This window comes from Arcanobacterium sp. (ex Cirak et al. 2026) (assembly GCF_053585065.1).
This window is the reverse complement of record NZ_JBQJCE010000002.1, coordinates 115,344-173,014: the sequence shown is the minus strand read 5'-3', so window position 1 is coordinate 173,014 and position 57,671 is coordinate 115,344. Positions and strand designations below refer to the sequence as shown.

General features: G+C 52.7%; 46 protein-coding genes, 1 other RNA gene and 3 pseudogenes (2 of these 50 cut by a window edge). 31 read left to right on the top strand and 19 right to left on the bottom strand.

All coding sequences use genetic code 11. The annotated features are described in order from the left end of the window. From ACTOVJ_RS02005 to ssrA, 13 genes are all read left to right on the top strand, one after another. Window positions 1-611 carry the 3' portion of a type II secretion system F family protein gene (locus ACTOVJ_RS02005; protein WP_449503900.1) on the top strand. The gene continues 217 nt to the left of window position 1, outside the view, so the window shows 611 of its 828 coding nt (coding positions 218-828); its start codon lies off the left edge, out of view; it ends in the stop codon at window positions 609-611. Next, a complete protein-coding gene (locus ACTOVJ_RS02000; protein ID WP_449503901.1) occupies window positions 608-1,483 on the top strand; it encodes a type II secretion system F family protein in 876 nt (291 codons plus the stop codon). Before ACTOVJ_RS02005 ends, ACTOVJ_RS02000 begins: the two co-directional genes overlap by 4 nt. A gap of 27 nt (window positions 1,484-1,510) precedes the next feature. Next, complete coding sequence (locus ACTOVJ_RS01995) at window positions 1,511-1,732, top strand: hypothetical protein (RefSeq protein WP_449501146.1); 222 nt, start codon at window positions 1,511-1,513, stop codon at window positions 1,730-1,732. Between the two features lie 43 nt (window positions 1,733-1,775). Continuing rightward, the gene (locus ACTOVJ_RS01990) at window positions 1,776-2,090 is read left to right on the top strand and encodes a hypothetical protein (protein ID WP_449503902.1); all 315 of its coding nucleotides are present in this window, start codon (window positions 1,776-1,778) and stop codon (window positions 2,088-2,090) included. Continuing rightward, entirely contained in the window at window positions 2,074-2,511 is a 438-nt protein-coding gene (locus ACTOVJ_RS01985) for a hypothetical protein (RefSeq protein WP_449503903.1), read from the top strand. Before ACTOVJ_RS01990 ends, ACTOVJ_RS01985 begins: the two co-directional genes overlap by 17 nt. Further along, a complete protein-coding gene (locus tag ACTOVJ_RS01980; protein WP_449503904.1) occupies window positions 2,511-2,957 on the top strand; it encodes a hypothetical protein in 447 nt (148 codons plus the stop codon). The genes ACTOVJ_RS01985 and ACTOVJ_RS01980 overlap by 1 nt, the downstream gene beginning before the upstream one ends. Before the next feature lie 14 nt (window positions 2,958-2,971). Next, window positions 2,972-4,102, top strand: coding sequence for a peptide chain release factor 2 (gene prfB, locus ACTOVJ_RS01975; RefSeq protein WP_449501142.1), 1,131 nt, complete (start codon window positions 2,972-2,974; stop codon window positions 4,100-4,102). Window positions 4,103-4,233: 131 nt separating this feature from the next. Then, entirely contained in the window at window positions 4,234-4,923 is a 690-nt protein-coding gene (gene ftsE, locus ACTOVJ_RS01970) for a cell division ATP-binding protein FtsE (protein ID WP_449502641.1), read from the top strand. Next, complete coding sequence (ftsX, locus tag ACTOVJ_RS01965; RefSeq protein ID WP_449503905.1) at window positions 4,923-5,831, top strand: permease-like cell division protein FtsX; 909 nt, start codon at window positions 4,923-4,925, stop codon at window positions 5,829-5,831. Before ftsE ends, ftsX begins: the two co-directional genes overlap by 1 nt. Window positions 5,832-5,934: 103 nt before the next feature. After that, window positions 5,935-7,287 carry a peptidoglycan DD-metalloendopeptidase family protein gene (locus ACTOVJ_RS01960; RefSeq protein WP_449501139.1) on the top strand — a complete coding sequence of 451 codons (1,353 nt, stop codon included), beginning with the start codon at window positions 5,935-5,937 and terminating at the stop codon, window positions 7,285-7,287. Between the two features lie 152 nt (window positions 7,288-7,439). After that, entirely contained in the window at window positions 7,440-7,940 is a 501-nt protein-coding gene (gene smpB, locus ACTOVJ_RS01955; RefSeq protein ID WP_278013590.1) for an SsrA-binding protein SmpB, read from the top strand. Window positions 7,941-8,116: 176 nt separating this feature from the next. Beyond that, window positions 8,117-8,692 (top strand): NADPH-dependent FMN reductase, encoded by a 576-nt coding sequence (locus ACTOVJ_RS01950; protein ID WP_449502642.1) that lies wholly within the window; start codon window positions 8,117-8,119, stop codon window positions 8,690-8,692. Between the two features lie 201 nt (window positions 8,693-8,893). Then, window positions 8,894-9,274, top strand: a transfer-messenger RNA (tmRNA) gene (gene ssrA / locus ACTOVJ_RS01945). Window positions 9,275-9,978: 704 nt separating this feature from the next. Here ssrA and ACTOVJ_RS01940 read toward each other — a convergent pair. Continuing rightward, complete coding sequence (locus tag ACTOVJ_RS01940; protein ID WP_449501137.1) at window positions 9,979-10,224, bottom strand: hypothetical protein; 246 nt, start codon at window positions 10,222-10,224, stop codon at window positions 9,979-9,981. A gap of 267 nt (window positions 10,225-10,491) precedes the next feature. On the opposite strand from ACTOVJ_RS01940, the gene ACTOVJ_RS01935 reads away from it, so the two are divergent. From ACTOVJ_RS01935 to ACTOVJ_RS01910, 6 genes and pseudogenes are all read left to right on the top strand, one after another. Next, a complete protein-coding gene (locus tag ACTOVJ_RS01935) occupies window positions 10,492-11,319 on the top strand; it encodes an SAR2788 family putative toxin (RefSeq protein ID WP_449501136.1) in 828 nt (275 codons plus the stop codon). Between the two features lie 185 nt (window positions 11,320-11,504). Then, complete coding sequence (locus tag ACTOVJ_RS01930) at window positions 11,505-11,807, top strand: hypothetical protein (protein ID WP_449504493.1); 303 nt, start codon at window positions 11,505-11,507, stop codon at window positions 11,805-11,807. Window positions 11,808-12,073: 266 nt separating this feature from the next. Next, complete coding sequence (locus ACTOVJ_RS01925; protein WP_449501134.1) at window positions 12,074-12,583, top strand: hypothetical protein; 510 nt, start codon at window positions 12,074-12,076, stop codon at window positions 12,581-12,583. Window positions 12,584-12,779: 196 nt separating this feature from the next. Continuing rightward, a pseudogene (locus ACTOVJ_RS01920) lies at window positions 12,780-12,911 on the top strand (transposase); the annotation flags it as partial. 2 nt (window positions 12,912-12,913) lie between these two features. Beyond that, entirely contained in the window at window positions 12,914-13,099 is a 186-nt protein-coding gene (locus ACTOVJ_RS01915; RefSeq protein ID WP_449504619.1) for a hypothetical protein, read from the top strand. Between the two features lie 1,047 nt (window positions 13,100-14,146). Next, window positions 14,147-14,305: a hypothetical protein gene (locus ACTOVJ_RS01910; protein ID WP_449504610.1), complete on the top strand. Its 159-nt coding sequence runs from the start codon at window positions 14,147-14,149 to the stop codon at window positions 14,303-14,305. 185 nt (window positions 14,306-14,490) lie between these two features. On the opposite strand, the pseudogene ACTOVJ_RS01905 reads toward ACTOVJ_RS01910, so the two are convergent. From ACTOVJ_RS01905 to ACTOVJ_RS01880, 6 genes and pseudogenes are all read right to left on the bottom strand, one after another. Beyond that, window positions 14,491-15,288: pseudogene (locus ACTOVJ_RS01905) on the bottom strand (DUF3644 domain-containing protein). 1 nt (window position 15,289) lies between these two features. Next, a complete protein-coding gene (locus ACTOVJ_RS01900) occupies window positions 15,290-18,136 on the bottom strand; it encodes an SNF2-related protein (RefSeq protein WP_449501130.1) in 2,847 nt (948 codons plus the stop codon). A 14-nt stretch (window positions 18,137-18,150) separates the two neighbouring features. Beyond that, window positions 18,151-21,117 carry a restriction endonuclease gene (locus ACTOVJ_RS01895; RefSeq protein ID WP_449503906.1) on the bottom strand — a complete coding sequence of 989 codons (2,967 nt, stop codon included), beginning with the start codon at window positions 21,115-21,117 and terminating at the stop codon, window positions 18,151-18,153. A gap of 12 nt (window positions 21,118-21,129) precedes the next feature. Further along, a complete protein-coding gene (locus ACTOVJ_RS01890) occupies window positions 21,130-22,581 on the bottom strand; it encodes a site-specific DNA-methyltransferase (RefSeq protein WP_449504618.1) in 1,452 nt (483 codons plus the stop codon). Window positions 22,582-22,624: 43 nt separating this feature from the next. Further along, entirely contained in the window at window positions 22,625-23,095 is a 471-nt protein-coding gene (locus ACTOVJ_RS01885) for a site-specific DNA-methyltransferase (adenine-specific) (protein ID WP_449504609.1), read from the bottom strand. 107 nt (window positions 23,096-23,202) lie between these two features. Beyond that, window positions 23,203-23,640 carry a DUF2326 domain-containing protein gene (locus ACTOVJ_RS01880; RefSeq protein ID WP_449504608.1) on the bottom strand — a complete coding sequence of 146 codons (438 nt, stop codon included), beginning with the start codon at window positions 23,638-23,640 and terminating at the stop codon, window positions 23,203-23,205. A gap of 305 nt (window positions 23,641-23,945) precedes the next feature. Here ACTOVJ_RS01880 and ACTOVJ_RS01875 point away from each other — a divergent pair, with 305 nt between their 5' ends. Beyond that, window positions 23,946-24,068, top strand: coding sequence for a hypothetical protein (locus tag ACTOVJ_RS01875; protein ID WP_449503986.1), 123 nt, complete (start codon window positions 23,946-23,948; stop codon window positions 24,066-24,068). A gap of 260 nt (window positions 24,069-24,328) precedes the next feature. Here ACTOVJ_RS01875 and ACTOVJ_RS01870 read toward each other — a convergent pair. The 4 genes and pseudogenes from ACTOVJ_RS01870 to relB all read right to left on the bottom strand — a co-directional run. Further along, window positions 24,329-24,526 (bottom strand): annotated as a pseudogene (locus ACTOVJ_RS01870) (hypothetical protein); the annotation flags it as partial. A 226-nt stretch (window positions 24,527-24,752) separates the two neighbouring features. Then, entirely contained in the window at window positions 24,753-24,956 is a 204-nt protein-coding gene (locus ACTOVJ_RS01865) for a PH domain-containing protein (RefSeq protein ID WP_449503910.1), read from the bottom strand. A 95-nt stretch (window positions 24,957-25,051) separates the two neighbouring features. Further along, entirely contained in the window at window positions 25,052-25,336 is a 285-nt protein-coding gene (locus ACTOVJ_RS01860) for a type II toxin-antitoxin system RelE family toxin (protein WP_449501125.1), read from the bottom strand. Window positions 25,337-25,338: 2 nt separating this feature from the next. Next, window positions 25,339-25,548, bottom strand: a complete 210-nt coding sequence (relB, locus tag ACTOVJ_RS01855; protein WP_449503911.1) for a type II toxin-antitoxin system RelB family antitoxin — start codon at window positions 25,546-25,548, stop codon at window positions 25,339-25,341. 417 nt (window positions 25,549-25,965) lie between these two features. Here relB and ACTOVJ_RS01850 point away from each other — a divergent pair, with 417 nt between their 5' ends. The 5 genes from ACTOVJ_RS01850 to ACTOVJ_RS01830 all read left to right on the top strand — a co-directional run bounded on the left by ACTOVJ_RS01850 (window position 25,966) and on the right by ACTOVJ_RS01830 (window position 33,150). After that, window positions 25,966-26,934 carry a pirin family protein gene (locus ACTOVJ_RS01850; protein WP_449503912.1) on the top strand — a complete coding sequence of 323 codons (969 nt, stop codon included), beginning with the start codon at window positions 25,966-25,968 and terminating at the stop codon, window positions 26,932-26,934. A 223-nt stretch (window positions 26,935-27,157) separates the two neighbouring features. Beyond that, window positions 27,158-28,603, top strand: a complete 1,446-nt coding sequence (locus ACTOVJ_RS01845; protein WP_449503913.1) for a GuaB1 family IMP dehydrogenase-related protein — start codon at window positions 27,158-27,160, stop codon at window positions 28,601-28,603. Window positions 28,604-28,690: 87 nt separating this feature from the next. Next, complete coding sequence (locus ACTOVJ_RS01840; RefSeq protein WP_449503914.1) at window positions 28,691-29,974, top strand: adenylosuccinate synthase; 1,284 nt, start codon at window positions 28,691-28,693, stop codon at window positions 29,972-29,974. Between the two features lie 24 nt (window positions 29,975-29,998). Further along, entirely contained in the window at window positions 29,999-31,420 is a 1,422-nt protein-coding gene (gene purB, locus ACTOVJ_RS01835) for an adenylosuccinate lyase (RefSeq protein WP_449504607.1), read from the top strand. A 374-nt stretch (window positions 31,421-31,794) separates the two neighbouring features. Then, window positions 31,795-33,150: an NAD(P)/FAD-dependent oxidoreductase gene (locus tag ACTOVJ_RS01830; RefSeq protein ID WP_449501119.1), complete on the top strand. Its 1,356-nt coding sequence runs from the start codon at window positions 31,795-31,797 to the stop codon at window positions 33,148-33,150. Window positions 33,151-33,257: 107 nt separating this feature from the next. Here the strand turns inward: ACTOVJ_RS01830 and ACTOVJ_RS01825 are convergent, their stop codons facing one another. Beyond that, window positions 33,258-34,199 carry a polysaccharide deacetylase family protein gene (locus ACTOVJ_RS01825; protein WP_449503916.1) on the bottom strand — a complete coding sequence of 314 codons (942 nt, stop codon included), beginning with the start codon at window positions 34,197-34,199 and terminating at the stop codon, window positions 33,258-33,260. A gap of 578 nt (window positions 34,200-34,777) precedes the next feature. Between ACTOVJ_RS01825 and ACTOVJ_RS01820 the strand changes: the two genes are divergently transcribed. Both ACTOVJ_RS01820 and ACTOVJ_RS01815 read left to right on the top strand, forming a co-directional pair. After that, window positions 34,778-37,654 (top strand): beta-N-acetylhexosaminidase, encoded by a 2,877-nt coding sequence (locus tag ACTOVJ_RS01820; RefSeq protein ID WP_449503917.1) that lies wholly within the window; start codon window positions 34,778-34,780, stop codon window positions 37,652-37,654. Between the two features lie 169 nt (window positions 37,655-37,823). Beyond that, window positions 37,824-42,203 (top strand): glycoside hydrolase family 2 TIM barrel-domain containing protein, encoded by a 4,380-nt coding sequence (locus ACTOVJ_RS01815; protein WP_449503918.1) that lies wholly within the window; start codon window positions 37,824-37,826, stop codon window positions 42,201-42,203. A gap of 58 nt (window positions 42,204-42,261) precedes the next feature. On the opposite strand, the gene ACTOVJ_RS01810 is transcribed toward ACTOVJ_RS01815, so the two are convergent. Next, a complete protein-coding gene (locus ACTOVJ_RS01810; protein WP_449503919.1) occupies window positions 42,262-43,140 on the bottom strand; it encodes a YwiC-like family protein in 879 nt (292 codons plus the stop codon). A gap of 151 nt (window positions 43,141-43,291) precedes the next feature. Then, window positions 43,292-43,543: a type B 50S ribosomal protein L31 gene (locus ACTOVJ_RS01805; RefSeq protein ID WP_278013320.1), complete on the bottom strand. Its 252-nt coding sequence runs from the start codon at window positions 43,541-43,543 to the stop codon at window positions 43,292-43,294. A 123-nt stretch (window positions 43,544-43,666) separates the two neighbouring features. Here ACTOVJ_RS01805 and ACTOVJ_RS01800 point away from each other — a divergent pair, with 123 nt between their 5' ends. Beyond that, a complete protein-coding gene (locus tag ACTOVJ_RS01800) occupies window positions 43,667-44,908 on the top strand; it encodes an amidohydrolase (RefSeq protein ID WP_449503920.1) in 1,242 nt (413 codons plus the stop codon). Between the two features lie 23 nt (window positions 44,909-44,931). On the opposite strand, the gene ACTOVJ_RS01795 is transcribed toward ACTOVJ_RS01800, so the two are convergent. The 4 genes from ACTOVJ_RS01795 to ACTOVJ_RS01780 form a co-directional block, all read right to left on the bottom strand. Then, window positions 44,932-45,876, bottom strand: coding sequence for a PRD domain-containing protein (locus tag ACTOVJ_RS01795; RefSeq protein WP_449503921.1), 945 nt, complete (start codon window positions 45,874-45,876; stop codon window positions 44,932-44,934). 128 nt (window positions 45,877-46,004) lie between these two features. Further along, the gene (locus ACTOVJ_RS01790; protein ID WP_449503922.1) at window positions 46,005-48,026 is read right to left on the bottom strand and encodes a glucose PTS transporter subunit IIA; all 2,022 of its coding nucleotides are present in this window, start codon (window positions 48,024-48,026) and stop codon (window positions 46,005-46,007) included. A 207-nt stretch (window positions 48,027-48,233) separates the two neighbouring features. Then, window positions 48,234-50,393 (bottom strand): glucose PTS transporter subunit IIA, encoded by a 2,160-nt coding sequence (locus ACTOVJ_RS01785; RefSeq protein WP_449503923.1) that lies wholly within the window; start codon window positions 50,391-50,393, stop codon window positions 48,234-48,236. A gap of 89 nt (window positions 50,394-50,482) precedes the next feature. Next, window positions 50,483-51,793 (bottom strand): MFS transporter, encoded by a 1,311-nt coding sequence (locus ACTOVJ_RS01780; RefSeq protein ID WP_449503924.1) that lies wholly within the window; start codon window positions 51,791-51,793, stop codon window positions 50,483-50,485. Window positions 51,794-51,995: 202 nt separating this feature from the next. On the opposite strand from ACTOVJ_RS01780, the gene ACTOVJ_RS01775 reads away from it, so the two are divergent. The 3 genes from ACTOVJ_RS01775 to ACTOVJ_RS01765 all read left to right on the top strand — a co-directional run bounded on the left by ACTOVJ_RS01775 (window position 51,996) and on the right by ACTOVJ_RS01765 (window position 56,583). Then, a complete protein-coding gene (locus ACTOVJ_RS01775; protein ID WP_449501109.1) occupies window positions 51,996-53,495 on the top strand; it encodes a YkvI family membrane protein in 1,500 nt (499 codons plus the stop codon). An 87-nt stretch (window positions 53,496-53,582) separates the two neighbouring features. Beyond that, window positions 53,583-55,283, top strand: coding sequence for a murein biosynthesis integral membrane protein MurJ (gene murJ / locus ACTOVJ_RS01770; protein ID WP_449503925.1), 1,701 nt, complete (start codon window positions 53,583-53,585; stop codon window positions 55,281-55,283). Next, a complete protein-coding gene (locus ACTOVJ_RS01765; RefSeq protein ID WP_449503926.1) occupies window positions 55,273-56,583 on the top strand; it encodes a carboxylate--amine ligase in 1,311 nt (436 codons plus the stop codon). The genes murJ and ACTOVJ_RS01765 overlap by 11 nt, the downstream gene beginning before the upstream one ends. A gap of 94 nt (window positions 56,584-56,677) precedes the next feature. Here ACTOVJ_RS01765 and ACTOVJ_RS01760 read toward each other — a convergent pair whose 3' ends face one another. After that, on the bottom strand, window positions 56,678-57,671 hold the 3' portion of the coding sequence (locus ACTOVJ_RS01760; RefSeq protein WP_449503445.1) for a peptidoglycan bridge formation glycyltransferase FemA/FemB family protein. 260 nt of this gene lie beyond the right edge of the window; only the last 994 of its 1,254 coding nucleotides appear in the window; the start codon falls outside the window, past its right edge — the gene reads right to left on this strand; its stop codon occupies window positions 56,678-56,680.

Here is a 57,671-nt window from a genome sequence, read left to right as displayed (position 1 = left end):
TTCCTCGAATTCTCGTGGCACGGGCTCGTCGGCGTCGAATTGAAGCGATGCGTGCAGCGTGGCCGGAGGCACTCGACGAAGTTGTGTCTGCGATTCGTTCTGGACTATCGGTTGGTGAAGCTCTTGGAGGCCTAGGTAGTCGAGGGCCAGAGGTCTTGCGTGAGCCTTTCTCGCACTTTTCCTACGCTGTGCGAGCCACTGGCCGTCTCGATGTTTGCCTTGACGATGTCAAGGCAAAGCTTGCTGATCCATTGGCAGATAGAGTGATCGAATCGATGAGGATTGCTGCGACGTTGGGTGGTGCAGATCTTGGTAAGTCATTGTCAACATTGGCGTCGTTAGTGCGCGAGGAGAACCGAGCTCGTGGAGAGCTTCTCGCCCGGCAATCATGGACAGTGAATGGAGCTCGGTTGGCAGCGGCTGCGCCCTGGTTACTTCTTCTTTTGCTTTCAACACGGGAAGGAACCGTGCAAGCTTATTCGACTCCGACAGGTATCGGCGTGCTGATCGCAGGTTTTGTTGCCACGGTAGTGGCATACGGATTAATGGTGCGTTTAGGACGACTTCCCCAAGAAGAACGAGTCCTTGTTCGTGAGCAGGTGACTTCATGATGTGGGGAGCAGGCGCAGGTCTCACTATCGGGCTTGGCGTGGCATTTATTGGGGATGTTCTTGTGTTTCGTCCCTCTCTCTTTACTGCGCGAGTGCTACCACATGTTGCCACGCGCTCGCGGATACAACCTCGTCGGCGTCGTGATGCGCGTGGATACGCGATTGTGTGGAGGATACTTGAAACATTGGGGTCAACCCGCGCCTCAGTTGAACGGCGGCTCAATGTCTTTGGAGAGCTCACTGTTGGAGACTTCCGTCTCCAACAACTCCAGTGGGCAACTTGTGGAGCCGTGATTGGTGTGATTGTTGCCTTTGCTCTTGTCGTTCGTGGTGTATCTGTCATGATATGCCTGGTTGCGGTTGTTGTTAGTGCCCTAGGAGCGATGCTTGCAGCAGACTCACAGCTGACACGAAAAGTAGAAAAGCGGAGCGAGGCATACACACGTGAGCTACCCGATGCGGTTGAACTCATGGCTCTCGCCGTGGGATCGGGCGAATCAATTAGAGCTGCGATTGAACGCGTTGCTCGAATTCATGCAGGGGCTCTTGGAGATGAATTGATGAAGATGCTTGACGATGTTCATGCTGGACGGCCGTTATCAGCTGCGTTGGAAGACATGGGCAATCGTTCGGGGAACTCCAGTGTCGGGCGTTTCGTTGATGCAACGGTTAATGCAATGGAGCAGGGAAGTGGTTTGGCACATGCGCTCAATGCGCAGGCGCGAGATTCCCGCGATGTCGCTCGCCGCGCACTTCTCGAAAAAGGAGGGAAAGCTGAGATCGCCATGATGATTCCGGTGGTGTTCTTCATCCTGCCGATCACTGTTGTTTTCACTATTTTCCCAGCACTGGGTGCGCTGTCATTGATGTAACAAGTCCATGAGAAAGGAATAAGAATAATGCCTACATTTTTAGGGCGTCTTGCTACGGATAAGAATTACGGTCAACATCTGATTCGCCTAGATACAAAACGGCTCGGCAAAGTTGAGCAAGGGGATGTCCCTGGCTGGGTGATGATCACGCTAATGACGGCAGCCTTGGTCGTTCTCATCTGGACGACGGCGGGCCCTGCGTTGACCGATCTATTCAATAATGCGATTCAACGTGTTACGCAAATGTAGCGCGCCTGCTTGCCATGAACCAGGCAATGCCACAGTGGGATTTGTGGCAACCATTGTGATGCTTTTGGCTGTGACATACTTTCTGCTTTCAACAGTGACCGCATGGTACATCCATGGCATCGCACGAGATTGTGCATTCGAGGGAGCCCGGCTTGCGTCTCTTGATGGGAACTCGCTGGATATTGGCCGGCAGCGTGCACGAGAACTTCTTGTTGCCACACTTGGCCCCCACCTGAAAACTATTGTGACAGGCGAAGAAAACGGAGAAGTGATGACACTGCGCATTGGCGTTGACTATCTTCTGCCGTCAGTTTTAGGAACGAAAGCTGAGGTGAGTGCGAGTGTCCGCAGAGAATAAAAAGGCATCTACTCTTGTTTCGCCAGCTACTGAACAAGGCAACGCCATCGTGGAATTTATCGGAGTGCTCGGTGGAATTTTGTTGCCTTTGCTGATCTTCATCATCGGGATTGCAACTGTGACAACCAATCAATTTGCTGCTGCCGCTGCTGCACGTGAATCAGCGAGAGCATTCGTGCGTGCCCCGACGTCGCAGATGGGGTTTGTGGAGGGAGAGCGATCAGGCAATCGGGTTGTCGCTGATCGTGGATTGCCGCCAGCTCGCATCACTTTCGAGTGCTCTGCCCATCCGTGTCTGAGCCCGGGTGCTGTGGTCACGGCACAGGTGAATTTGCATGTGGCGTTGCCTTTCATCGGTGTCAACGTTCCGATCACGTCATCGAGCTCAATGGATGTTGATCGGTATCGAGGAGTGCGCTGATGAAATACTGTGGTCAGAATCGCACAGAGCCGGGAAACATGATTGTGATGGGGATAGGTGCGTGGCTACTGACGATCATGCTGGTTTTTATCGTTGCTAGCGCGCTTTCTTTACATCAAAGTCGTCGAGAGCTCTATACGCTTGCCGACGAAGTGGCGCTCTCGCTAACATCCTCGATTTCAGACCGATCCTATTATTCTCCTCACCCTGCACCTGCGGCCCTTAGCTACGATGTCGGAGAATTAACTAACCGTGCAAACGCAATTCTCCAAGCTCGGCACAGCCACGCCACTCTTGTCGGTGTGCGGGTGAGAGGAGAGAAAGTCGGAGTCGAACTTCGACAAACGGTTCGTTTGCCCCTTGTGCCAAGTTTTGTGAAAGCTGCCGATGAGGTGCGTGTGGATGTGATCTCATGGGCACGGCTCCGCACGATGACCTCCGTGTAGCGTAGGATGATGTTGTGGCCACAGATTTTCAAATAGAAATTGCATCCTTACGCCGTATTCTTGACCAGATCGAAGCGGTGACGAATATTCCTGCCCTCAAGGATCAGATCACAACTCTCACTGAAGAGTCGGCGAAGCCTGACTTATGGGATGATCCAGAAAAGGCACAAGATGTCACCTCGAGGCTCTCTCATGCTCAATCGGAACTTGAGCGCATCAATAAGATGGCGACGCGTATCGATGATCTTGCAACCCTCGTCGAAATGGCAGAGGAAGAAAGCACGACAGATCCGGAGATGGGGGCTGAGCTTTTAAACGAAGCGGACGGCGAATTGTCCAAGCTTAGTGAAGATCTTTCCGCGATGGAAGTGAAGACTCTTCTCTCTGGTGAATACGATGAGCGCAATGCTGTTGTCACAATTCGCTCGGGTGCTGGTGGTGTCGATGCAGCTGACTTTGCTCAGATGCTTCAGCGTATGTATCTTCGCTGGGCAGAGCGTCATGGCTACAAGACGAAGGTGATGGATACCTCCTACGCAGAAGAGGCAGGAATCAAATCCACAACCTTTGAAGTCCAGGCTCCTTACGCATTCGGCACCTTGTCAGTGGAGGCAGGCACTCATCGCCTTGTTCGTATTTCTCCGTTCGATAATCAAGGTCGACGTCAGACCTCCTTCGCCGCAGTCGAAGTGATTCCACTGATCGAGACAACTGATCATATTGAGATTCCTGAAACCGATTTGAAGATTGATGTCTTCCGTTCGTCAGGCCCGGGTGGTCAGTCTGTGAATACCACGGATTCTGCTGTCCGTATGACCCACATTCCAACAGGCATCGTTGTTTCGATGCAGGACGAAAAATCACAGATTCAAAATCGAGCTTCTGCGCTTCGAGTTCTCCAGTCGAAGCTTCTTCAACTGCGTCATGAAGAAGAACAGGCAAAGAAGAAAGAATTGGCGGGGGATGTTAAAGCATCATGGGGTGATCAGATGCGTTCCTACGTCCTCCACCCATATCAAATGGTGAAGGATCTTCGCACCAACTTTGAAGTTGGTAATACGGACTCTGTCTTTGACGGCGATATTGATGGCTTTATTGACGCCGGAATTCGCTGGAGGCAATCAAACAAAGCCGCTGATGAGTAATCTCGGCGTCTGACTATTGAAAACGTGCGCGCCGAACTTCACGCAATGTGAGGTTCGGCGCGTCTTCTCGCATCGTGGCATCTGCCCTCATAAGGTGGAACGGTTAGTGAACTCAAGTATTGGCACGGTTTATGATCACGTTTGAAAATGTCACGAAGGTGTACCAGAAAGGTGCAGCACCCGCGCTCAATGAGGTGAGCCTGAATATTGATCGCGGAGATTTCGTCTTCCTTGTTGGAGCTTCTGGTTCGGGAAAGTCGACGATGCTCTCACTCGTCGTTGCCGAGGAGCGGGCAACCTCGGGCACCGTTCACGTGCTGGGGAAAGATTTGGCGGGTATCTCGGCTCGAAAGGTGCCCCACCTGCGTCGGCAGATCGGAACGGTTTTTCAGGATTTTCGACTGTTGCCCGATATGAATGTGTTCGATAACGTCGCCCTTGCAATGAAGGTCACAGGTAAGCCTCGCCATGCGATCGCCAAGCAGGTTCCGCAAGTGCTCGAACTCGTGGGTCTTGATGGCAAAGAAAAGCGTCGTATGTACGAATTGTCAGGTGGTGAGCGGCAGCGCGTCGCGATCGCGCGCGCGATGGTGAATCGGCCAGATCTTCTCCTTGCCGACGAACCGACAGGAAACCTTGACCGTCACACTTCGCTCGGTATTATGCGTCTCCTCGATCGCATCAATCGCCAAGGGACGACGGTTGTGATGGCAACTCACGATCAGGAAATTGTCAATCAGATGCGCAAACGCGTCATCGAATTGGTCGATGGCAAGGTTGTGCGTGATCAAGAGCGCGGCGTTTATGGGGGTACCCTCTGATGGCTATTCGTTTTTTACTCTCACAAGCGTTTAAAGGCCTGCGCCATAATCTTTCGATGGCTGCATCAGTGGCGCTCGTGACTTTTGTGTCGCTTCTTTTCCTCGGCTCTGCTGTGCTTCTCCAAGGCCAGATTTCAAATATGAAAAATGACTGGTACGACAAAGTTGAAGTTTCGGCGTTCATGTGTCCGACGCAGTCAGTTTCAGCTCAGTGCGCTGGGGGAGAGGCGACGAAGGAACAGATCGACTCTGTAGCGAATCTTTTGAAATCGCCTCAACTGGCTTCTTATGTTGAGAAAGTGTATTTCGAGACCAAAGAAGACGCGCTTAAATCTTTCCAGAAACAGATGGAAGGAACGAATTGGGTTCAGTCGTTGACAGCTGATGAGATGCAGGCGTCTTACCGCGTCAAACTTGTCAACCCCGAACAATACAAAATCGTTGCGGAAGCTCTCACTGGACAGCCTGGTGTGGAATCCGTAGTCGATCAGCGCGAACAGCTCGAACCCCTGTTCAAGATGCTCAACCGCCTCACCTATGTGGCAGGGATCCTTGCAGGCGTCATGATCGTCACCGGTTTGCTTTTGATCCCTTCCACGATCCGTCTCTCTGCCATGTTCCGCCGGAACGAAACCCAGATTATGCGTTTCGTCGGTGCCTCGAATATGTTCATCCAGGCTCCCTTTATTTTGGAAAGCGCGATTGCTGCACTTTTTGGCTCACTCCTCGCAGTCGGTGCTCTCTACGTGGCGGTTGATGTTTTTATCGCACGATGGTTCTCGTCTCAGATCATCGATGTCGTTTCCGGAGCGGACGTCCTCTTCATGGCACCATTCTTAGTAGTTGGCGCCATCGCCGTATCCGTAGTAGCCTCCTTCATCGCGCTTCGTCGTTATACCCGAGTCTGAGTCAGGTACGGCAGTCACATGTGATCGCGAAATACGGCCACAATTGCCCGGTACAAAGCCATATGTGAGCGAAAAAGATGAACACTATAGTCAAAGGAGAAACATGCGCAAGACGTCTGCGTGTCTATCGGCAATCGCGCTTACCGTAGCCTCAGTGTACGCTCTTCCAGCATTTGCCGATGACCGCTCTGACCTGGTTGACAAGCAAAAAGAGCAGAACCAAAAGATCGAAAATCTCTCCTCTTCGCTTGAAGGGGTCGATATGTCACTTCAGAAGGCGTATCTGCAACTCCAGGAAACTCAGGGCAAGCTGCCGGGTGTTCAAGAAGCCTTAGCGAAAGCTGAAGATCAGCTTGCTGCTGCTAACCGCGAGGCTCAGGCGAACAACGCGCTCCTAAGTGCAGCGCGTGATGAACTGAGTCAGATCAACGCGGCGATCAGCGATGCAAAAGAGAAGGCTGAACAGTCGCGCGATAATCTCGGTGAGCTTGCTCGTGCCACCTACCGCGGGCAGCTCCAGCCGTCGGCGCTGTCGCTGATTGTCGGGGCGACGTCGTCGAAGGATTTTCTGGATGCGTATCTCGTTTCCTCTGCAATCTCGCGCACACAAGCGTCGTCGCTGACAGCATTTCAGCAGGCGGCGGCGCAGAGTGAGAACCAAAAGTCTCGCCAGAACGCTGTCGAAGCAGAAGTCAGTGAACTCAAAGCGAAAGCTGATGCGATCGTGGTCAAGCGTGAAGAATCGCGTGCACAGGCGCAGGCTAAACAAGACGAGCTCGAAAAGCTCGAAAACGATCTCAAGGATCAAGCGAAACAACTCGAGTCACGTAAAGCGGATTTCAAGAAGAATATCCAGATAGTGACTGCCGCGCGTGACGCTACGTCAGCAGAAATCGCCAAAATTGATGCTGAAAATCGGCGAAAAGCTGCCCAAGCTGCGCGTCGTGCGAGTGAAGCACAGAGACGTCATCAGTCTGGTGGTCAGGGTTCAGGAGGTTCGACGACGTCGCGCAATACGGGATCGGGATACTGGTTACATCCGCCGGTTCCAGCTCCGTTATATGTCACCAGTCCGTGGGGAATGCGTATTTATCCCTTCGACGGCAGCCGGTGGATGCATAACGGTGTCGATCTTCGCAGTTCCTGCGGGGAGCCGCAGCGTGCGCCGGCCGACGGAACCGTTGCACGCGTCGTTCCTGCTGCGGGGAACTCGACACACGGAAATCAGATCTTCATCAACCATGGGATTGTCAACGGATCTTCGTGGGTGACGGTGACGAACCATCTCTCGGGATTCAATGTTCGCGTGGGACAGTCGGTGAGCCAGGGACAAGTCATTGGTTGGACCGGGCAAACGGGAATGGTGACCGGATGTCACGTTCACTTTGAAGTATGGAAGAACGGTAGCGTTATTAATCCGATGAGCCTGCCGTCCTTCACTCAGCGTTTCGGGTGATTTCTCGCGGTGTGGGCTTGCCGGTACCATTTTCTCTCAGTACTACTGGAATTATTGGAACCGCAAGCGCCGGGTGCGCCTCAACGTCGTCGCCGGTTACACTGGAACCGAGGTATCTGAAAGAAAGTAGGTCGATTGTGGCAAAAGCAAAGATGAGTGCTGCGCAAAAGGCGAAGGCGGCCGCTGATGCGAAAGCCATGATCGCGCGCAATAAGAAGGCGCTTCACGATTACTTTATTGATGATCGTTTCGAGGCTGGATTGGTGCTGTCGGGCACGGAAGTGAAGGCGTTGCGTATGGGACGTGCTTCGCTCACCGAGGCGTGGATCGAGGTGGATCGGCGTGGAGAAGCCTGGATTATTGGCATGAATATTCCGGTGTATGCAATGGGCTCGTGGACGAATCACCGTCCGACAGCGAAGCGCAAGCTATTGCTCCACAAGGATGAACTTGATGAACTTGCGGTGCGCAGCCGCGAAAAGGGGTACACCATCGTTCCGCTGGAACTGTATTTCCTGCGTGGGCGGGCGAAGGTAGAAATCGGAATTGCGCGTGGTAAGCAAGAGTTTGACAAGCGCGAAACTCTCAAGCGGAAGCAAGATAAGCGTGAGACGGATCGCGCGTTGGCTGAGGTTCGACGTCGTCAGCGCTAGTTGCACTGCCGACGTCGAAGGCTCTGTTGCACACGAAATCTGGCTTTTTGCAGTGACAGAGGAGCTATGTCGCTAACGGCGAAATCAGGCGTCAGGAGAAATGGGACCGACGGCCTAAGCGTTATGCTGGATATGACGCGCCCGGTACCGGGTACACATTCGAACAAGGAGTTCTTATGACATACAAGATTTCTGTTCTCGTGGGCTCACTGCGCACGGGTTCTTACGCTCGCAAGATTGCTACCGAAGCACTGGGAATGTTCCCGGAAGGTTTTGAGGCGCAGATCGTGGAGATTGGTGATCTTCCGCTGTACAACTTTGACTACGATAATCCGGAGCAGACTGACGCGCCGACTCCACAGTCGTACACGGATTTCCGTGAGACCATCAAGGCGTCTGACGGCGTGCTCTTCGTGACCTCGGAGAACAACCGCACTATTCCGGCCGTGCTGAAGAATTCGGTGGATATCGGCTCCAAGCCAAACTCGGATGTGGCATGGAAGAACCGTCCGGCTGGCATTATTTCCCACTCAGTTGGTGCAATGGGCGGCTATTCTGCGCAGAAGAACCTGCGTCTGGCTCTGTCCTACTTCGATATGCCGACGCCGGGTCAGCCTGAAGTGTTCTTGGGTAAATCGCCGGAGCTTTTCGGTGAGGATGGCAAGCTCGTGGAGCGCACTGAGAAGTTCGTGCGTGACTACGTTGAGCGCTTCGCTGCTCTCGTTGAGAAGACCAACGTGAACGGCAAGTGATTCGTTCACAGCACATGATTCGTTCACAGCACATGATTGCTGTGTGACAGCATTCGTTAGTGAGGGGCGCGTGATGAACGCGTCCCTCACGTGTTTTATGGTGCAGCGGACGGAGGCAGGCGAGCGAGTGTCCGCTTAACTCTGGACTTTTGTGACTGGCACGGGTAGTATCGGTGGACACGTTGTTTCACAACTGAATACGGGGCTGATCGGTTTCGACGGCGATGACTGCCGAAGGGAAGCGGGTAGAGGATGCTTGGTCATCTCTTAAACGATTCCAAGCGAAAAATAACTGCCAACAAGCAGAACAACGACTTCGCCCTCGCTGCCTGAGCGCGAGCGCATTTAAATGAAGTCCGTCAGACCATCTGTGCTTTCCGGATGGATTCCTGGCGTCGTTTGAGAAAGCCACTGCTGGTCTGCTAGGAAACTGAGCGGATCGGGACTTTTAAAGTTTCTAGGTTGGTGAGTGACTTGTTCACGTGAGCACTCCAGCCGAAAACAACGTTTTGTGAACTGCACCCGGAGAAGACTTGGGTTTTGCATCGTCGGACGGGAGTTCAATTCTCCCCAGCTCCACCATTAGTACTCAACTTTGGATACAACGACGCAGGCTGAGTGAAGCATTGAGCTTGCTCAAATGCTTGTGAAGCCAAGGAAGTTGTGCGTAACGCGAAAGCGTTGCTAGCACAAAAGTGTGGGTGCGGCGCGAACCCCGCGGGTTCCGAGTTTTACTTGGTAGAACAAGGAATTCGAGGGGTTTGTTGTATTTCTGGTGTGGTGTGGAGAGGGCGTGGAAGCGGGTGCTTGGGCGCGAAGATTCGAACGAGTTGAGAATCCTTCCAAATATTCGTCTGGTCTGACCGGTCGTCTATCCAGAGGGGTTTCTGCGTTCTGGCAGGGTACAGGTGACCGTTGGGGCGGCTCGGTTGTTGGTGGTTTGGGTGCTTGGCGGCTGTCTTGACGCTCCAGGTACCGAGGGGTGTCAATAAGTTCAGGTCACCGTCACAAAGTATGGGGTGGTTGTCACAAGGTTTCCGTAGTGAACCCAAGTCGTCAGTAGCCCGTTCTAGGGGGCGTCTTTTAGGGAGCCTTGCAGTGGCACCCGCCTTGCGCATACCTATACTGTTGTATGAGGGGTTCGAGGAAGTGCGCCACGGTTCTTCGACAACGACCGCACCGCTGGATGACGTTTGCGATTGATCTTCGACAACCACCGTCCCTCATGTCGAACTCTCTCACGAGTTCAACATGGGACCCTTCTTTTTGGCTTCAACAACCTCATCCTAAGTAATGTGTTCCCCGCGGTCATGGAACCAACTGGCGACGGTGAGAGTACGATCTCCGATGTAAATCTTGTCTACGAAATAATCCAGGAGCATCACGTGTGTATCCGCATCGTCTAGCTTCGCATCAGCGTGCTTCTTGAAGAAAGCACCTATGGATGTCTCATCCTTGTACAGAGTCGCCTTGATGTTCTCAACCTGAATTGCGGCAGTAAGTTGATCCTGGCACTCTTCCAAGTCCTGCATGGCTACAGTCATAGTCGCGCTGAAAATACCCTGCGCAATCGCCTTTACGAAGTTCGCCAGCTGTCGCTCCACATCCTTGCGTTATGATGTGGTGTAGTTGCATTGTCACTATAATCGACGGAGCTCGACATACCTTGAGTCCTAGAGCGCTTTTTCGCCCGAGCAGTTCTTTGTTGTTACAATAGCGTGGTCTCTAAGAGGTAACGCGACCCAGATTCCCATGTCGCAAACCCGCCAAACTGATGTGGCAAGACGAAAGGAACAGATATGACAAGAAAAGTCTTGTGGAAAACACTCACTGGAGCGGTAGTAGCTATCGCGCTAAGCATTAGCACAACAGGTATAGCATCTGCTACAGACACAACCAATGAGGTCGAGACTTATTCCAGTGAAGAGATAAGCCAAGCCCAACAATCGCTCGGCATTACCGACGACGGTATCAAGGAGAGCGTTTCCGAAGAAGTAGATGACGTTTTCGTTTCTAATGCTCTTAACGATCCAAGTGTCGAGAAAATAACCGTAGTTGACGTCGAGCAGGTAGATGGAGGAGCTACGGTTGTTCTCCACGACGACGGACTTATTAACGTAGAAGTATCGGCAGTTCTTGACGGCGATGAGCTTTCTGATTCGCTGGATGTAGTAAGCTTGACTGTTCTCAATGAGGATAGTGGTGATTATGTCGCAGAGCTACGCTCTCGCGCCACTGGCGAGCTGCTGACAATCAATACGACGCTTGCTGAGGCACAAGCATTTCCTGTGCTGGTTGTGCTTGGAGCAGTCGCACGAGTTGGATTGAAGGTAGCGATTAAGCAGTACACCAAGACACAGATTAAGAAGGCTGCAAAGAGTTACTTGCTCAACACTCTAAACTCAAACGGCTGGAAGCATATTATGCAGGCTAAGCACAATTGGAATCTTGTAGGTGCGAAATCTCGCGAGCAGATTGCTGAGATTGTTGGAAATGCTATGGCGAATGGCACGCACAAGGCGTATAAGTACCATGTTGAAGTGACGTACTGGTACAAAGGCAAGAAAGTAATTGTTCGCTATGCCAAGAGCGGGGGCAAGGTATCTGATGCTTGGGTGGTTAAATGAGTAGCGATTATGAGTACTTTACTGATCTAGTAGAGTCAGTAAATTCATTATCTGCTGGTGAATTGAGGAATGAGATTCTTTCTCGTCCTGTTGGATTCTGGGAACCTAATATGTACTCGGAATGGAAGGAGTCAGACGAGAACTATAAAAGTTTTTCGCGCTTCGTAGTATCGGCAATAAGAAGCTTGGACGGAAGTGAAGATGATGAGATTGCCATCGCTTTAGTGTCGAACCTCCATCTGGTAATCCCATGGTGTTGTGACAATGTTGCTGAGCTTTCCATGCTGTTACTTGAAGAATTCGCAGAAAAGAAGATTGCTCGAGTGGAGACCCTCATGGAATATGTGCAAGATACTTTCGTTGAGCATCCGGACTTCAGCGATAAGAAGCAATCGATAGTGACCGACTTTGGTCAGTACCTTCTGCATTTGAATAAGCTAAAGTTTGAAGTTCGACCAACCAGCTTGCTTGATCAAGTGCTTGACTAATGGCCAACGAATCGAATATTGGCGGTTGTCGGTACTCGGCGATTAGCGAACGCCTGGTACCGACAGCCGCTCTATTACTCGCGATATGTATTGCGGTGATCTCCTCGATGCTGGTCTCTTGTGCTCCTTCGCCTAGTGCTGAATACAACAGTGCGAGACGGCTCGTAGTCCTAGATGACGGCTGTCCGAATGGCCGTGTTCCGTCTGGTATAAAACTCACTTGCGATTCTACGTCCGGAGCCATGGGCGGGGGCGACCATGCTTCCATGATCCTCAAAACGTTGACTAGTGTCGCCGACTATGTAGATATTCCAGTTGATGAACTCGTATTCATCAACATTTCGGATGCCGATGGAAGGTCTTCTAAACACGCCATACTTGAAGGTTTGCAGATAGCAACGAAACTGCAACCGCTTGCTGTAAATATTAGTTATTCATTAACACATCGAGATGATCAGATAGAGCAACTACTCGAAGATCTGACGACCAGAAATACTAGGATATTCGCTTCGTATTCGAATCTTTTTCTTGAAGAGGAGAGTTTCCCTGCCAGTTCGATATTTACCGTTGGGGTAAAAACCGGAGAGACAACTTCAGCAGAAAACGACAATACTATCATCATCGAGAAGAGCTTAGTAGAAGAGTTCTCTGATGAACGTGCTTCAACATCAGCCGCATCAATTATTGCCCTCGCGCTTAGTCTGGCCTGCGAAGTGGAACAGGATGCCAACAACGCTGTGTGCTCCGCTGTCGCGCAAGTCAGTCAGGCTGGTTGAGAAGACACCAATTCTTTGGGCTACACATCCTTAGCTTTATAGATGGAGCTCGAACTCCGTACGATTGGTCTCGGATTCGTTCCAGCGAATATGACCACTTCTTCGCTCGCCTCAAACTGCCGTCGTGGGGTTACCCTTTGTTTGTTGACACTTGATTAAGCTGGTTTAGCCGGCTTGAAAAGAGTCATGAGGACATATGAGGAAGAAGAAAACGCGGCGGACGTTTACCCCGGAGTATCGTCATGATGCGGCGTCGATTGTGATTGATCAAAACTTGACGATTGCTTCCGTTGCGAGGGATCTTGGTGTGGGCGAGGCGTTGCTGGACCGGTGGTCAAGCATGAGCGAGAACGACGCCAGTCGGAGCGTACTGGCGAGCCAACGACTAAAGAATTACATGCCGAGATTGCCCGGTTGCGTCAGGAAAATGTTCGGCTTGCCATGGAAAATGAATTCCTGGAAAAAGCAAGCACCTTCTTCCCAGCCAAGCAACACAGGCGCAACGGTTTGAATTGATGGAAGCGGAGAAGGAAAATTAGCCAATCATACTCATGGCAGATGTGCTCGACGTGAGCTGAGCGGGGTATTACGCTTGGCGTTCTCGACGTTCTGCCCGCCGCCAGCGGACGCCCTTGCTGCGTGAAATGACGCGGTAACACGGGAAATGCTCGGTCAGTAGCGGAACAGCGCTCGTGGTTACCTGAGTCGCTCTCCCATAATTTGCCTTGTTGTACCACGCTTGGACGGTGACTGGACGCGGTTGTGCACACACGTTCCTTTCCGAACGCTGAGCGTCAAAAGGTATAGGAAAGCGTCGAAAAGTTCGGGAATGGGAGCTCATTGAATGCGAGACTGAGCTAGGGAACGGTTTCCTAAATACTGAAGCGTCCTGGGTTTTGTTCCCTGGTTGTTTCGAGGAGGATTGGGTTATAGCCCAACGGTATTCGCAGAATTTTAAGGCTCGGGCGGTTCGGTTGGTAGAGGAACGGCTGCGTGATGATTCGTCGGCGTTGTTGACGGGGATTCTTGGCGACACAGCTATGAAACTGGGTGTGGTATGGGAAACCCTGCGGCGCTGGCATGTTCAAGCACAAGTCGACGAGGGCCGTAGACCCGATCTGAACGGTGAAGAAAACGCGGAGATCCGGCGCCTGAAGAGAGAGAACGCCGAGTTACGGCGGACGAACAAGATTCTGAAGTTGGCGTCGGCTTTTTCGCCTCCGAACTCGACCCCTATGACAGGAAATGATCGTTGTCCAACACATCTGCACTCTACTTTGGATATAAAAGTGTGGGTGCGAAAAGAACCCCTCGGGTTCCGAGTTTTACTTGGTAGAACAAGGAATTCGAGGGGTTTGTTGCGTTTCTGGTGTGGTGTAGAGAGGGCGTGGAAGCGGGTGTTCGAGCCGGTTTTGGGTGCTCTGTTGAGGCTGTGAACGGTGCTCTGAGGGGGGGAGGGGAGTGCCCAAAAGTGTGGCTTGCGTCGAAAAATATGGGTGCCGTCGAAAGGTATTCAGATATGCTGTGTGAGAATTTCGAGGTTCCTATTCATAGAATTTACGTATGAAGTATGACCTCATAAAAATGAAACAGACGATGGATCACCGATCTCCGTTTGATCGAGAAATTGACGGCTTTAATCCTGAGTGGTGGTTTAGCAGGAAGGAAAGAGCCGCTGATAACCCACGAATTGACTACGTTAAATTCCTCGCAACGGAATAGACGTGGCTCGCGCCGAAGTGGTTCCAAGACGGCTTTCGAATTCGTACCAGTTTCTTTCGTCAGAGCGTTCTGTCCTTGGAGTTTCCTTTTTTGAAGTACGAGAGGGATATCGACGACATGGCCATGGACAGCAGTTCGCGCATCAACTTGCTGAGACGTACAAGCCTACTGAGCTAATAGCTTTCTCACACCGCGCGGATGACTTTTGGCAACATCTCATCACCGTGAACGACGTTACGGAACTTCTCGGCGATGATTACGCTGCCTTCCTTGCCCATGAGCTTTAGCTTGTCCTCCTCGCTCAAGTCGTGGATATTAACGAAAGATAAAGCCATGTCCGCTTCGGTTTTCGGACCCTTCACTGGCATGAGTGCTAATCGATAAGAGAATTTTTCATCACTGGAAGTTTCCTTCGGCAGGCCTGCCATAAATTCTGTGATGTAGTTTAGGGTTGCCCGAGGTATACCCCGTCGCATCTCTGCCATGTAATCGTATTCAGCAGGTTGTAACGAGTGGATAAAAATTGGGATCTTGAGGTCATTCCCAAGCGTAAACTCATCTCCGAATCGTCGAATGAGTTCTGCCTCGTAGTTAATAATGCATGCGTGTGCTTCCGAAGCAGTAACAACCAGTAAGCAATCTTCAAAATTGTGCTCAATCCTGTTACGCAGCCCAATGAAGAATTCCAAGTTGCTTCGGATAGGATCATTCTCGTCATATTCTTCCTTGAGGCAGCGGCCGAGTTCTCACGTTTTACGCGAGCCGTCAGGATTCTTCACGTACTTTCGTTTGCTCTGGTAGTAGATTTGGCGTTTGCCTCTCATGCGCGACGCGAGGAGGAGATCCTGCCACGCGAGGTGCAGATGTACTATGAAATCGCTATAACTACGTCGGTCGCCTGGCCGGTTATAGAAGTCAATCGCGACGAGAGCCTGTCGACGAGATTCCTCAAGAAGTCGACGCCATCTGGGAAGTTTGGGCATTTTATTGAACCTTCCAGTTGATTGTGAAGAGTTCGCGCCTAGTTTCGCTCGCGTTAAGTGCGTTGCGGGCGTTGTCTAAGTATTCGTCGGACTCGTTACGAAGGTGGTTGCGTTCGGTGCGGTAATCGTCCTCGGCGTCGTCGATTTTGCGTCGCCACTGGCGCGCTTCTTGTTTGAGCTTGAGCTCTTCAGTGGTGCTTGTAGCTTTGCGTGCGGCTTTAGCTGCGGTGGCTTCTTTGGCCTGATATGCACGAATTTTCGCATCGAATTTTGCTTTAAGGTCGAGCCGGGCGGCGTCGATGAGTTCTTCTTGTTGGAGGAAGAATCGTGCGTTACGCGCTTCGACATCTGCACCGAGTTCCTTGAGCTGAGAGGTCATTGCATCTTCAAACCCATCCTTGGCGATGGGCTCAAGGACGATATCGGCACAGTCAAGGTCGAGGAGGTCGCGGATTTGCTCGTGATCCATTGGCGTACCGTCGTCAAAAAATCCAGCGGGGAGTAGGTAGGACTCGCGTAGGTCTTGCTTTCCGGCGTGCATCTGGAAGGTGACTTCATCGATCCGCAGTCGTCCGCTCTTTTTGCGAAGCCGTTTGGCAACAGTGGTGACCCGCTGAGATTTTTTCAGGTCAAAGGTGATTCGTGCGGGCGGGGTTTCCTGGTTTTTCGCGTGGCGGATGACCCATGCGCACAGGTCGCTTGAGTAGCGGTATTGGTGCGCTCCCTTGCTCAGCTCCGATTTGAAGTAGTAATCCCCCGTGGGAATACCTGGTTCGGGTGCATCGTGGAGCGTGAAGCGCGTGCCAGTGTCGTTAAAGGAGGCGAAGTCGGCGAGCTCATGGCGGGTGACGTCGATCAGGAGGCGTTCGAAGGCATTGAGAACGATACCGGTTTGAGCGTCGTATGATTTGAGTTTGTCGCGTACTTTCGGATCGAGGTTATCGAAGACTTTCGCCCGCGTCTTCTTCATCTCACGATCGATTTGTTTCGCGTAGCGAGCCTCGAGTTCGGTGAAGGCTGCATCGATCTCGGCTGCAGTCTTGCAGTTGTCTAAGATACGCCCGATGTTCTTCTCGAAGTCGAGCCCGTCTTCGATCTGTCCGAGTACTTCATCGGAGGCGCCGAAGACGGAGGTGAAGAGCTGGAACTTTTCGGTGAGTAGTTCGAGGATGCGTTCTTCGGCGAGGTTTCCTTTATTGGAGAAGTTGACGACGATAACGTTGTGTTTTTGGCCGAATCGGTGCACGCGCCCGATGCGTTGTTCAATGCGCTGCGGATTCCACGGCAGGTCGTAGTTCACCAGCATGGAGCAGAACTGCAGGTTGATGCCTTCGGCGGCAGCTTCGGTGGCGATCATGAGTCGGCCGCGTTCACGGAATTCATCAACGAGCGCTTTGCGCCGGTCTGCAGCTGGGATACCAGTAATAAGATCTCCGCCTTGGTTCTCTTCGAGCCACCTCTTATAGATGACATTAGCGGGGGTGGAGGTGTTCGTGCCGTTGAACAGCACGAGGCCTTCACCCCATCCGGCTTCGGTCAGTGATCTTGCTAGGTAGTCTTGCGTGACGGTGGAGTCGGTGAAGATGATGGCTTTTTCTGGAGCACCGATTTCTCGTAGCTTCTCAAAGCCTTGCTCGAGCGCGTCGACAAGCTTGACTGCTTTCTGATTGACCGTGATAGACCTTGCGAGGGTCGCATAGTCACGTAGCTCTGTCACTTCTTCCAGCATTTCTTGGCGGTCAGCGGGGTCGATAACCGCCGTATCAACTCGGGAGGTCTCTGCTTCTTCTTTGAGCTCGCTGGTGATATCTGGATCTGTGATGAACCCGCCAGCGTCGTTACGCCGACGCCCTGCACGAACTTCAGCCTCGAGACGATCGGCTGTGCGTTCAAGTGTGGAGGCCACAGCATAAGACGAGGATCCAAGACGTTTACGCATAATCAGCGCGGACAAGTGGCGTTGGGACTTTGCGAACGCCCACAAGAACGGACGCTGCAGATACTCGTTGATCTTGTCGTAGAGCTCAATTTCCGCGTCACTGGGGGTAAACGCAACGGTCAAGGGCGTACGCTCAGTGAATCGAATGTACTTGTCTGCGTCTTTGCGCAAAGTACGTTTGGCGATCTGGGCTACGCGCGCGGCAAGATCATCGTTGCCCACCCCGTTCGGGTTGTCGATATAGCGTTCTTTGAACGCATCAAGGGAATGGAAATAGTCGGGTGCGAATACGCTGACCAAACCGTAGAGTTCCTCGAGCCGGTTTTGCAACGGCGTAGCCGTGAGCATCACTGTCTTGGTTGCCGTGTGGCAGATACGGGCGACGTTCGTAGCGATTTTCGCCTGCCCTGTCCAGTAAGAACGCAGCCGGTGGGCCTCATCACAGACCACGAGATCCCAGGGGCGGATCATTTTCGCGGTCTGGGAATTCGCGAACTCGTACGAACAGATCAAGATCTGATCGTGAGCACCTGGTCCGGTGAGCTCGTCGATGTTTGACCGATCGAGTAACGCGGCGGGAAGGGCGAACTTCTCATCGAGTTCTTGCTTCCACTGCTGGCGTAGTGAGGACGGGGCGATGATCAAGATGCGGCGGTTGCGTTGCGCCCAATACTGGCTAATGACGATACCTGCCTCGATTGTCTTCCCTAGCCCGACTTCGTCAGCCAAGATCACCCCGTTTGTGAACGGGGTCTGCAGGGCAAACAAGGCTGCATCGATCTGGTGAGGCTTGGGCTCGACCTGCGCATCAAACAGTAGCCCTGCGAGTTTGCCAACATGCTCGGAGGCATACGAGCGATCCAGTTCGTGGGCATAGAGCTTGGATTGGTAGTCACTTAAACGCCGCAACGCGTGTCCTCCTCCTATATTTCCCAACGTTCCGGAGCACTCACCGCATAGTTCACCCCGATAGCTTCGAAGTGCTTGATCGCTGCAGTGATCTTCGCATTTTCAGACGGACGACGGTGCATCGGGTTTTGGCTCGATTTCGTCTCTCGCACTAGATACAAGCACTCGATGCTGTCCTCAACCTTGATGATCGCCCAGTCCGGGTTATAGTCACCAACAGGGGTTGGGATACGGAACTTGTCAGGTAGTTTCATGAACAACTTAATGTCCTCACGCCCATCCAAATACTGCGCGAACTGCCGTTCTACCGCTGAATCCAGTACAAGGTAGTCAAAGTCAGTCTTTTCCTTGTTAGTTACCTTGTACAACTGGTCGATGAACCGATCCTTCTCAAACAGTCCGTCAGCTTGGAGTTCACGAAGCTCATAGATACTGCCGCCGATAGGCTCGTATTGAATCCCTTCAATAAGCGTGTGGGCGAGCTCGGTCTCGATACGCTCGGTGACCATCTTGATGAAGTCATTCGGGTTGGTAAGAAATTCGCCAATCCGATCAGAGCCAAGCAAGATGTCGATGATCGTCTTGCGGGTGAGCGATGTTGCTTCTTGAAGCTGACTGATAATGTCCGGTAACGGATACGAATCAGTGAGCACCGTCGAACGAGAACCGAGTTCGGAACCTTTCGGACCGCCACGGGTAATCTCAAGCCCCGTACGGGTGACCTGGATGCGGATCGGGTCAATCGGTGGCGCTTGTTTAATGCTCGCGATACTGCGCCAGATCAGATCATTACGGTCCAGGGAAACCCGGTACGAAGTACGAGCGGTAATCTTTTCCCAGAATTCTTCAAACTCTGGGGTAGCATACACCTGTTTGTTGAGCGTGCGGGTCACGCGCTTACGCTTGGGCTTGACCACAGCTTCGATCTTGCATCCGTCAACGATGCGAATAACCTCGTCCTCATAACCTTCATATTCTTTAGGCAGTCCGACGGTGAAGCCGAGCTGGTCAGGAACCCATGTGCCCAACACTTCACCAGCCGCGTTGATGTAGCCACGCTCAAACAAGCAATCCCAGATCTCACCGGAACGTTTCGTCCCGAGCCGGGTTTCTTTACCAGATGTGTCAACAACAGGTAGCGCTGCGAACTCGGTCTTGCGAACATAGCCGATCGCTACACCAGCAGCCTTATATTCATCTTGCAATGCAGAAGCAAAGGCTTTGTATGACTCATTCGCAACCACCGTTAACTGGGCTGTCGAGCCGTCTTTGATCCGTTCACCGTTCTGATCAACTGGCAAACGCAAACCCCGACCGATCGTTTGACGTCGCTCGGTTTCTGAGGTCATGTCGCGCAGCGTGCAAATCTGGAACACGTTCGGGTTATCCCAGCCTTCACGAAGTGCCGAATGCGAGAAGACGAAACGCACTGGTTCGTTCATATCCAGCAGACGCGCCTTGTCCTTCATAATCAGCTCGTAGGCATCATCGTCAGCCTTCGTCTTACCAGATGAATCCTTGAACGTGATCTGAGCAGCCTTGCCCTTGCCGCGTTTCATTTGAGCGAAATACCCCGAACGGGCTTCCACTGGGTCAACGGGCAAGAATGCGTGGGAGGCTTCGTTCTTGGCGCGTTCTTCTTCGTAGATCGCATCGAAGGCCTGTGCGAACTCACCGTCCGCATCCAAGTTGTTAATACCCTCACCAAGATAAGAGGCGACTTTGTCGATGAAGAACAGTGACAGCACCTTAATACCGCGCTCATGAACCTGGGTTTCTTTACGGATGTGTTCGCGGATGGTTTCGCGGATCATCTCGCGGAATACCGCGTCTTGGTTCCCGCCGATTTCTTCACCCACGCGCAGATACCCGTAATTGGTGAGTTCAATCTGCTCAGGTTGAATACTGATTTCGTTAATCCGCCAATTCCCCTCATAAGCAGGATTTCCGCCCGAGAGCCGCTCCAGATCTGCGCCCTGTGTCGCGTTCACCTTGCGCTTGGCATATGAGCCGTCCTTCTTACGGCAGATTAATTCTAGGCTCGCTTTGAAACCAGGGTCACGTTTCACCTCAAGGAGCTTCACATACGGCTTGGCCGCACTACCAAGTTCGAGAGCATCCGAGACGACGATTTTCTTCACCAGTTCGAGCCGGTGCGCATCAATCGGATCCAGCCGGTAGACCACGTTGCGAGTCGTGCGGTGGGTAGCCGAATAACGCAAGGTACACAGCGGGTTCAACTCAGCCACAGCCGATTGAGCAAGCAGGGATTCCATGTTTTGCGGCTCATCCATGATCACAATCGGCCGAGTTGCCTGCAAATAATCCAGCGGCCGCAAACCAGAAAGCTTGTCACGCTGCTGATGAATAATACGAGTATTCTTATCGCCTCGGATCGAATCAATCGTCATCACCATAAACTGCAAAGACGTAGCCGTAGCAAAATCACGCACTTGCTCAGCACGCTCACCCGAATACACCGTGGCTTCCATATTGATCTGCGGATACAAGTGACGAAAATGATCACGCATCAAGTCAATACTGGTCTTCACACCTTCACGGATGGCCACCGACGGCACCAAAATAATGAACTTGGTGAACTTATACTTCATCGCCAGCTCAAAGGCCGTACGCAGATAGACATACGTCTTACCCGTACCAGTCTCCATCTCAATATCGAACTGCAACCCATCAACCAAGCCATCGTTGATTTCAAGACCGTTACGGTCCTGAATCCTGCGGAGGTTGTCAAGGATCGTGTCCTCGTCAAGAACGAGGTTGTTACCGTACGCTCCGTTCCCGAAAGACATGTCAAGCGTGTCATCGCCAAAACCTAGAAGTTCTAAAGGCAGACGCGGGTTGAAATACTCAAGCTTCGTTAAGAGCTGGTCAGCATCTTGCGGCTGGCCAGAAAACAAATCCGTAACCGCTTCGATTGCACTGATCTGGTAGGGCTGGCGGGAATCAAACTGAAAACGCATCGTAACCTCGCCTTACGCAGTCCACAAATCAACGTTATGGCTACGGCATTCTTGTACCAGGTTCGTCTTTAACTCATCATTGCCTTTGAACGCATCCTCCAAGATCACCAACCGCTCCGGCTCCTGAGCTACGAGAGCACGTAGCTGTTCCAACGTTGGTGTGGTGTGCTCATCCAAATAAGCAACAACAAGACCATCAGCCACGCTAAACACGGACAGCCCCGCAATTTCAATAGCCTCGACCTTTTCCGATAGTGAGAAGCCAAGCTTCAACAGCACCTCAGCAAGCAAAGCCTCGGGGCGCGCATCATCACTCGCTGACTCAGCCAGACCCGCAAACAAGCCCACAAACTCATCCTCCGACAAGCCAGAATCAGCCCTCCACTTCGCAAAGTTCGTATCCACCAGCTTGTAAGCACGGAAACCCACATCTAGATTCTCAGCACGCCCATCTAGCTTGCCAGCTTCGTCCTCGAGAATCTTCGCGCCAGCCCTACGGATACGCTCACGCGTAATCTCCGCAATATTCGCGTAGCCGGCCTTGCGAGCCTCAGACTTCTCACCCGTAGGCTCCGGCAACTGCACCGAAATGCACTTACGGTTTCCACCATCTTCAGCATTCAACTGCATGACCGCATGAGCGGTGGTACCAGAACCAGCGAAGAAATCAAGAATCAAATCGGATTCGTCGGTTACCATCGCTACGAGGGTTTTAAGAACTTCTTCATCCTTTGGGAAATCGAAGACTTTCTTGCCAATAAGTTTATGTAGTCGTTTAGTTGCAGCGCGTCCATCTTGATAGAAAACAGAGTATGGGACTTCGAACTCCGTTTCCTTTAAATATCGTTTAAATGTGGGGACTTGGTTCTCATCAGAACCAAAATGTACTCTTCCTTTTGCAATTTTTTCCTGCATAACTGGCTCTTGAAATAGCCAACCTCGAGAAGGCTGCCTTACAGGACGATGTGTAACTGGGTGGAGAACTTCGTACTGAGGCCCGCCTCCACCCGGCCAGGAAATATTGTCCGCGAAGAAGACGCCGCGATCATCCACATTTGAGTAATGCTTATGCTTCCGAGAAGGGCTATCAGATGGAAGAGCACGGAACCAATTTTTCAGCCCTTCTGAAATTTTCCTAAAGTCCTCTCCGTATAGTCTTCGAAGAGCACTTTCTTGGGCATAGATATCTTCAAGACCAGCTTTCCGTGTTTTCCAGGTGATTTTTCGTGATGAAAGCAACTGTTTGTTTCTGGCGAAACACAGAATATATTCATGAGATGTCGAAATAAACTTCGAATCATTCTTTCGTCCTGCTGCCCAAATCATTGTGCCGATGAAGTTATTTTCGCCAAACACCTCCGTAGCGAGAGCCATTAGGTGACTGAACTCAGAATCGTCGATACTCACAAACAGCGCGCCATCTTCGGTCAGAAGATTGCGGGCTAGCTTGAGGCGCGGATACATCATGTTGAGCCAGTTGGAGTGAAAACGGCCAGCTGACTCAGAATTAGTGGAGAGTCTCCCCCCCCCCGTCGGCCTGTCCCGTAATTTCAAGATAGTTACCTATAGAGTCTGTGAAATTATCGGTGTAAACGAAGTCGTTACCGGTGTTATATGGCGGATCGATGTAGATCATCTTGATCTGCCCGTAGTAGTGTTTCTGCAAGACTTTGAGCACTTCGAGGTTGTCACCTTCAATAAAGACGTTTTGGGTGGTGTCCCAGTTCAGCGAGTTCTCTTTATCTGGTGCCAAAGTGGCTGTGGTGGGTACTTGTGCGGTGCGGATCGCTTGTGCTTTGCCTGGCCAGGTGAGGCCGAAACGCTCGCGACCTTCTTCAACGTCGGCGCTGAGGATGGTCTTGAGGGTGTCGAGGTTGATTTTGCCGTCGGCAACGATTTCAGGGAAGAGTTCTGCCAGTTTGGCCGCGGCGTCGGTGGTGAAGTCTGGTGTGGTACTTGGGACTTTGTTTTCAGTCATTGTGATGCTCCGTCGGTCGAGAAAGTTTTGTGATGTCAGTGGCGCTGTGTGCTGTTTCGGGTTATTCGTGTGCTGCCTCGCCAGGGCTCCTCGCACTCGCTGTTGCCTCATTCACGCTTATCTTCCTTGTCTGGACTATTCACAACCTCAGCGATTTGCGCCAAAGTGCAGTCGAGTGCGGCGCAGATTCGTGCGAGGACATCGGTGGTGACGTTCCCGTCACGCCCGAGCTTAGCGATGGTCGCTGGTGATAGACCGGTTTGGTGGCGTAGGTCTTCGCGGGTCATGTCGCGATCAATGAGGAGTTTGCGTACTGGTGCGAAGGCTACTGGTTTGATGATTGCCGAGTCGTGGATGAGGAACGGCAGCGGGGTGCTGCGCAGCACGGCGAGGTCGAATATGATGAGGTTTTTAGCCTGAGCGCCAGAGCCTGTGTCTCCGTTGTGGTCGAACGTGTAGGAGACACCTTTTGTTGCTGCTTTGAATGAAAACAGTGGGCTCTTGCGGCGCTGCTGAGGGTAGAGAGCATCGTTGACGGTTTTCATCTGCGCGTTGATCGTGTAGGTCAAATGGTCGAGGGTGTGAGGGATCGCCTCATCGATTTCTTGTTTGAGCTGTTTGCGTTCCTTGGCGAGAATACCTGCCAGATTACTCTAACAGATAGCACTCCACCGGGGCTTCGCCGCCAATCATAGCAGAATGGAACCTGTGCTCATTTGTGATGTGCGTGGATTTAACCCTTGATCGGCAGCCAATCTGCAATGGAAATCTCGAAAACCTTCGGCAGACGTTTTGTGCTGATTCGATCTTGTACTGGCACTTCCAGAGCTTTGGTCATAAGCGAGCGAGGATGCGCGAGCTTGAAGCAGCAACCGAAGGAATGCCTGTTTTCCGACTGGCCGATCTGCGTCAACTCGATGCGTTGTTTGATGCGCTGGAGAGGGGAGCGGCGGTGTTTTCTAGTTGGGAGTGAAACATTTGTTTGAACTCGCTTTCATGTGAAAGGAGTTCTCCGAAAGTGCCTTCTTCGACAATCGTGCCCTTCTTCATAACGTAGATGAATCCTGTGGATCGTAAAGTCGAGACTCGGTGGGTGGTGAGGATAATGATTCTTTTTGACGCTTCTTTTGAGAGCTTGTTAAAAATCAACTCTTCTGTGGGTGCGTCAATTGCGCTTGTTGGCTCGTCAAGGAACCACACGGGTGCGTCTGAGAGATACGCACGCGCGATGGTGAGTCTTTGCCATTGCCCGCCAGAGAGGTTAACGCCACCCCAATGAGCCCGATTGCGCCATGTGAATTTGAAAGAGAATTCGAGAGCTGTCGAATTAATAGAACGTTGACAGCCGGAATAAGAGCGACACCAAGAAGCATGATCGTCGAAGCTGTAGCAAAAGCTGGCGACGCCTGCCAACCGTAACGCAGAGCCCATAACCAATCTGGGTAGTTCCTCAACTCATTCATTGTGACACTCAATCGCTCTCATGCACTCCAGGATCAAACGCCTATGCACCAAACCATTCTTCGGATCACTATAGCCACATCGAACCCACACCTGTCCAGGTTTTTGATCGTACCCATCAACGACATCTGCGACCTTAAATCTGGCGGACATCATTTTTCCTATCGAGATTAATTTTGAGACGGCCAGCGCGCGTCTAAAGCTCGACTTCGGCATTGAAGTCCAGTCGCCCTGCGTTTCCTCCAGTTGACCACATGTTGATTGATGAGTAGGGAATTGAATAGATCTCCACCTTTTTGCCAGTGACTCCCTGCGCATCACGGATAATTAATCGTTTTGAGGTGAAAATTGCTGAATCGCGCAGAGTTTTGTAGGCAGCATAAGGTTGTTCTCCTTGCACAAGAACCTAGTTGACATCTTGTGGGATCGGAACTTCTTCAAAGACGGCGACCGCACTTCACAAATCTTTGGGTTTTACAGCGCACCCGCTTCGCATCAGTCGCGATAGATTTTGTCTCTGCGGCCAATAGAGAATACTTCGATAGTGATCGTGGCGTCGGCAATGAGTGCAAGGATCCTGTATGAGCCCACACGGTAGCGCCATTCGCCTGAATGGTTCGATGTCAATCCTTTTCCGAATGCCCGCGGATCCGCGCAGCCATCTAGGTTGTTTTTGATCCATGTCGCCAAGATTCGAGCATCGAATCGGTCCATCTTCTTGAGTTGCTTGCGTGCGTGAGAAGTGACTTCAACTCGGTATCGTTTTGGTGTAACAGGCACGATTAGAGCTCGCCAAGAATATCGTCAATGCTAAAACGTTCACCGTCGTCTTTGGCGATCGCCTCCCGAAGTTCCTGGAGGTCGTAGGAATCTTCAATCTTTTCGAGGATTGCGTTTCGGGCAAAGTCTGAGATTGTGATGCCTTCAAATTTTGCAAACTTCCGGATAAGCGCGGCATCTTCTGCAGACATCCGGACAGTCATCGTGTTCATTTGGGATCCCTTCGTTGAGTTGAATACATTGTATTCAACTCAACGATCGCTCACAAGGCGCAGGATAACTGTGGAAGAAGGCGCCAGCAGATGGCTCACTCGGTTTGGCTTCGCAAAGCGCTGCAAGCCGGGTTCCGGCTTGCAGCGATGCTTAGCTGCGGGCATTCCTTAACCACAGTCGGGTGGCGGCATTGGAAGTCGCCTTGTCTGTGTGGAACGGGACGCTGATAGTTGCTACTCGCGATCGGTGGTTGATTGACCACTGGCGTGGCAGACACATCACTCTCAGTGGTTTCGACCCGGCGGTCAACGATGTGGAAACTCAAATGAGAACGGGTACTCGCACAAGTTGATTGGCTATCGGCCCTCGTGTCAGCGCGCAGCGTAGTCGGCTATCCTGAAACCAAGGAGGAACTCATGACGACCCATGCAAAAGTAGAGATCATCACGTCTCGCGACGTTCCACTCGGCGGCCCGCGAGCCATGACGGTCAAGCGCACGCTCCCGCAGCGCCAACGCTCCTTGATTGGAGCGTGGTGTTTTTGTGACCACTATGGTCCCGACGATGTTGCATCCACTGGCGGTATGGACGTTGCGCCGCACCCGCATATGGGGCTGCAAACGGTATCGTGGCTGTTCGAGGGGCAAATCATGCATAACGACGCTGCAGGATTTCACGCTGTCGTTCGCCCTGGGGAAGCCAATTTCATGACCGCAGGTCACGGAATCTCGCACTCTGAAACTTCCACTCAAGCCACAACCACCTTGCATGGCGTGCAGTTATGGGTCGCTTTGCCTGATTCTGTCCGCGAAGGTGAGCGGAACTTTGAAAACTACGTTCCGCAACCCGTGCCCTTCGACGGCGGTCATGCGCTTGTTTTCATGGGCTCACTCATGGGAAGCACATCCCCGATCACCTGCTTTACTCCGCTTGTTGGCGCACAGATCAATCTCGACGCCGGCGCGCAGCTCACCATCGACGTGCAACCGACCTTTGAACATGGAGTGCTTGTCGATTGTGGGGAAGTGGAACTCGAGGGAACGAAAGTTGCACGTACAGAACTTGCCTACACCGGCGTCGGCGAAGAAACGCTGACCATTGCCAACACAGGTCAGACGCAGGCACGCATCATCCTTATTGGGGGAGAGCCGTTTACAGAGTCGCTTGTGATGTGGTGGAACTTCATCGGGCGCACGCATGAGGAAATCATGCGCGCACGCGAGGAATGGCAGACACATTCGGGGCGTTTTGGAACGGTGGAAGGATACATTGGCCATCATCAAGACGGGCCGAGCTGGCTTCCTGCGCCTGAAATGCCGCATACGCCTATTCGCCCGAGGGTCAATCCGGCTCCAGTTGCCCGCCCGCAGATGCGCATTGATTAAGTCTCAATAGGGGCGGGACACAAAAGCGCGCCATCCATGTGCTCACAATATGGAATGTGGTATTCCATATTGTGAGCACTAAATAAATGAGCGCTCATTTTTGCCATCAAGACTGCCGCGAAATAGCGCCAATTCTCAAATAGTGAGATTAAGTAGTTTCAAATTGCGAGACAAAAGGCGAAAACCTCTTTCTTTCTCTCTCTTCGCTCCATAGACTAACTGCGTGAAGTTCCTGAATGATTCAAAACCCCAGTTCGAATTAACCTACGACGACGTCTTCATGGTGCCGTCTCGTTCCTCGGTCGGATCCCGTTCCAATGTCGATCTGACAACTCCTGATAACAGCGGCACCACAATTCCTCTTGTGGTGGCGAATATGACGGCAATCGCGGGAAAGCGCATGGCGGAAACTGTGGCGCGTCGCGGCGGCCTGGTGATTATCCCCCAAGATATCCCAGTCGACGTCGTCGTCGACACGGTGGCCAAAGTGAAAGCCGTTCACCTCACCTACGACACTCCAGTCGTGGTCAAGCCACACCACACGTGCGGCTACGTTCGCGGCTTGATCCCTAAGCGTGCGCACGGCGCCGCAATCGTTGCTGATCCGGATTCAGGAATCCCGCTCGGCATCGTCAATATGGATGATGTCACCGGTGTTGATCGTTTCACCCAGGTCAAGGAAGTCATGAGCACCCGTTTGTTGACTCTGCCTGAAGGTGTCGATCCCCGCGAGGCATACGAGACCCTTAAAGAGAATCACTACCCGCTGGCTCCGATCGTTGACGACGCCGGTGCTCTTGTCGGTATCCTGACACGCGCTGGAGCAGTTCGTTCCACGATCTACCAGCCAAATGTGGACGCAAATGGAACGCTTCGCATCGGTGCTGCAATCGGAATGAACGGTGATCCAGCTGGCAAGGCAAAGCGATTGGTAGAGGCTGGAGTCGATCTCATCGTCGTCGACACCGCTCATGGACATCAGGACACGATGCTCGATGCTGTGCGCGCAGTTCGTGCAGTCGTTCCTGCCGAATTCCCGATCGTCGCCGGCAACGTGGTGCACGCAGACGGCGTGCGCGATCTGGTCGAAGCTGGTGCGTCCATCGTCAAAGTCGGCGTTGGGCCGGGCGCAATGTGTACCACCCGTATGCAAACCGGCGTCGGCCGCCCGCAGTTCTCTGCAGTTCTCGAATGCGCGGCTGAAGCGAAAAAGCTCGGGGCTCACATCTGGGCCGACGGCGGTGTCCGACATCCCCGCGACGTCGCCCTCGCTTTGGCTGCCGGCGCATCGAACGTCATGATCGGCTCGTGGTTCGCCGGAACCTACGAATCGCCAGGCGAACTGCAGTGGGATGCTAACGGGCGTCCCTACAAGGAATCATTCGGAATGGCATCGAAACGTGCAGTGAAGAACCGCACGGCCAAAGAATCCGCCTTTGAGCGCGCCCGAAAGTCAATCTTCGAAGAAGGAATTTCGGGAGGTCGTATGTTCCTTGATCCTGAGCGCCCTGGTGTTGAAGACCTCATCGATCAGATTGTCTCAGGTGTACGTTCCTCATTCACCTATGCAGGCTCGGCCAATATCGAGCAGTTCCGTGAGCGAGCAATCGTCGGGATCCAGTCCTCGTCGGGCTACCGTGAAGGTGCCCCGGTTCCCACTTCCTGGTGAGGTGCCGACGCGGCTGCCTGAGAACGTCCTTTGGCGCAGCGCCGTCGCCCACCCACAAACGCACTTGACACAGAGAGAAGAAAAACAATGGCAGATCAGATTGCAGCAATCGTCGGAATCAACTGGGGCGACGAAGGGAAAGGCCGGATGGTCGATCTCCTCGCCGCAGAATACGACGTTGTCGCTCGCTACCAGGGCGGTGGAAACGCTGGACACACGGTGGTTAATGAGCACGGTACGTTCGCACTTCACCTGTTGCCGTCGGGCATCTTCAACGATGGTGTCATTAATGTTCTGGGCAATGGTGTGGCCGTGAACGCTGAGCAACTCGTGCGCGAAATCGACTCGGTTGCACAGCAAGGCGTGGCAGTGACTGCGGAAAATCTGGTTGTTTCCGAGCGCGCATCCTTGCTTTTGCCATGGCACCGCGATCTGGACAATCTCGAAGAAGCACGACTTGCAGACAAGCAGTACGGTTCGACAAAGCAGGGGATCGCTCCGTTCTACTCGGACAAATTTGTCAAGAAGACGATTCTTGCAGGCGAGCTGCGAAACCGTGACCAACTGTGTCAGCACGTTGCTGAACTTTTGGAGTGGAAGAACCTCACGCTGGAAGGTGTTTACGGTGCTGAACCGACAACTCTCGAGGACGTTATGGCTTGGATCGATGAATGGGCAATGCAAATTGTTCCGTTCCTTGCAGACCCGGCACAGGTACTCGGGCAAGCCCGTGAGCGAGGTGAGCGCATCTTGTTTGAAGCTCAGCTCGGCGCCCTTCGCGACATCGACTTCGGTATTCACCCCTTCACGACGTCGTCGAACACGATTGCGGCCTATGCGCCCGTCGGCGCTGGCCTGCCTAGCGCGCGGGTCGAGCGCGTCGTCGGAGTAGTCAAGGCCTACTCCACAGCAGTGGGTGCGGGGCCTTTTGTGTGTGAATGGGATGGTGAAAAAGCCGAGCGCCTTCGTGACGCTGGTGGCGAATATGGTGCAACAACAGGCCGTCCACGACGTGTGGGGCCGCTCGATATCGTGGCTACTCGTTACGGTGTGGAAGTCCAAGGGGCTACTGAGATCGCTCTGACCAAGATGGACGTCTTGTCGGACATGGCGGAAATTCCGGTGTGTGAAGCATATGAACTTGATGGACAGCGTACTGATCGTTTCCCGTTCCCCAGCGACTTGGATCGCGCACGCCCAATCGAGCGAACGTTGCCAGGTTGGCAATGTGACATTTCCGGTGCTCGTACCTGGCAAGAGCTCCCTAAGGAAGCGCGTGACTATGTGGAGTATGTTGAAAAACAGATTGGTGCACCGATCCGCTACGTCTCCGTCGGAGCGCAGCGTGAGGCCTACATCGTGCGCGACTGAACGACGTCGGGAGAAAAGAGAAGAATGAGTCATTCAAAGGAACGCTACGTCAGTCCCCTGTCTGAACGCTACGCTTCGGACGAAATGACAGAGCTGTTCTCGCTTCGCACGCGAGTACAGACCTGGCGAAAACTGTGGGTCAGCTTGGCACGCGCTCAAAGTGCCTACGGTCTTGTCACGTCAGAGCAGGTCGCTGCACTTGAAGAAGCGGTGGAAGAGATTGATTGGGATGTGATCGACGCGCGCGAAGCTGAGGTTCGTCACGATGTGATGGCGAACGTCTATGCGTTTGGAAAAGTTGCCCCACGCGCGGCCGGAATCATCCACTTGGGTGCCACGAGTTGCTACGTCACTGACAATGCTGACCTCGTGATCTACCGCAGTGCTTTGGAAAAGATCCGCGCTGGAGTGGTGGCAGTGATCGCCAATCTTGCAGATTTTGCACAGCGTTACAAGTCGATGCCAACTCTCGGATATACGCACTACCAGCCAGCACAGTTAGTGACCGTGGGGAAACGTGCCACATTGTGGATGCAGGATCTTGTGGCGTGCGTTGAAGAAATCGATTTTGTGTTCTCGTCCATCAAGTTCCTCGGCTGCCGTGGAACTACTGGAACTGAAGCCAGTTTCATGGAACTTTTCGACGGCGACGGAGAAGCGATCGACGCAATGAACGCAGCGATTGCCTCCGACTTCGGCTTTGATGAACTTTTTGACGTGGCGGGGCAGACATATCCGCGTGCACTTGATGCGAGAATTTTGAATGCGCTTGCTGGCGTAGCATCGGCGGCTTATCGCATGGGACAAGATATTCGCCTGCTTCAACATGATCGCCAGGTGGAAGAACCATTTGAGGCTCACCAGATTGGTTCGAGTGCGATGCCATACAAGCGCAATCCGATGCGCACTGAGCGTATTTGTTCGCTTGCGCGTTACGTGATGACGAACGCTGGCAATGCCAGCGCGACGGCGAGCGCACAGTGGCTCGAACGGACGTTGGACGATTCTGCCAACCGCAGGATTTCGATGCCAGAAGGTTTCCTGGCGACGGATGCCATTTTACGTCTGGCTGCCAATGTGACATTCGGTTTGCATGTGAACGACACGATTGTGGCGAAAGCCGTGCGTGATTATCTTCCCTTCATTGCCACAGAGAATATCTTGATGGAAGGCGTGAAACGTGGGGGAGATCGTCAAGAACTCCATGAAGTAATACGCGAGGAATCATTTGCGGCGACGGCGAAAATGAAGGCGGGCGAGCCTTTTGATCTGCTTGCTCAACTTGCTACGCACGCTGAGTTTAATATGACGGCCGAAGAATTCGAGGCAGTTCTCGATCCGAGTGCCTATATCGGGCGTTGCCCTGAGCAAGTCGAGGCATATCTGGAGAAGGTTAAAGCTGTTATCGGCTCTCAGAACAAAGAAGACTCCGAGCTGTCTGTGTGAGTACGCGTGTGGGGTTGGCTCTGAAATCGCCCCTGCACCTTATGCCAGCCGTCTCATGTCGTATAAGGGTGAGGTGATCGCGATGAGCGTTCTTCCGACGCGGCTCGTGCTGGCCTGAAAACATCGATGCCCTTGAAATTCCAGGTGCAGATCACTCGCTCCTTATCGCGGGTAATACCGCACGTAGTGCTGCAATCGTCTCTGAATACACTACAGCAATGGTCGATTTCGCTACTGAATCTCTGTGAATATTGAACAACCGGATACCCTATCAAGTGAAACGTTAGGTATTTAACAGGGGCTATGACTGTTGGATAAAACAGAACTTGGGGTAACCTAAGTTCGCATTTTCCTATGACACGCAAGGAGTAGACGTGCCACATAGAGTAGTAGTGATCGGTTCGGGGTTCGGTGGCCTTTTTGCGACCAAGCAACTGAAGAAAGCCGACGTTGAAGTCACGATGATTTCAAAAACCTCGCATCATCTCTTCCAGCCCCTGCTATACCAGGTAGCAACAGGTATTCTCTCGCCAGGCGAGATTGCGCCCGTTACTCGTGAAATTTTGGCACGACAGAAGAACGCTCGCGTGGTTCTTGGTTTGGTGGAAGACATTGACACTGACGCACGCGAAGTGTTGTGGCGCTATCATAACCGTCAAGAGCGAACCCCCTACGATTCATTGATTATCGCAGCAGGTGCAAACCAGTCGTACTTTGGCAATGATCAATTCGCGCAGTTTGCCCCAGGTTTGAAGTCGATCGACGATGCCCTCGAACTTCGCGCCCGCATCCTGAACGCTTTTGAGCTAGCCGAAATTGAACAAGATCCGGCCAAACGGGAAAAGATCCTGACATTCGTTGTCATTGGTGCTGGCCCAACTGGCGTTGAAGTTGCTGGACAGATTCGTGAGCTCGCCTCAAAGACTCTGCGCCGCGACTTCCGTCATTTTGATCCTGCCTCGGCTCGCGTCATTTTGGTTGACGGTGCTGCACATCCGCTTCCACCATTTGGTGAAAACCTTGGTAAGCGCACATGGCGCGATCTGGAGAAACTCGGCGTCGAAGTGATGATGGGACAGATGGTTGTGGGAATGACCGATTCCACCGTCGTTCTGCGTGATCGTGATGGTCATGAAAAGGTGATCGAGTCGATCTGTAAGGTGTGGTCTGCTGGAGTTTCTGGTAACCCGTTGGGTCAGAAGCTGGCTGAGCGTACCGGTGTCGAGCTTGACCGTGCTGGGCGTGTCCGCGTTAATGAGGATCTGACGATCCCTGGACATCCTGAGATCTTCGTCGTTGGCGACATGATGAGCCTTGATGGCGTGCCGGGTGTTGCACAGGGCGCTATCCAGCCTGGTCGGTTTGCTGCTCGCACGATCATCGATCGACTCGCCGGACGTGAACCCGAAGCAAAGTTTGTATACAAAGACAAGGGTTCCATGGCTACGATTGCCAAATCGAAGGCTGTTGTAAAGATCGGACGTCTGGAAATGGGTGGATTCTTTGCATGGCTCGCCTGGTGTGGCTTGCATCTTTTCGCTCTGACCGGGTTTAAGTCGCGTTTCTCCACATTGGTACGCTGGTCAGTGAGCTATCTGTCTCATCATCGCAGTGCACGCGCGGTAACAAACCAGCAGCTTGTGGGGCGTCTCGCACTTGAGGCTCTTGGGGAGCGCGCATCGGGTCACCTGCTGACAGACGATGTGGAAGTTCAACCGATCGCAAAGTAAGTCTGTCTCACGTCGCCGCAGGTTGGGTATCTTGAGAACCTGCAGGATGTTGTTGTGGGGGCGAAGCAAACTTTTGCTGCGCCCCCACAACAACATCCTGTGGAGAATTAGCCTCCAATGATGCCAAATTCGTACCCCTGTGACTTGAAATAGTCGATGATCCTCGGCATTGTCTTAAGTGTCATTTCTTTTCCGCGGGCGTCATGTGACAGAAGAACGACCACATTTTTGTCACCAGATGTCCGGATCACCGTGTTAAGCATCTTGTCTGTTGTTTTTGGTTGGGAACGTGGTGGCACTGCATCATTAGTGCCAGCGTTCCAATCGAGCCAGTACACGCCTCGTTTTTCAAGAGCGGCGTCACACGGTGCCATATCTTTCCACGACATATGCCCGCCTGGATAACGGTAGGTGTTCGACGACCAGTCAGGGCCGAGAATCTTTTTCATTTTTTCGTTGAGTATGTCAAAGTCGTTGATCACATTCGTTGGGTTGCAGTGGCGTCCCGGATAAAGGAATGAATAGTTGTGTTTATTCGAATGGATAGCAACGGCATGGCCTTCGTCATACTGGCGCTTCATCAGCTTTTGAACCTCAGGATCTCCCAGTGACAACCCGACGTCGTAGAAGGTGGCGTGCACACCTGCTTTTTTGAAGGTGTCCAAGTTGCGCGCAGTCGTGGACGTGTTTGGCCCATCGTCCATCGTAATAAAGACGATCTTTTTGTTCTTCGGATATGTGGGGGAGTCAGTACCTCGCAGGAGCCAGTCATGGACGTCCTTGGCGGGGTAAGCATAGCTCTTTGCTGAGGCAATATGGTTTGTTCCCCGAGCTGCCGACGTCGGCGATGCTGAATCCGTTGGGGTTGGGGTTGGGGTCGAGGTCGGAGGTGAACTTTGCGTCATTGACGGTTGCGGGGTGGTGGACGGTGAGGCATCTGAGCTCGCTGATGTCGTTCCGACAGTGGAAGTTTGTGGAGTGGGTGAGCAAGCGGCAAGGACGGTAAGGAGCCCAATCGATGCTGTTGTGAGAATTCGTCGTGTGTTCACAACATCCCCTTCATTTCGATGGAAGCGGGCGGGGGTGAACGGCGCCCGTAAATTTTAGGTGCACCTAAGAGTGTACCGACCTGGGTTGAGATATGCGTGAGTTTATAGCTCTGTGTTCTGTGGGGCGGGTGGGTGTGGTGGTGAAATTTTTCTGCTCAGTAACTGAATGAAAAATTTCTTTTGCTAGCGGATGCGCTGAAATTTTACTGGGAAATTGCTGGCAATTCTAGATCGTGCAGTGCTTGCGCAACAGAATTACTTACCTTCCGACGGGCGCGTGATGGTGGGGTGGAACCCTTTATCCTCAGCTTTTTGCATTGTTGGGCAAATTCTCGATTATCTGAATGTGGAAAATAATGGACACAAAGAAATGTGTTTTCACTGGAAAAGTTTTGCGAAAGTGCTGTGAGTGTTGACAAAAAACTGCGTGAGATGTCCTGTGTTCGCTAACCTACGAGATGTAAATCCGCGTATGGTTTTCGGTCTTTGACGTTGAAGAACAAAACCGGTTTACATAACTGAAAAAGTCTCTGGAAAAGCTCAGTTGCAGCGTTGCTCTGAGCGGGAGAGGATAATTTATGTCCACACACAAACCAGTGGTGGCATCGGCAGCGGCACTCGCCCTCGCACTTGGCACTGTTGTGGCAACACAACCAGCTGCTGCGGCGCCGCTCAGTGGAGGCGGTTTGAATGACGTCATCCCAGCCGTTCGTCACTTCGATGCTGCACAAGGTGAGCCATGGCGGCTGACGGAGGAAACAAAAATTGTTGCTCCTTCTTCACTCAAAGCCGACGCTGAGAAACTTGCGCTCGACCTTGCTGTGAAAGGAAAAATTCGCCCCGACGTCGCCGTTGACGGTACAGCGGATAAAGACGACATTGTGTTGAAGGTCGATCCGAAACTCGATGTCAAGCAAGACGACGGCTACACGATTGATTCAAAGAAAGACCTGCTGACCGTCACCGGAAAGTCGATTGACGGAGCTTTCTGGGGTCAGCAGACTGTTGTGCAATCGGTGGCGAGTGCTGGTGGCGTGCAGGCAGGCAAAGTTCGTGACTGGGCCGACGTTACAGAGCGTTCCTTCCATCAGGATATGGCTCGCAAATACTACGATAAAAAATACATTCTCAATCTCATCCATCAGATGAGCTACCGGAAGCTGAATGCGCTACAACTTCATTTCTCTGAAAATGAAGGCTTCCGACTCGAGTCAAAGAAACATCCGGAGATTATGTCAAAGGATGGAGTTATTACTCAGGCAGAATTGAAGGATATTCTCGCTGAGGCTGCCAAGTATCATGTGGAGATTATTCCTGCACTCGATATGCCTGGGCACATGCGTCAAGCGCTTTCAGAGCACCCAGAGCTTCGTCTTCCAGGTAATACTGATGAAGCTCGTAGGGGACTCGATTTTTCGAATAGTAAGTCTGTCGAGTTTGTTGAGCAACTTATTGATGAATTTGCACCGCTTTTCCCGGACACCAATAAGTGGCACCTTGGCGCCGACGAATACGTTCATTTCGGAAAAGCTGAACAGTACCCATTTGATACTGCTGAACAGCGTTATCCGGACGTTACGAAACGAGTGCGTCAGAAACTAGGCGATGACAAGCTATTCGTCGATGGCTTTGTTGATTTCATCAATCACATGGTGAAACACCTTAAAAAGCATAATAAGACTGACATTCGTGTGTGGAACGATGCCTTTTATAGAAGTGATGTAAAGCAGACTGTTCCACTGGATAAGAATGTGACTGTTGACTACTGGACTCAGTGGCACTGGGGAATGGCAGATGTGCAAACATTCGTTGAAAAAGGCTACAAAGTCATTAACTACAACGATGCATACATGTACTGGGTTCTCAATCTAAAACCTCGTGCATACTGGCAACATCCAACTACAGAGAAGATTTTCGAAGGTTTCCATTCAGGACGATTCCCAGGAAAACCAAGAAATGGTGGACCACAGTCGTACCCGAAAGGTGTAGATAAGCCTCCAGCTGGACAAAGTATTGTTTACCCTGAGTGGCTTCGTGGCGCTTCATTCGCAATCTGGTCAGATACTCCAGGCATGCTAACCCAAGATGAAATTGCCGATCAGACGAAGGGCCCTTACACTGCGTTCGCAGATCGTGTGTGGTACTCCGGGGATACCCGTTCGGTTGATGCTTTCAAGACAGCGATGACCGCCGTCGGCGATGCGCCAACTGTGCCCGCTAACCTCGACCAGCTCAAGGTCAGCAGTGAGTCGACCCTGACCACTACTCCCGCTTCCGGTAGCAAGGTCAAGTCAGGTGCATCGGTTGAGTTCACCGGCGTCGTGAAGAACACGTCATCGGAAAGTATGCCTGTCAAGGCGAAGGTCACTTCGACCAATATCGCCACGAAGGCTGGGAATATCCCCGTCAGCATCCTTGACAAAGACGGTTCGCCAGTCGTGACGAAGGGCAAGAACGTCGCTCTCGCTTCCGAAGGGGCAACAGCTACTGTGTCCTCGGTGGAACCGCAAACGAATTTTGATGGTTCGAAGGCAATCGACGGTGACGGCGTATCGAGCTCCTCACGCTGGTCATCAACCCCGAAGGTTGATAACCCGTGGATCGAGATCACCTTCAAGGAGCCAACTGACCTGGTCAAGCTCCGCCTCGGTTGGGAAGGCGCACATGCCACCAAGTACACGGTGGACTTCAGCCACCCTCAGGGTGACCCAACTACCGAGACCTTCACGTTCACGGGAGAAACGGGCAAGGGTGTTTCCTGGGCTGAGCATGACGTGAAGCAAAAGCAGGTCACCAAGATCAAGATCACTGGGCTTGAGCGTTCTCTGCCGGAATACGGTATCTCCTTGTTTGAAGTTGAAGCCTACAGCCCCGGAGGACCGCTTGCAGCTCCTGCAGCCGAACTCGACGCTTCTGGAAATGTGACATGGGAAGGTATCCTCGAACCACAGCAGTCGGCAAAGTTCGCCTGGACTGGAAAGGTTTCTGACGGAGCGAAGGATAAGGCGAGCGCTGAACTGACAAGCACAGTTCGCCACGCCCTGAAGCCAGGAAAGCCGTCGACAGCGAAGGCCGAACTGACTCTTGATACTCCGGCGAAGGATCCGAAGACTGACGAAACAACCCCGGCTCCAAACGAGACACAGCCTGCTCCCGACAAGCCCAAGGTATCCGTGCCGTGGACTAAGCTAACCCCGGCAACACCGGTTCCGGGCGCAGACGATAAGACAAGCGACCAGAAGAATACAAAGTCAGATTCGCAGAAGTCTGGGAAGTCGAATAAAGACACAACGACCGGAACAGGGAAGAACACTGATGCTAATTCAGCGACAGCCAAGCAGCATCAGTCGAACTCACACCTGGCGATGACTGGAAGCTCTGTGGCAACAGCAGGCCTCGCAGCGTTGGTTCTGGCTGGCGTTGGCTTAGCGCTCGCGGTACGCCGTCGTCACTGATATAACGGCACGCTGTACTCGGGGCGAGAACAGCGTGGCAAAATGGGCCGGAGGTGAGATTGCCTCACCTCCGGCCCTCATCGCCCCACCAAATGTTCTATCTTTCAATGGTGAAACGAGGAAACTTATGCGTGACTCACGCACAACTTATTGGAGGCGAGGTGCAGTTGTGAGTACTTTGGCGCTCACCCTGACGGCCTTCGGACCATTGCCCCATGCGGCAGCAGAGACTGACTACTCCGCATTGACAACGTCGAATCAAATGGCATCGACGCCAGAAGACGTCTATACTGCCGCGCTTGACGCCCATACTCGTGTGCATAACTTCAACGACGGCTGGAAATTCAAGCTCGGCGCCAATGATGGCGCACAGTCGAAGAGCTTCTCAGACGCGAATTGGCGATCCCTCGATCTGCCTCACGATTACTCCATTGAGCAAGACTTCACGAAGAATGGTGAAGCTGAGAGCGGGTACTTGCCTGGAGGAGTGGGCTGGTACCGCAAGAATCTGCCTCTCTCTGATGACTTTGCTGGGAAGCGAATCAATCTTAATTTTGACGGTGTCTACATGGATGCCACTGTGTACGTCAACGGTCAGAAGGTAGCTAATCACCCGTATGGCTATACACCGTTCTCGGTAGACATCACGGACTATGTAGAAATTGGCGCCACCAATGTGATTGCCGTGAAGGTCAATCATGAAACGCCGTCGAGCCGTTGGTACTCAGGCTCAGGTATCTACCGCAATGTTGATCTTGTTGTGACGAATCCAGTTCACGTGGGTCACGACGGAGTGCGTGTGGTTGCGCCCAATCTGAAGTCGGGTGGCGATGTTCCACTTGAAGTGACCGCTCGCTTGGAGAATGAATCGTCGAAGCCTGTGACGGTGAAGGTATCCCATGAGATCACCACACTGGATGGTAAGAATGTGCTCGGCAAGAGCGAAGCGAAGACAGTCCAACTCAAGGCTGGTGAGCGCTTTGATAACAAGGAGAAGTTCACAGCGAAAGGCGTGAAGCTGTGGGATCTTGAGACACCGACGCGCTACCGCGTAACTACCACAGTGGCTGATGCCGACGGGGTGGTTCTCGATAAGACTTCCGTGACCACCGGTTTTAGAACGACGGCTTTTGATCCAAAGACGGGCTTCAGTCTCAACGGAAAGAAGATGAAGCTCAAGGGTGTCTCGATGCATCACGATCAGGGTGCTCTTGGCGCACGTGCTTATCGTGCGGCCATCGCTCGCCAGATTCGCATTTTGAAGGAGATGGGTGTCAATGCAATTCGTGTGACCCATAATCCTGCTTCGCGCGATCTTATTGATCTCGCTGATGAGATGGGTGTGCTGATCGTCGAGGAAAGCTTCGACGGGTTCCAGCGGGCCAAGAACAATAATCGCAATGATTATGCTCGCTTCTTTAACGAGCCTGTGAAGGATAATCCAGGTTTGGAAAATGTACCTGAAGGAAGCACCTGGGCACAGTTTGATCTTGAATCGATGATTCATCGTTCGATGAATTCTCCTTCAGTCATCATGTGGTCGATTGGTAATGAGATCGGTGAAGGCACAGCTGGTTACGAGAATCTCAGCAACTATACGACTTCGCAGGCAAATCTGATTAAGTGGGCCAAGGCAGCAGATCCGACTCGTCCTGTCACACGTGGCGATAACCAGATGCGCGAGAACTGGAATTCTGCAACGAGCGATCTCATGCGATCTCTGGTAGATGCCGGTGGAATTGCCGGTGTTAACTACGTTGCAGGCGATCAGTACCGGAAGATTCATGAAGCATTCCCTAAGTGGCCACTTTACGGTTCAGAAACGGCTTCATCTGTCAATAGCCGAGGGGTTTACGATCGTACTCATGATAAGGGAAAGACTTCAGATAAGCGTCTGACCTCTTATGATAATTCCGCTGTTGGTTGGGGAGCACGGGCATCTGCTGCGTGGTATGACGTGATTACCCGTGACTATGTGGCTGGCGAATTTGTGTGGACAGGTTTTGATTACATCGGTGAACCGACACATTGGAACGGAATCGATCGCTATAACCCAAGTCAACAAGGAACCTGGCCAGCGCCAAAGAATTCCTATTTTGGAATCGTGGATACGGCAGGTTTCCCCAAGGATTCCTACTATCTGTACCAAAGCCAATGGAATGACAAGGCAAAGACTGTCCATATTCTCCCGGCATGGAACGGCGACGTTCTCAACAAGAAGCCGGGGGAGAAGGTGAAAGTCGACGTATACTCAAATGCAGCTGCTGTTGAGCTCTACTTCACTCCTGCGAAGGGTGGGGAAAAGAAAAAGGTAGGCGAGAAGCAAACCTTTGAAACGAAGAAAACGCCTGAAAACTACACTTATCAGCTAGTGAAGGGCAAGCCTGAACACCACGAGAGCTTGTACATGACGTGGGAAGTCCCGTTCGAAGAGGGCAAACTCGAAGCAGTCGGATATGATTCGAACGGCCAAAAGCTTACGAAGACTCTTGGGCGTAGTGTTGTGGAAACTGCTGGGAAACCTGCAAAGCTTGACGTTCATGTTGACCGAAAAGAAATTGCTGCCGACGGATCAGATCTGGCTTATGTTGAGGTGACGGTGACCGACGACAAGGGCGTGCCAGTACCGTCTGCAAAGGACATGGTGACCTTTGAGGTCACTGGTGACGGTGTGTTTATGGGGTCGGATAACGGCGAACAAGCTGATCACACTCGCTATGATTCGAAGTCGCGTAAGGCATTCGCAGGTAAGGTGCTCGGCATCGTGAAGTCAACCAAGAAGGCTGGCTCATTCACCGTCAAAGCCACCGCTCCGACTCTTGCCACTGGATCGGTCACAGTGACGACAAAGGCGGCTGGCGTCGCTGCGTCGGATACAAAGGCGGTTGATCACTACAAGTTCCCTCGGACTGTCTACGTCAAGACGGGCAACAAGCCGTTACTTCCAGCAACGATTGATGCATACAATACGGCAGGGAAAGCAACGTCATCCAAGGTGACCTGGGGCGAAATTCCACCGACAAAGTATGCTAAGGCAGGCGATTTTACTGTCGCAGGAAAAACTGACGCTGGTGACACTGTCAGTGTCTATGTTGTTGTGATTGATGGCGTCGGCGCTGTGCTGAACTACTCCGACACGACGCCGGTAGGCACACCAGTTGTATTGCCTGAACAACGTCCGGTCGTGATGCCTGACGGTAAGATCCTCGACGCCACATTCCCTGTGACCTGGGAAAAGCCAGAAGCCACGAAGTGGAATGCGCCGGGTACGGTCAGCGTGAAGGGCACTGCCGAGATTTTTGGAAAGAAGTATCCTGTCACCGCGACAATCCGGGTTCAGGAAGCCTTGACAAAGGTCGGCAAGAATGTTGCCTCGGCAGCGTCGTTGTCCCAGTCGATTCCGCAGGGACTCCAGACAGACACCTTGAAAGCCATTACGGATGGTGAAACAACTGTGCCGAGCCACGATGGTGGAACTAATCCGCATGTGTGGAGTAACTACAACTACACACAAAAAGAACGTAAAGATACTGCTAGCATCGTTTTTGAATATGCGACTGCACAGAGCCTCGGTGAGTTTGAGGTGTGGTTCTACAAGGATGGTTGGTCTGCACGCTATCCGAAGGCCGATACAACGAAGTTCTTTGTCAAGGACTCGGACGGTGAAGAATGGAAACCTGTCAAGGTCAAGGAGACCATTGGCAAGGAGCAGGGGAATGTTCGCCCATACACCTATACCTTAGATCAACCTGTTCAGGCGACTTACGTCAAACTCGAAGTGACTAACAACCCTGACGAGAAGACAGGTAATAAGGATAAAAACCAGGAGGTTAAGCCAGTAACCGGCATTTCGGAAGTTCTGCTCAAGGGTGTCGAGAAATCTTTCCCGAAGAACTCTACCGTGGCGCTGGATAAGGTCACGCTCAACGGAAAAGATCTGCCGGCTGAAACGTTGAAGGCATGGAAGTTTGAATCTCCGGAGGCTAGTGCGAAGAGTTTGGAAGCAACTGCTCCAGACAACGCAGCAGTGACGATCTTGCCGCAGTACAAGGCCGTTTCGCGTGTCATTGTCGAGGCCGAAGATCACAGTGCTCAGAAGATCTTCGAAATCACTTTCGCTGGTGCACCTCACGCTGAACAACCTCCGGCGGTTCCTGCACCGGATCCGAATCCAACCGCTCCGGCCCCTCAGCCAGAGCCGACCGCTCCGGCTCCTCAGCCAGAGCCGACCGCTCCGTCGACTCCGACGGACACAGTGACACCTCCGGTTGAGGAGACAACTCCTCCAACCCAGCCAGATCCGACGGCGTCGGAGAAGGCAAGTGTTCCGTGGACTGAACTGACCCCGGCATTAAAGAAAGCCAAGGGGACAGACACTCTATCGACGGGAACACCGACGCAAACAGGCCAACCAAAGAAATCTGACGTTCCAGAAACGTCTTCCGGCCTGGCTCGGACTGGTGCAACTGTGGCAGGACTTGGTATTGCCACTGTGGTTCTCGCTGGCGCAGGAGTAATTCTGCTTGCACGGAAGAACAAGCGTTCGTAACGTGTTATGCAAAAAGGGAAGTGCTTAGTGGTGGTCTCATCGCTAAGCACTTCCCTTTTTACCCCAGCTGCAGAACCGCCGTCGCATAGAGCAGTGACAAAACGATTTCAGAAAACCCTAGAGTCATGGTGAGTTTGCGTAGTGGCATCCTTGATTTTGTGGAGTTCCAGAAGAAAAATGCCACGCGGCCTGAAAGAAGAATCCATAGCGCCACGAGAGCACCCGCATTCCATCCGCTTGCCCACAGCGCAGTAGCAAGTGTTAAACCGATGACATGGCTTGCGATAGTCAGATATGAATAGAAGATGTTGCCCCGTTCACGAAGCAGCGATTTGACGAAGGGAACGGTGGACCACAAATAGAACCCAATCGCTGCGCTGCAGACGAGTGCGCGAGTCCCGACGTCGGCGCGAATAAGAGCAGGCAAGAGCGGGTGATCCAGGTGCCATAACGACAAAGTGTGGTCGGCGGCTCGGAGCGAAGTTTCCCAAGCCACAAGGCACATCAGTGACGTTGCAAGAACTTCACTGGTGCGCGCCAACAGTGTACGCGACTGTCCGTGTGTGACAGCCCAGAATGATAACCCGGCGAAGGGGACGAATCCGATTACCCAGGGGAGTAGTGCGCCGGCAATGAGGAAGGCGAAAATACCTGCCGTCGCCGTCATGACGAGCCAGAAATAAATGGAGGGAAGAAACTTGGGTTGTTTGCGAGCCAAATACCAACGTTCAACGCAATAGAAGAGGCAGTAGCCAAAAATCCATACCGCAAAGATTACAAGATGTTGCCATGAGGGGCTGCCGCCAATCGCTCCGACCGCAAAAGGGAGAGTTGCCATCGCCCATGCACCTTTTTGGTTAGGGAACACAGAAACTTTTTTGCGAAGACGGTTTTGCGGTAGTCCGTTTTCTGGCGTGCGGGTTGGTTCACTGGTCACGTGCCTATCCTAAGCATGAGGATCGACATATCAGCAGTGAGTTGACAAACACTGAGCTCAGAGTCACAAAAACAGCATGTCAGTGCTTGACAAGCGAAAAACGAGGGCGAATGGGAATTCCCATTCGCCCTCGAGGCTTAAAACTGCTACCTCACTTGGTGCGCTTGCCGTAACGGCGGTTGAACTTCTCAACCTGGCCAGCGGTGTCAAGGATACGGCGCTGTCCCGTGAAGAACGGGTGAGACTTGTCCGAAACTTCGATGTCAATCACCGGGTAGGTGTTGCCGTCTTCCCACTCAATTGTCTGATCGGACGTACGGGTGGAACGGGTCAGGAACGTGTAGTCCACCGAGCGATCGCGGAACACCACGGGGTGGTAATCGGGGTGAATGCCCTTCTTCATTTTGTCCTCCTCATAAAAATAGAACCTGAGCCAGACTACCATCTTCGATAACTGTTCTCACAGTCCTTCCCTTCTTTTGGGAGGGTAAACACGTCACATTTATTCCCGGGGTATTCTTGACACATGAAATTTGAAGCGATTACACAGGCGGTTGCCTCGCGTCTGCCCTCACTTGAGGAGATGTACCTCGATTTTCACCAGCATCCAGAGCTTTCGATGCGCGAAGAGCGCACGAGCACAATTATTTCCTTGAGGCTCGAAGAACTCGGATACACAGTTCGTGAAATCGGCGGGGGAGTAGTGGGCATTTTGACTCACGGTACTGGCCCGACGGTGTTGTTCCGTGCTGATATTGATGGCCTGCCTGTTCGGGAGGCTCCCGACACTGCTTACGCGTCGGTCGCGACGCAAGTGAATCGCGACGGCGAGACTGTGCCAGTCATGCATGCTTGCGGCCATGATTTTCATATCACGGCTGGCCTTGGTGCTGCAGAATTCTTCGCGACACACAAAGATCTTTGGTCTGGCACATACGTGGCACTTTTTCAGCCAGGTGAAGAAAGTGGCGAAGGCGCTAAGTCAATGGTCGCCAATGGGTTGGTTGAGCAAGTCAATGCGCTCACTGGAAATGGAAAAGTGGACGTTGCACTGGCACAACACGTGTTGCCTGTACCAGTTTCTGGACACGTGGCGACGGCGGCTGGCGCAGTCTTTTCAGCTGCGGCGACATTGCGCGTCGTACTTCGTGGCCGCGGTTCACATGGTTCGATGCCTCACCTGGGGATTGATCCGATTTTGATGGCGGCTCACGTGGTCACTCGCCTTAATGAAATAGTTTCCCGGGAACTCACGCCAGGTGAATTCGGTGTGGTCTCGGTCAATGCAATCCATGCGGGAGATGCTGGAAATGTCATCCCCGATTCAGCTGAACTTCTTGTCAATATTCGTGCGTATTCGGACGAAACGTATGATAAAGAAATCGCTGCGATTCACCGTATCGTTGAGGCTGAAGCCGCAGCGAGTGGAGCTGCGGCTCCGACGATCGAAATCTTTGAAGATACGCCGGTAGTGACGAATGATATTGCTGTTCGTCAGAGAGTCCATGCCAGCCTCGCGGCAGTTCTGGGGGATGAACGAGTTGAAGAGCTCGTGCCATCCACAGCGTCAGAAGATTTTTCGATCATTGCTGATGCTTTCAATGCTCCATACTGTTACTGGGGGCTTGGCGGCTTCGCCGATGAGCAATCAGCTCAACCAAACCATTCGCCCCACTTCATCCCCGATCTCCATCCGACGTTGGAAACTGGTGTGACAGCTGCAATCGCAGGAGCATTGGCCTATTTAGGGTCATCAAACGAGCAGTGAATGGCTGTGCTACGAGGTCACGTTTAGTCGCGTGCGTCTTGGGAAAGACGAGCGATATGGAGCGAGAGGTAGGCAACTTCGTCCGTTGTTAACGTGGCATCCGTTCGAAGTTCGATGATTTCAGCGAGCACACGTGCAACTTTTGCTGCCTGCGGGTAGGAACTATTGATCGATTCGCTGATTGAACTCATCAGATCTTCAAGCTGGCGATGCTCTGTAATTCGTACGAACAGATAACGAAGATGGGTAATAAAGCGACCCACATTCACACTGGATTGCTCCAAATGTATATTGAAATACTCTTCGATGACGTCAATCATTTGCTGGATAACACCAGTCATCATGTAGGTGCCTGCGAGATTCCCCTGGGTGAAAGCCGCGTTGACCAGGTGCAACGTCAAGGCAACAGCCTCGTCGCGGGGTAACTGGACGTCCTCATATTGAGCTGTGGTGCGCAGGCGCTCATTGATCTGGGCGAGCATCTGTTGGGCTATTGCAAACTCAGCAGGGTACAGCCCCCGAACCTCTGCCTCAAGTGGATAAGCGGAATGGATGCCTTTGCGCACACGCTTCACGGAAAACGCCACGTGGTCAGCGAGTGCGATGAGAAGTGCTGGATTTTCTGCAGCGACGCCGACAAGGGGCTGAGCATTTTCGCCCGAGGTTACGTTTTCAGAGATTGGATATTTGTGCTCTGGATGTCTTGCACCGATACCGGGAAGCTGAATTGTGGCTGAGACCTCGCCGACGATGGCCACAATTTGCGGAGGAATATCAGCCAGAAGCTGACCGAGATGATCTGGGGAGCGCCCGTCTGAAGGCACAAACGTACGGACGATTGCTTTCGGGTCGATACTGTCACCTGGCTTCTTTTGGAACCCGAGTCCTCGTCCGGTCAGGATAACTTCAGTTCCGTGTGTATCTTTTGCCAGAACGACATTGTTATTAAAAACGCGCAGTACGTTCATCTCACCTCCTTTTATCGTCAATTTATTTTAGTGTACAAACCTGGGTGTTTTGAGTCGTCTTTGTCAGAATGCGGCGAGTGAGTCAACCTCACCCGCCGCATTCTTTGTGTATACAGAGTGTATACAGATCACTTAGTTGCTGAAATGATTTCCTCACCTGCGTTGACATCTACGCCAACGCGAGGTTCAACTGAGGCCATCGCGCGAGTATTGGTCACGACGACGAGGGTTGTTGTGGGGTATCCAGCTGCCTGGATCTTCTCCAGGTCAACCTCAACGAGAGGCTGTCCAGCTTCGACAAAGTCGCCCTTTGTTACCTTCGGTTCGAAACCGTCGCCCTTCATCTCCACAGTATCGATACCAACGTGAACGAGGACTTCGACTCCGGTATCAGATGTAATGCCATAGGCGTGGCCGGACTTCTGAACAGTTTTGATCTTGCCCGAGACGGGAGAAACAATGTGTCCATTGGACGGAACCACACCAACGCCTTCACCGAGTGCTCGTGAAGCGAAAACCTTATCCCCGGTCTCATCCAGTGTGATGACTGTTCCAGTGACCGGCGAAAGTACGGCAGTGGTGACAGGCGCGAGAGTTGCAACAGTTTCCGACGTCGTCGCCGGAGTGACAGCTGCTTCCTCTGCAGAGGTTGCTTCTTCGTCGTTACGCTGTGCAAGGAACTCGGCCTTCTGCTCAGGAGTGCGGTAACCAGAGATGATCACGAGCACCATCGCGGTGAAGAAGGCGACGGCAATTGCAATGACGTAGGTCAGCATCGGGGTGAAGACCGGGATGGTGAGGAGTGAGGTAAAGACGAATGCGGAGGTCTTGACGCCACCGGTTGGGATGCCCAGGATTCCGATGACGACGCCGCCTGCCAAACAGCCGGCAAGCATACGTGGGTAGATGCGCTTGAAACGCAGGTGGATGCCGTAAAGCGATGGCTCGGAAATGCCACCGAGGAGGCCTGCGGCGAGTGCACCTGCAGAGGTCTGACGCATTGCTTTGTCACGATCCTTGATAGAAAGGAAGAGGACGCCTGCGGTTGCTCCGAAGCAGGCGAAGTTCCATGCGCCCATTGGCCCTTGGATGAAATCGTAGCCAAGAGTATTGATGTTGATGAGCATCAGAGCGTTCAGTGGCCAGTGCAGACCGAGTGGGACGAGGAACGGGTACACGAGCGGGATCATGATCGCGAAGATAAATGGAGCATGTCCGTTGAGCCAGGCCAAACCGGATCCAAGACCCGAACCAAGCCAGATAGAAGCAGGCCCGATGAGGAAGGCTGTCAACGGGATCATGATGACAAGTGAAAGGAACGGAACGAAGACCATGTGAACGATCTCGGGAATGATGCGCTTGAGGCCATGGTAAACACCGGCGAGGATAACAGCCATGAAGAGTGGGACGAAGACCTGCCCACCGTAGCTGTTCAACTGCAGTGGAAGACCAAAAACATAGGCTGTGTAGAACTTGCTACCGAGTGCTGCGGAGGATGTCTCGACAGTTCCAGGAGCTTCTTGGAGTGCGCTGAATGCGGGAGTCATTACTGCGAGCATGACAGCGGCGCCGAGCCATCCATCAACCTTGAGTTTCTTCGCGGCATTGTACGCCACCATGACAGGGAGGAAGTAGAGTACCGACCCCCAGGCTGCTTCAAGGAAGAGCGCGGTTGCGGTTTTTGGAACACCTTGTTTCGGATTGAGCGTGATCCAACCAAAAGCATCAGCTGCAGATGCGAATGCAATAATAAGTGAGGCTCCAAGGAGTACTCCGAGAATCGGTCGGAAAGAATCCGAGAGGAATTCAAAGAATGTATCGATCCACGCGTACTTACCACGTGCCTTGGCGCGCATCTCAGCCTTCACATCGGCGTTCGATTTCTTTCCAACATTCGCCATCGCGGGTAGGGACATCATATCGTTGTAGACGTTTGCTACGCCGCCGCCGATGATGACCTGGTAGCGATCGCCGCTTTGGGGGACTGCGCCGAGAACACCGGGGATGGCCTCGAGTTCGTCGTTCGACACAACTGATGCATCGTTGAGCTCAAAACGCAGGCGAGTCGCGCAGTGCGTGAAGCTTGAGATATTTTCTGGTCCGCCGATCGCGTCCAGAATCGCCTCGGGGGCGTTAATTTTGGTGGTCACACCTAGCTCCTTTGCTGACAGTGGCCGTTTTTAGGCAATAAAAAAGACCCGAGATACACGAGTGCTATCTCAGGTCTTGCCCCAAAACGGGTAACAATCCTTCGGTTCGGAAACCGATCACGTAAAGCCTAACACCGAAAAATACCCAGATCAAGACTCGTGACGAATCTGGATATCAGTGTCGTTTTACGACGGGGCATGTGTGGCTCACAGTATGAGATCGATGATCGCGCTGCCTTTGGTGACTTCGCCGCGGGCGGCGGGCATCACGCGATTCAGTGAACGCGTATTAGTGACGACGATAAACGTGGTAGCGCGGTGCCCTGCCTGTTCAATTGCGTGAAGGTCAGCACTCGCGAGCGCATCTCCTACTTTTACGTGTTGTCCACGCTCGACATGTGACATGAACCCATGACCAGCCATCTCAACAGTATCGATTCCGATGTGGATGAGCACATCTGCGCCTTCATTGGAACGGATTCCATAGGCATGGCCACTTTGTTGTACAGCTGTTACTACGCCGGAAACAGGTGCTGAGAATTCTCCGTTTGCAGGTTCAATACCCACACCGTCGCCTAACGCCTTTGAAGCGAAGATCGCATCGTCAGTTTCCTCAAGCGCAACGATCGTGCCATCCACAGGCGCATAGATGTGTGCCCGCTGTCTGCCGTCAAATTCTGGGAGTGGAGTTTCTTGAGCCGGCAACGGTATCGCGTGTGCAAGGCCTGAGCCAGGGCCATCATCGGGGAATACGTCGCCCAATGGCGCCCCCGCTTCCTTAGCTACGCCAGAATCACTTGTGACAGGCGGTGTCGATGCGCTGGAGTTATCCATGAGAGGCGAGACTTGGCCTATTGTGAAATGTGTCCCGTTCGCTGACATGCCGAAGATGCGTTTTTCTCCAGGCTCTCGGTAACCCACGATCAACACGCCCAGCATCGCAACCGAAAATGCGATGGCGATAGAGACGACGTATGTGGTTGCCGGGGAAAACACGGGAATGGTGAGGAGCGATGAAAAAACGAATGCTCGGGTTGTCACGCCGCCTGTGAGCCATCCACCAACAGTTATTGCAATTCCGCCAGCAGCACATCCTATGAGAAGTACTGGATATACTCGGCGATAACGCAGATGGATCCCATATAGTGCTGGCTCAGAGGTCCCGCCGATCAACCCCGCCCAAAGTGCTGATGAAGCAGTCGAACGTGTGGCGTGGTCTTTTGCCTGCCAAGCTAAAATCGCGACCCCTGCTACTGCTCCGTAGCAAGCAAAATTCCAAGCGCCCATAGGCCCCTGAAGAAAATCGAATCCAAGAGTCGAAAGATTCACCAGCATCAGAACGTTCAGCGGCCAATGCAGCCCAAGAGGAACAATGAATGGGTAGAGAAGAGGAATTCCCAACGCAAAAAGATACGGCGCATGGAGATTCAGCCACCCCAACCCATTACCAAGGAGATTTCCACACCAGACGAAGGCAGGGCCAATCACGAACGCTGTCAGGGGGATCATGACGAGCAGGCATAAAAATGGTACAACCATCAGTTGCATTGATTCAGGAACATGTTGGCGTAAGAAATGATAGAGCCACGATAATACTGGCACCATAGCTAATGGAACCAGCACTCGCCCGCCGTAGCTAGGAAGATGAAGTGGCAATCCAAACACATCTAACGTGAAGCTCAAGGTACCCGCAGGGGAGCCGAGTTCTTCCAACCCAGCGGTGCCTCCGGATGTATGCGCAGCGAGAGTGCGGATAGCGCCGGTGAATGGAGTCATGAGCGCGAGCATGACAGCTGCGCCTAGCCACCCATCTACTTTCATCTTCACAGATGCGTTATAGGCAACGAGAACGGGAAGGAAGAAAAATACTCCTGCCCAGAGTGACTCCACAAACCACCGTTCAGGTGTGCGTCCCGTTGATGCGAATCCCGGTACCTCGCATAATTCCAAGACGATTGCTAACGCCATCACAAGTGATGCGCCGAGCAATACCCCAAGCGCTGGACGGAACGAATCAGAAAGATACTCGGAAAAGGAGTTAAAGATCGCAGACTTCCCACGCCCTTTTTTCTCCAGCTGTGCCTTGAGCTCCTCATCAGAAGTCCGGCCAAAATTCCGCATTGCAGGCAACGCCATGAATTTTGAGAAATAATCGGCAACGTTGCCACGCACCACCACCTGGTAGCGGTTATCAGCTTGAGGGAGCGCGGCGATGACGTTCGGGGCGTTTGCGATTCGCTCACGGTCAACAGTCGAATTATCTTTGAGCTGGAAACGCAGACGTGTCGCGCAGTGGATGATGGTTGAAATGTTGTCACGACCGCCGATGCCATCAAGCACCTCTTGCTGCGAATTCTTTCCAGCCACATTGCCTCCTTTACATTCGCTACCAATGGTAGCGGGAGGGTATGACAAAAGTTTGCGATCACCTCACGAAGCGGTGCGACGTTCCTAACTCACGAATGATCGAGGCTGTGCATTGATTTTTTCTCACGCATCAATATGAGTGCTGGGATTCCAGCTAATACTGACACAGCGATTGCATAATACGCTGGCGCAAGAAGATTACCTGTGGCAGTGGTTAGCATATTGACCACTGCCGGAGTGAGACCACCGAATAAGACAGCGGCGAGGTTGTAACCGATAGCCATCCCTGAGAAGCGCCCGTGAGTAGGGAATTGTTCAGGAACTGCCGACGCTGCGATCGCTGACCACCCTGCTGCGGGAGCCGCGAGCAAGATGGCAGCGGTTGTCAAAACGAGCGGAGAACCTGAGGAGAGCATCGAATAACCCGGGAAGGCAACAACTACTAATGCGATGAGAGTGAAAGCGAATGCGCGGCGTCGTCCGAAAATATCGGCAGCAAGTCCCACCAACGGTGTCACAGCGATTGCTGCGATAGCAGCAACGAGTCCCAGGCGTAACGCGGCCATCGAATCCATATTCATTGTTTCAACGTACGTTGGAATATAAGTGATCGTCAGGAAGTAGGAGGCTGAACCGACTGTGGAAATCAAGAATGATACCGACACTGCCAGCTTTTGCTTGCGCAACGTGTATGTAATAGGCGCCGACGTCGGGGCTTCAATGCGTGCGTCGTCGGTTCTTGGTGGCACCGAGCCGTTGTGATGGACATCGGTGCGCAACGCGGGCGACTCCTCCATGTACTTGCGCAGGGGAATCATACCTGCAGCGAGCAACGCGCCGAGAAGGAATGGGAGACGCCATGCCCAGTCGTGGAGCGCGTCGGTGCCGAAGACGCGGGTGACGAAAGCTGCCGAGCCCACGGCTAAGAGCGCACCCACCTCGGAGTTGGCTGCAGCCCATGATGCCGCCAACCCGCGTCGGTTCGTTCGTGCAGTCTCCGTTAGGTACACCATGATGCCGGTGTATTCGGCACCCACTGAGAATCCAGCTAAAGCGCGCAAGAGTAATACGATAATGCCACCCCACGCACCGATGGTGGCGTAGCCAGGAGTCAAAGCGATACCTGCCATTGAGATCGCCATGAGACCTGCGGAAGCAACAAGGGCAACGGTGCGGCCTCGTGTATCGCCGATGTGCCCAAAGACAAGTGCTCCGAGAGGACGAAACACGAAGCCAACAGCGGCGATTGCCAAGACGAGCAGAGTGGAATTTTCCGAATTGGGGTAGTAGGTCTTACTCAAAGAAGTTGCGAGATAAAAGAAGAGAGAGAAATCAAACCATTCGATTACTGTGCCGGAGGCAGCGATCAACATAGAGATCCGACGTGTGCGCTGATTCATCCCTCCAGCATAGCCTTTTGTATCGAGAATCCCAGAATAAGAATGTGATGGGCCTCGCCACTGTAAATAATGTGTGACTGCTACGACTGAGAATAATCGGGGCGGTATACATCGCGGAATCGGCCACAATCAGAAAATATTCTCCACAATGGAGCGTAATCCCGGTAGGGTTTCACAGGTAAAAGAACCGAAAGAAATTTTTATGTTTAAACAAATTTTGATTGTTTCGTCTGCGTTTATTGGACTTGTGGTCGGTGCAGGATTCGCATCTGGGCAGGAGGTTCTGCAGTACTTTGTCGCCCACGGTACCTGGGGAATCGTCGGTGCGGCGGTAGCGACATTGATGATTTCTGTCATCGGCGTGGTTGTTCTTCAACTGGGCTCATACTTCCTTGCGAAGGAACACTCCATTGTTTATGACCGTGTGGCTCATCCGGTCATTTCTCGTTTGCTTGATGTCTTCACCACTTTTGTTCTCTTCTGCATGGGCGTGGTGATGCTCGCAGGTGCAGGAGCGAATCTGAACCAGCAATTCGGTATTCCGAACTGGCTCGGAAGCATTATCTTGGGTGTCATTGTTTTTGCGGTGGGATTCCTCGACACTTCGAAAGTCACGACCGTTATCGGTGCAATTTCCCCTTTTATTATCGTGTTAATCATTGTTGCTTCCATCTACGCTTTCACCCACGTCGACGGTTCAGCAGCACAGATGAGTACTGAAGTTCAGACTATCACCCCGGCAATTAACAACTGGTTCTTGTCATCACTCAACTATGTCGGTATGAACTTGGCGACAGCAGTGGCTATGGCGCTCGTGATGGGTGGAAACTTCCTCTCCATCCGCGTCGCTGGCTGGGGCGGTGCCATCGGCGGAACTGCTTTCGGTGGTTTGGTGATTTTGACTGTCGTCTCACTGTTCGTCAAGGCTGAAACAGTCAAGAATGCTCCGATGCCGATGCTTAAGCTTGTTGATTCGATCCACCCCGTAGCTGGAACCATGATGTCGGTAGTGATTTTCGGGATGATCTTCAATACCGCGATTGGTATGTTCTACGCGCTTTCCAAGCGTGCAACCGTGAAGTATCCTCGTTACTTCAACGTGGCAATGGCCTTGCTTATCCTCATTTGTTACGGCGTTTCATTCGTCGGTTTTGAAGTTCTCGTTAACAAGGTATTCCCGATCGTTGGCTGGGTGGGTTTGGCTCTTGCCGGTATTTTGACTGTGGCCTGGGTTCGCTCGAATAAGGAGATTCGTGCTGAGTCCAAGCGACGCCGCCGCATTCGCTCGCTGCTTGGTCGGATGTGGACCGCTGGCGTGCACTTCTCCCACCTCGATCGTCTGCGTTTGCGTCAACACCTTGCAGCTTCAAATATCGACGATCGCCGGATGCATCGCCGCATGAGCCGTGAGGTCGTTGCCGATCTTCAGAACGACGAGACGAAAGACGTCGAAGAACGTTGGGAAGAAACTGAAGCACGTTGGGACGAAGAGCGTGAGAAAGTCATCGCTGAAGCTGCTGAGAATGAAGCGCGTGCAGCTGCTGGTGAGACTCTGCCCTCGGAGGGTGGCGTTGGGGCGTCCCTTGCGCCTGAAGCGATTGATGCGCGTCCGACGTCGGTGGCCAACTCTCAACCGGTGATTCCTGCCCCTGGCTTTGGAGCAGGAGAGACGTCGGCGGCAGCTGAGCGACGAGTCGATTAGCTCTAGGCATATCAGCCGCCCGCCTGACGCGGTATGTCAACGCGTGCGGGTAGGGTAGGGACGCTCGGATTCTAGGAGGAAATGACAATGTCGGCGAACGCAACAAGGTCATCGATCGTGATGGCCGCGGGCACATTGGTGTCGCGACTACTTGGATTTGTGCGCTCACCACTCCTGCTCGGCGTGGTCGTTGGCGTCAATTCCATGGCGGCGGATGCTTTCGACATTGCAAATAAGCTCCCGAATCTGATCTACATGGCGGTGATCGGCGGCGTCGTTAACGCCGTTCTGATCCCTGCTATTGTGCGCGCAATGCGTGACGGTGAAGAAACAGGCGCGGCTTTCATTAATAAGATTCTGACACTTGCGGCTGTGGGCTTGGGGGCGATCACACTGGCATTGACCTTAGCCTCTCCTTGGCTGGTCAAGATCTTTGCCTCATCGTTGCCAACGGATTGGCATCATGTGGCCGTGGCTTTCGCCTTCTGGTGCGTCCCTCAGATCTTTTTCTATGGCATGTACACCGTTATTGGCCAAGTGCTGAATGCGAAGGAAAACTTCGGCCCCTACATGTGGGCGCCGGCGTTGAATAATGTGGTTGCGTGCTTGGGCATTACCGCGATGATTATGATCTATGGCTCTGCGACGTCGGCAATCACAGGGACGGCGTCGGTATGGACTTCTGGCCGCATTGCCTTCCTTGGTGGCGTGTCCACGGCAGGCGTCGCTGCCCAGGCTCTTATTTTGCTTATTCCACTTCGACGGCTCGGTGTACGTTGGCGCCCCGATTTTTCCTGGCGAGGAGCTGGGATCGGAAAATCAGCTCGCGTGTCTACGTGGGTTTTCGCCGAAATGGCTGTCGGCATCATTCCGACAATTATTTTGACGAATATTGCAGCTCAGGCGGCAACTCGAGGTGACGCTGTGGGTATTGATCGCTCGTATATTGCCGGAAATGCGGGGTATTCGGCGGCCTATATGCTTTATTCGTTGCCACAATCCTTGATCGTCGTATCCGTGGTAACGGCAATCTTCACCTCGCTGGCAAAGAATGCTCAAGCAAAGAACCTTGATGCCATTCGTCGTGACTCTACTCGAGCGCTACAGGTGATCGGAATGTTGATGTCCTGGTGTACGATTGGCCTCATCGTTCTTGCGCTACCGTTGACCCGGCTCCTTATGGCGACGGTACCGATGAGTCAAGCAAGCGCAGTCGCTAATGTTTTGATAACGATGTCGTTGGGTCTCGTGGGAGTTGGCGCTTCGACAGTTCTTAACCGTATTTACTACGCGTATGAAGACACTCGCGGCGCATTCATGATAGGAATTCCGCTGAAAATCATGGCCGTGGTCGGCTACCTACTATCAGGTATGCTCTCACCGTCGCTGACTGTGGCGGGAATCGGATTGACGATGGCTATCACCAACACAATCTCAGTGCCACTCATGCTGTGGGATTTGCGCCGACACATCGGCAAGGTCGCTCTATGGCCAATCGTCTGGACCTACATCCGGTACTTCGTCATTTCGGTCATTTCCAGTTTCTTTGGGATTATTATTTTATCGAATCTGACAACGAGGGTTGATCTTCCGCTCTCGTTGGCTGCGCTTCAGATTGTGGTGGTTGGAACGGCGATGACAGCGGTCTTTTTCATCCTCTCGAAGTTGTTGGCAATGCCGGAGGTCGTCTATCTTGAGCGGATGGCCTTTGGTATTTTGGCGAAGTTCGGCATCACACGAACCTCGCCGCAGCTTGCGCGCCATGGAAGGAAAGAACATGATCGATAATGTGTTACCGGTGATTTTCGGCTACGACATTTCCGCCTATTCCTTTGCTCGGCTGTTCCACGAGTATGGCGGCTACCGTTCGTTGGTGGTCGCCGACGCCGATCGAGGGCCGATTCAATATTCGCAGCTTTTTGATGTACGAAAGATTCCTCACCAGGTGCGTCAAGACGAAGATCTTTTTTACGCTGAGTTAGCGAAGATCGAGGAAGAATATCCTGATCGCCGGCTCCTCCTCTTGGTCAATACAGATGATGAGGTGGAATTTGTGTCGCACCACCGCGGGCGCTTGGCGCGGTGGATTATTCCGTATTCGAGCGAAGATGTGATTGAGCGCGCATCAAATAAAGATTCCATGGCTCAGCTCATCACAAACCTTGGATTAGCTGTTCCTGCCCGCATCGGTATTACTATTGCTCCGCAGACGGATACCGACGTCGCGAATAAGCCACAACATTCGCAGGAAAATGATGCTTCAGCGTCGGCAGACCGTATGCGCGAACGGTGGGCGCAAAGTCTGCACACTCTTCAGTTTCCGGTGATCGCGAAGCCTCAAGACGCTCGATTCTCCCTGGATCGTTGGTGGAATCAGGGCCTGCGTAAGGTGAAAGTTCTGCCGACGTCGGCTGAGGCTCTCTGTTGGTTCGACGAACTCATGCGCAATGGCGTGAACACAAACTTGATCGTCCAAGAACTCATTCCTGGCCACGATACCGCGCAGTGGTTAGTCAATGGCTATGTCAACTCTGCTGGTGAGATCAGTGCGATTGGAAGTGGGCATGTCTTGCTGGGGTTGCATCAACCGGCGTACATCGGGAATGCTGCGATTGTTTTGCTTGAGAAAAATGACGAACTCATTGATCAAGCCGCTCAAATTGTGAAGGCTACTGGCATCAGGGGCTTCTTCTCGATGGATGTCAAGATCGATCCCCGTGACGGCACTGCATACTGGCTTGATCTCAATCCGCGTATTGGGCGTGGGCACTACTATCTCAAGGTCGGAGGTGTGGATCTTGCAAAGGCTGTGATCGATGACGTCGAGGGGCGGTCTGGACAGTTCCAGACCAATTCGACGACGGGAATTTTCTCTATTATTCCGCAGGCAATTGCTACACGTAAATACGTTCCTGACGCTGAACTGTGGCAGAAGGTGAAGGACGCGCGCAAAGTGGCAAAGGTAGATCCGCTTGCATACTCACAAGATCGTCACCTCAAACGTTGGATTTACCGCACGCTTCACGGGGTCAATGAAGCGCGTCGTATGCGTCAGTTCTACCCTAAACCCACGTACACAGGGTTCTAGATCGGTGCCGTTGACGGAATAACGTGAGCCCGTGGCTAGCCCTAAGTTTGGGGCTAGCCACGGGCTCCACGTCTTGATCCAGTGAAGGTGGGTATCAGATCGCGGCTTGTGTCAGCTTCGCGGCGAGGGGAGAGATCACGAGCTGGTACGTGCCGATGAATTCCTCGACATTGCCGTTCAATAGCCGCTTGAACTTCACAACAGACGCATCTGGCGCATCGGGACTGAAGTTCCCCGAAACCCCGAACGTGTTGTATGTATCGAGACCGTGTTCGACTGCCCAGCGGAAAAGCGATCCTTCAACGGGGTAGTTTCGTGCGAACTGGACAAATCGTTTGTCCATGCCACCGAGTAATCCCACGAGTTCGTTCCCACAGCGGAATGCCAAAGCACCATTGATCGCGATCTTCTCTCCATACTCATCGAGAGTTGCTTGTGCTTGAGAACGTTGGGCGTCATTCTGCTCAAGCGCCTTCTTTTGCTGAGCGAGTTCAGTGTCACGCTTAGCCGTCTGCTTACGTGCTTCGAGAGTCGCAATGCGCTCTTCAGTTGCTTGGCGATCGGCGTCGAGCTCTTTAAGGTAGCGAGCCGGATGCATATAGGCAATACAGAGGAAGCCGTTCTCTGGCCCGACATCTTTCATCAGCTCGCTGAAGAGTGCGATCTGGTTGGCCGAAAGATCAGCCATCTCGTGTCGATCTTGCGCGGCTGAGAAAAGCCCAGTGAAGGTATCCCATGCCTGCGGACCTTCAAACTTTACTTCGACGCCGTAGCGTTCAGTATTGCGGAAACGGCGGCGTAGCGTTTTCGAGATTGATCCGATCGCTTCGTCGAAATTCATCCCGGCGATATTTTTGGTGTAGATGTAGCGAATCTGTACGTCAGAGCGCTCATAGAACTCAGCATCAACATATGAAAACCCACAACGACGAAGCAGAGCATCCGCGTGGGTACCTTGAGGAAGATCTTCCTCAACGATCTCAATATCTTCGTAAGCGTTCTTCGCCACGATCGGGTTCACATCGACTGTGAGTACGTTTCGCTTTGCTTTGAGATATGAACGCAGGCCATCGAAGAATGCTGTCACA

What these genes read in the sequence shown, in the direction of transcription:
- ACTOVJ_RS02000 (WP_449503901.1), top strand. Translation starts at nt 608, where the DNA reads ATGATGTGGGGAGCAGGCGCAGGTCTCACTATCGGGCTTGGCGTGGCA.
- ACTOVJ_RS01995 (WP_449501146.1), top strand. Translation starts at nt 1,511, where the DNA reads ATGCCTACATTTTTAGGGCGTCTTGCTACGGATAAGAATTACGGTCAA.
- ACTOVJ_RS01980 (WP_449503904.1), top strand. Translation starts at nt 2,511, where the DNA reads ATGAAATACTGTGGTCAGAATCGCACAGAGCCGGGAAACATGATTGTG.
- ftsE (WP_449502641.1), top strand. Translation starts at nt 4,234, where the DNA reads ATGATCACGTTTGAAAATGTCACGAAGGTGTACCAGAAAGGTGCAGCA.
- ftsX (WP_449503905.1), top strand. Translation starts at nt 4,923, where the DNA reads ATGGCTATTCGTTTTTTACTCTCACAAGCGTTTAAAGGCCTGCGCCAT.
- ACTOVJ_RS01960 (WP_449501139.1), top strand. Translation starts at nt 5,935, where the DNA reads ATGCGCAAGACGTCTGCGTGTCTATCGGCAATCGCGCTTACCGTAGCC.
- smpB (WP_278013590.1), top strand. Translation starts at nt 7,440, where the DNA reads ATGAGTGCTGCGCAAAAGGCGAAGGCGGCCGCTGATGCGAAAGCCATG.
- ACTOVJ_RS01950 (WP_449502642.1), top strand. Translation starts at nt 8,117, where the DNA reads ATGACATACAAGATTTCTGTTCTCGTGGGCTCACTGCGCACGGGTTCT.
- ACTOVJ_RS01940 (WP_449501137.1), bottom strand. Translation starts at nt 10,224, where the DNA reads ATGCAGGACTTGGAAGAGTGCCAGGATCAACTTACTGCCGCAATTCAG.
- ACTOVJ_RS01935 (WP_449501136.1), top strand. Translation starts at nt 10,492, where the DNA reads ATGACAAGAAAAGTCTTGTGGAAAACACTCACTGGAGCGGTAGTAGCT.
- ACTOVJ_RS01925 (WP_449501134.1), top strand. Translation starts at nt 12,074, where the DNA reads ATGATCCTCAAAACGTTGACTAGTGTCGCCGACTATGTAGATATTCCA.
- ACTOVJ_RS01910 (WP_449504610.1), top strand. Translation starts at nt 14,147, where the DNA reads ATGAAGTATGACCTCATAAAAATGAAACAGACGATGGATCACCGATCT.
- ACTOVJ_RS01895 (WP_449503906.1), bottom strand. Translation starts at nt 21,117, where the DNA reads ATGCGTTTTCAGTTTGATTCCCGCCAGCCCTACCAGATCAGTGCAATC.
- ACTOVJ_RS01890 (WP_449504618.1), bottom strand. Translation starts at nt 22,581, where the DNA reads ATGTATCCGCGCCTCAAGCTAGCCCGCAATCTTCTGACCGAAGATGGC.
- ACTOVJ_RS01885 (WP_449504609.1), bottom strand. Translation starts at nt 23,095, where the DNA reads ATGACTGAAAACAAAGTCCCAAGTACCACACCAGACTTCACCACCGAC.
- ACTOVJ_RS01880 (WP_449504608.1), bottom strand. Translation starts at nt 23,640, where the DNA reads ATGAAAACCGTCAACGATGCTCTCTACCCTCAGCAGCGCCGCAAGAGC.
- ACTOVJ_RS01875 (WP_449503986.1), top strand. Translation starts at nt 23,946, where the DNA reads ATGCGCGAGCTTGAAGCAGCAACCGAAGGAATGCCTGTTTTCCGACTG.
- relB (WP_449503911.1), bottom strand. Translation starts at nt 25,548, where the DNA reads ATGAACACGATGACTGTCCGGATGTCTGCAGAAGATGCCGCGCTTATC.
- ACTOVJ_RS01850 (WP_449503912.1), top strand. Translation starts at nt 25,966, where the DNA reads ATGACGACCCATGCAAAAGTAGAGATCATCACGTCTCGCGACGTTCCA.
- ACTOVJ_RS01840 (WP_449503914.1), top strand. Translation starts at nt 28,691, where the DNA reads ATGGCAGATCAGATTGCAGCAATCGTCGGAATCAACTGGGGCGACGAA.
- purB (WP_449504607.1), top strand. Translation starts at nt 29,999, where the DNA reads ATGAGTCATTCAAAGGAACGCTACGTCAGTCCCCTGTCTGAACGCTAC.
- ACTOVJ_RS01820 (WP_449503917.1), top strand. Translation starts at nt 34,778, where the DNA reads ATGTCCACACACAAACCAGTGGTGGCATCGGCAGCGGCACTCGCCCTC.
- ACTOVJ_RS01805 (WP_278013320.1), bottom strand. Translation starts at nt 43,543, where the DNA reads ATGAAGAAGGGCATTCACCCCGATTACCACCCCGTGGTGTTCCGCGAT.
- ACTOVJ_RS01800 (WP_449503920.1), top strand. Translation starts at nt 43,667, where the DNA reads ATGAAATTTGAAGCGATTACACAGGCGGTTGCCTCGCGTCTGCCCTCA.
- ACTOVJ_RS01795 (WP_449503921.1), bottom strand. Translation starts at nt 45,876, where the DNA reads ATGAACGTACTGCGCGTTTTTAATAACAATGTCGTTCTGGCAAAAGAT.
- ACTOVJ_RS01780 (WP_449503924.1), bottom strand. Translation starts at nt 51,793, where the DNA reads ATGAATCAGCGCACACGTCGGATCTCTATGTTGATCGCTGCCTCCGGC.
- ACTOVJ_RS01775 (WP_449501109.1), top strand. Translation starts at nt 51,996, where the DNA reads ATGTTTAAACAAATTTTGATTGTTTCGTCTGCGTTTATTGGACTTGTG.
- murJ (WP_449503925.1), top strand. Translation starts at nt 53,583, where the DNA reads ATGTCGGCGAACGCAACAAGGTCATCGATCGTGATGGCCGCGGGCACA.
- ACTOVJ_RS01765 (WP_449503926.1), top strand. Translation starts at nt 55,273, where the DNA reads ATGATCGATAATGTGTTACCGGTGATTTTCGGCTACGACATTTCCGCC.